This window comes from Stenotrophomonas sp. STEN023, from assembly GCF_056760135.1.
The window spans coordinates 1-57671 of the sequence record NZ_JBRREF010000003.1 but is presented as its reverse complement, the minus strand read 5'-3'; the positions used below and the strand labels follow the sequence as shown (position 1 = coordinate 57671).

Annotated in this window: 36 protein-coding genes (1 of these 36 running past the window's edge); 19 read left to right on the top strand and 17 right to left on the bottom strand. The window is 64.1% G+C overall.

The features are described 5' to 3' along the window. The 6 genes from ACVOLV_RS01170 to ACVOLV_RS01145 all read right to left on the bottom strand — a co-directional run. Window positions 1–317: the 5' portion of a DUF2878 domain-containing protein gene (locus ACVOLV_RS01170; protein WP_481552787.1), read on the bottom strand. 232 nt of this gene lie to the left of the window's left edge; 317 of the gene's 549 nt are visible here — the first part of the coding sequence; it begins with the start codon at window positions 315–317; its stop codon lies beyond the left edge, outside the window. 1 nt (window position 318) lies between these two features. Next, complete coding sequence (locus ACVOLV_RS01165) at window positions 319–1578, bottom strand: class I SAM-dependent methyltransferase (RefSeq protein WP_481552786.1); 1260 nt, start codon at window positions 1576–1578, stop codon at window positions 319–321. Further along, window positions 1575–2342 carry a DUF1365 domain-containing protein gene (locus ACVOLV_RS01160; RefSeq protein WP_481552785.1) on the bottom strand — a complete coding sequence of 256 codons (768 nt, stop codon included), beginning with the start codon at window positions 2340–2342 and terminating at the stop codon, window positions 1575–1577. The genes ACVOLV_RS01165 and ACVOLV_RS01160 overlap by 4 nt, the downstream gene beginning before the upstream one ends. Next, window positions 2339–3616 carry an NAD(P)/FAD-dependent oxidoreductase gene (locus ACVOLV_RS01155; protein WP_481552784.1) on the bottom strand — a complete coding sequence of 426 codons (1278 nt, stop codon included), beginning with the start codon at window positions 3614–3616 and terminating at the stop codon, window positions 2339–2341. The genes ACVOLV_RS01160 and ACVOLV_RS01155 overlap by 4 nt, the downstream gene beginning before the upstream one ends. 1 nt (window position 3617) lies before the next feature. After that, window positions 3618–4574: an acyl-CoA desaturase gene (locus ACVOLV_RS01150; protein WP_481552783.1), complete on the bottom strand. Its 957-nt coding sequence runs from the start codon at window positions 4572–4574 to the stop codon at window positions 3618–3620. 83 nt (window positions 4575–4657) lie between these two features. Next, window positions 4658–5425 (bottom strand): hypothetical protein, encoded by a 768-nt coding sequence (locus ACVOLV_RS01145; RefSeq protein ID WP_481552782.1) that lies wholly within the window; start codon window positions 5423–5425, stop codon window positions 4658–4660. Window positions 5426–5555: 130 nt separating this feature from the next. On the opposite strand from ACVOLV_RS01145, the gene ACVOLV_RS01140 reads away from it, so the two are divergent. The 3 genes from ACVOLV_RS01140 to ACVOLV_RS01130 are packed head-to-tail and all read left to right on the top strand — an operon-like array spanning window position 5556 to window position 7559. After that, the gene (locus ACVOLV_RS01140; RefSeq protein WP_481552795.1) at window positions 5556–6179 is read left to right on the top strand and encodes a sigma-70 family RNA polymerase sigma factor; all 624 of its coding nucleotides are present in this window, start codon (window positions 5556–5558) and stop codon (window positions 6177–6179) included. After that, window positions 6176–6856, top strand: coding sequence for a ChrR family anti-sigma-E factor (locus ACVOLV_RS01135; protein WP_481552781.1), 681 nt, complete (start codon window positions 6176–6178; stop codon window positions 6854–6856). Before ACVOLV_RS01140 ends, ACVOLV_RS01135 begins: the two co-directional genes overlap by 4 nt. A gap of 19 nt (window positions 6857–6875) precedes the next feature. After that, a complete protein-coding gene (locus ACVOLV_RS01130) occupies window positions 6876–7559 on the top strand; it encodes a Rossmann-fold NAD(P)-binding domain-containing protein (RefSeq protein WP_481552780.1) in 684 nt (227 codons plus the stop codon). Window positions 7560–7604: 45 nt separating this feature from the next. Here the strand turns inward: ACVOLV_RS01130 and ACVOLV_RS01125 are convergent, their stop codons facing one another. From ACVOLV_RS01125 to ACVOLV_RS01115, 3 genes are all read right to left on the bottom strand, one after another. Further along, window positions 7605–8090: a TspO/MBR family protein gene (locus tag ACVOLV_RS01125; RefSeq protein ID WP_481552779.1), complete on the bottom strand. Its 486-nt coding sequence runs from the start codon at window positions 8088–8090 to the stop codon at window positions 7605–7607. 188 nt (window positions 8091–8278) lie between these two features. Then, entirely contained in the window at window positions 8279–8878 is a 600-nt protein-coding gene (locus ACVOLV_RS01120) for a TetR/AcrR family transcriptional regulator (RefSeq protein ID WP_481552778.1), read from the bottom strand. A gap of 23 nt (window positions 8879–8901) precedes the next feature. Further along, window positions 8902–10125: a multidrug effflux MFS transporter gene (locus ACVOLV_RS01115; RefSeq protein ID WP_481552777.1), complete on the bottom strand. Its 1224-nt coding sequence runs from the start codon at window positions 10123–10125 to the stop codon at window positions 8902–8904. A 348-nt stretch (window positions 10126–10473) separates the two neighbouring features. Between ACVOLV_RS01115 and ACVOLV_RS01110 the strand changes: the two genes are divergently transcribed. Next, window positions 10474–13575 (top strand): TonB-dependent receptor, encoded by a 3102-nt coding sequence (locus tag ACVOLV_RS01110; protein ID WP_481552776.1) that lies wholly within the window; start codon window positions 10474–10476, stop codon window positions 13573–13575. A gap of 322 nt (window positions 13576–13897) precedes the next feature. Here ACVOLV_RS01110 and ACVOLV_RS01105 read toward each other — a convergent pair whose 3' ends face one another. After that, window positions 13898–15433 (bottom strand): TerC family protein, encoded by a 1536-nt coding sequence (locus ACVOLV_RS01105; protein ID WP_481552775.1) that lies wholly within the window; start codon window positions 15431–15433, stop codon window positions 13898–13900. A 342-nt stretch (window positions 15434–15775) separates the two neighbouring features. On the opposite strand from ACVOLV_RS01105, the gene ACVOLV_RS01100 reads away from it, so the two are divergent. From ACVOLV_RS01100 to ACVOLV_RS01080, 5 genes are all read left to right on the top strand, one after another. Then, entirely contained in the window at window positions 15776–16291 is a 516-nt protein-coding gene (locus ACVOLV_RS01100) for an RNA polymerase sigma factor (RefSeq protein WP_481552774.1), read from the top strand. Beyond that, window positions 16288–17325 carry a FecR family protein gene (locus tag ACVOLV_RS01095; protein WP_481552773.1) on the top strand — a complete coding sequence of 346 codons (1038 nt, stop codon included), beginning with the start codon at window positions 16288–16290 and terminating at the stop codon, window positions 17323–17325. The genes ACVOLV_RS01100 and ACVOLV_RS01095 overlap by 4 nt, the downstream gene beginning before the upstream one ends. Before the next feature lie 136 nt (window positions 17326–17461). Next, window positions 17462–20395 (top strand): TonB-dependent receptor, encoded by a 2934-nt coding sequence (locus ACVOLV_RS01090; protein WP_481552772.1) that lies wholly within the window; start codon window positions 17462–17464, stop codon window positions 20393–20395. Window positions 20396–20406: 11 nt separating this feature from the next. After that, entirely contained in the window at window positions 20407–21999 is a 1593-nt protein-coding gene (locus ACVOLV_RS01085) for an alkaline phosphatase D family protein (protein WP_481552771.1), read from the top strand. A 162-nt stretch (window positions 22000–22161) separates the two neighbouring features. Then, window positions 22162–23427: a glutamate carboxypeptidase gene (locus ACVOLV_RS01080; RefSeq protein ID WP_481552770.1), complete on the top strand. Its 1266-nt coding sequence runs from the start codon at window positions 22162–22164 to the stop codon at window positions 23425–23427. Window positions 23428–23552: 125 nt separating this feature from the next. Here ACVOLV_RS01080 and ACVOLV_RS01075 read toward each other — a convergent pair whose 3' ends face one another. The 3 genes from ACVOLV_RS01075 to ACVOLV_RS01065 form a co-directional block, all read right to left on the bottom strand. After that, window positions 23553–26276: a fimbria/pilus outer membrane usher protein gene (locus ACVOLV_RS01075; RefSeq protein WP_481552769.1), complete on the bottom strand. Its 2724-nt coding sequence runs from the start codon at window positions 26274–26276 to the stop codon at window positions 23553–23555. A 112-nt stretch (window positions 26277–26388) separates the two neighbouring features. Beyond that, on the bottom strand, window positions 26389–27144 hold the full coding sequence (locus ACVOLV_RS01070; protein ID WP_481552768.1) for a fimbrial biogenesis chaperone: 756 nt from the start codon (window positions 27142–27144) through the stop codon (window positions 26389–26391). 70 nt (window positions 27145–27214) lie between these two features. After that, window positions 27215–27772 (bottom strand): fimbrial protein, encoded by a 558-nt coding sequence (locus tag ACVOLV_RS01065; protein WP_481552767.1) that lies wholly within the window; start codon window positions 27770–27772, stop codon window positions 27215–27217. Window positions 27773–27995: 223 nt separating this feature from the next. On the opposite strand from ACVOLV_RS01065, the gene ACVOLV_RS01060 reads away from it, so the two are divergent. From ACVOLV_RS01060 to ACVOLV_RS01045, 4 genes are read left to right on the top strand one after another with little or no spacing between them, the layout of a single operon-like run. After that, the gene (locus tag ACVOLV_RS01060; protein ID WP_481552766.1) at window positions 27996–30815 is read left to right on the top strand and encodes an ATP-binding protein; all 2820 of its coding nucleotides are present in this window, start codon (window positions 27996–27998) and stop codon (window positions 30813–30815) included. Beyond that, the gene (locus ACVOLV_RS01055) at window positions 30805–31980 is read left to right on the top strand and encodes an EAL domain-containing response regulator (protein ID WP_481552765.1); all 1176 of its coding nucleotides are present in this window, start codon (window positions 30805–30807) and stop codon (window positions 31978–31980) included. Before ACVOLV_RS01060 ends, ACVOLV_RS01055 begins: the two co-directional genes overlap by 11 nt. Window positions 31981–32034: 54 nt before the next feature. Continuing rightward, on the top strand, window positions 32035–35184 hold the full coding sequence (locus tag ACVOLV_RS01050; protein WP_481552764.1) for a hybrid sensor histidine kinase/response regulator: 3150 nt from the start codon (window positions 32035–32037) through the stop codon (window positions 35182–35184). A gap of 49 nt (window positions 35185–35233) precedes the next feature. Beyond that, entirely contained in the window at window positions 35234–35884 is a 651-nt protein-coding gene (locus ACVOLV_RS01045; RefSeq protein WP_481552763.1) for a response regulator, read from the top strand. 64 nt (window positions 35885–35948) lie between these two features. On the opposite strand, the gene ACVOLV_RS01040 is transcribed toward ACVOLV_RS01045, so the two are convergent. From ACVOLV_RS01040 to ACVOLV_RS01030, 3 genes are all read right to left on the bottom strand, one after another. Beyond that, on the bottom strand, window positions 35949–37118 hold the full coding sequence (locus ACVOLV_RS01040) for a fimbrial protein (protein ID WP_481552762.1): 1170 nt from the start codon (window positions 37116–37118) through the stop codon (window positions 35949–35951). A 641-nt stretch (window positions 37119–37759) separates the two neighbouring features. Continuing rightward, complete coding sequence (locus ACVOLV_RS01035) at window positions 37760–38191, bottom strand: CBS domain-containing protein (protein WP_481552761.1); 432 nt, start codon at window positions 38189–38191, stop codon at window positions 37760–37762. 484 nt (window positions 38192–38675) lie between these two features. Continuing rightward, a complete protein-coding gene (locus ACVOLV_RS01030; protein ID WP_481552760.1) occupies window positions 38676–39521 on the bottom strand; it encodes a universal stress protein in 846 nt (281 codons plus the stop codon). A gap of 151 nt (window positions 39522–39672) precedes the next feature. On the opposite strand from ACVOLV_RS01030, the gene ACVOLV_RS01025 reads away from it, so the two are divergent. Together ACVOLV_RS01025 and ACVOLV_RS01020 are read left to right on the top strand one after the other, a co-directional pair. Beyond that, window positions 39673–40293: a TetR/AcrR family transcriptional regulator gene (locus ACVOLV_RS01025; RefSeq protein WP_481552759.1), complete on the top strand. Its 621-nt coding sequence runs from the start codon at window positions 39673–39675 to the stop codon at window positions 40291–40293. 260 nt (window positions 40294–40553) lie between these two features. After that, window positions 40554–40922 carry a hypothetical protein gene (locus ACVOLV_RS01020; RefSeq protein WP_481552758.1) on the top strand — a complete coding sequence of 123 codons (369 nt, stop codon included), beginning with the start codon at window positions 40554–40556 and terminating at the stop codon, window positions 40920–40922. Window positions 40923–40940: 18 nt separating this feature from the next. On the opposite strand, the gene ACVOLV_RS01015 is transcribed toward ACVOLV_RS01020, so the two are convergent. Further along, entirely contained in the window at window positions 40941–41192 is a 252-nt protein-coding gene (locus tag ACVOLV_RS01015) for a hypothetical protein (protein ID WP_481552757.1), read from the bottom strand. Between the two features lie 179 nt (window positions 41193–41371). Between ACVOLV_RS01015 and ACVOLV_RS01010 the strand changes: the two genes are divergently transcribed. The 4 genes from ACVOLV_RS01010 (at window position 41372) to ACVOLV_RS00995 (ending at window position 57553) form a co-directional block, all read left to right on the top strand. After that, entirely contained in the window at window positions 41372–42142 is a 771-nt protein-coding gene (locus tag ACVOLV_RS01010) for an STN domain-containing protein (RefSeq protein WP_481552756.1), read from the top strand. Then, entirely contained in the window at window positions 42142–42672 is a 531-nt protein-coding gene (locus ACVOLV_RS01005; protein ID WP_481552755.1) for an RNA polymerase sigma factor, read from the top strand. The genes ACVOLV_RS01010 and ACVOLV_RS01005 overlap by 1 nt, the downstream gene beginning before the upstream one ends. Then, window positions 42669–43700, top strand: a complete 1032-nt coding sequence (locus tag ACVOLV_RS01000; RefSeq protein WP_481552754.1) for a FecR family protein — start codon at window positions 42669–42671, stop codon at window positions 43698–43700. Before ACVOLV_RS01005 ends, ACVOLV_RS01000 begins: the two co-directional genes overlap by 4 nt. Before the next feature lie 287 nt (window positions 43701–43987). Then, on the top strand, window positions 43988–57553 hold the full coding sequence (locus tag ACVOLV_RS00995; RefSeq protein ID WP_481552753.1) for a filamentous haemagglutinin family protein: 13566 nt from the start codon (window positions 43988–43990) through the stop codon (window positions 57551–57553). Window positions 57554–57671: the final 118 nt, after the last annotated feature.

Sequence of the window (57671 nt, the reverse complement as noted above, 5' to 3'; positions counted from 1 at the left end):
GCCATCGACGAGGTCAAGGTCATTGCGAATGCCGCCCATAGCGCCATGATCCACGGTGGCGGGGCCCAGCCGAAGGGCGCAGCGGCGTAGCCGACACGTCCGCTGGCCGCGGCCACCGCGTCCACCAACCAGGCGCAGGCCAGCGCGAGCAGCAACAGGCGCAGCTCGACCCGTGGTTGGGCGGCGCTGGCAAGCTGAGTGGCGATGTAGAGCGCCGAAGCGAGCAACGCCGGCCATTGCCAGCCGCGACCAGCGCCGGCCACCGCGCACAGCCAGACCAGCTGGTTGCCGAGCAGATTGAGCAGCGGCCGGCGCATCTCAGCTGATCCGTCCGGCGTTGCCGGTTGGGCGGTAGCCGGGCCGCGCCAGTAATAGATGCGACACGCCAATCGAGCGTTCAAGGAAGCCGCCTTCGCAGTACGCAAGGTAGAACTCCCACAGTCTGCAGAAGCGCGCATCGAAGCCTTGCGCATGTACGGCCGGCAGCTGCGCCATGAAGCGCTGCCGCCACGCGCGCAGCGTCAACGCATACGAGTAGCCGAAGTCCTGCTGGGCCACCAACTGCAGGTCGCTGGCGCGTGTCTTGGCCGCCAGGATGGCGTTGAGCGACGGGATGAAACTGCCGGGAAACACGAAGCGCTTGATGTAGTCCACACTGCGCCGGGCCTGCTCGTAGCGGTGATCCTCGATGGTGATGGCCTGCAGCAGCGCCACACCCTCTGGCTTGAGCAGGCGCTGCAAGGTGGCCATGTAGGTGTCCAGGTATTCGGCGCCGATGGCTTCGATCATCTCGATCGAGACCAACTTGTCGAACTGGCCTTCGAGATCACGGTAGTCCTGCGTCAGCAGGGTGATCCGGTCCTGCAGCCCGGCTTCGGCTACACGCTGCGAGGCCAGTGCATGTTGCTCTGCCGAGATCGTGGTGGTGGTGACATGACAGCCGTAGTTGCGCGCTGCGTGCAGGGCGAAGCCGCCCCAGCCGGTGCCGATCTCGATCACGCGGTCGCCGGACTGCAGCTGTAGTTGCTCGCAGATTCGGTCCAGCTTGCGCTGTGAGGCAGCTTCAAGCGAAGTGCTTTCATCAGTGAACAAAGCCGACGAATACATCAGGTCCGGCGACAGGAACAGCGAGAAGAAGTCGTTGCCAAGGTCATAGTGCGCGGCGATGTTGCGGCGGCTGCCTTCGCGGCTGTTGCGGCGCAGCCGGTTCCAGCCGCGCAGCAGCCAACCGCCGATGCGCGCCGGGCCACGCTCCATGCCGTCGAGCAGATCGCGGTTGCGTACCAGGATGCGCACCAGCGCAACCAGCTCGCTGCAGCGCCAATCGCCGTTGATATAGCTCTCGCCCGCGCCAACGCTGCCCTGCGCGGCAACTTTGCGATAGAAGGCCGGGTCATCGATGGTCACCGTGGCCTGCAGTTCTGCGGCTGCATCGCCTAGTACCACCTCACCCAAGGCATCGCGAACGCGCAGGCAACCCGCCCGCAAGGGTGCCAACTCGGCAAGCAGCCGGCGTCGCAGCAGGGTATCCAGCGCGCCCGGTTGTGGCAGGCTTACCGAAGAGCTCATCTGGTTCATCGGGATTTCTCGGCAAGGGATGGATGGTCGTGGACTGGATTGCGCTTGAGCCACAGGCGCAGCGCCTGCCAATGGATGGCAGCGACCACCTGCAGCGTCATCAACGGGTAGCAGGCCAGCACTCTCGCCAGCCCGGGGCCATCCAGCGGATGGCGCTGCATGGACTGGGTGGCGTCGAACTGACGCTCACCGTTGCGCCACACCTGCATATGCACGCGCAGATCGTCGCCGGGGGCGGTGAAGCGCCAGTCGTAACGGCAATCCATCGGCATGAAGGGCGATACGTGGAAGCACTTTTCGAATTGCCAGTGCAGCGCACGGCCCTTTGTGCCTGCCGTTGCGACAGGCAGGACATAGGCGTGATGCTCTTTCCAAGGCGTATTGGTGATGTCGGCGACGATGCAGTCCAGGCTGACGCCATCGGCCCGGTAGCAGTAGTAGAAGCTGACCGGATTGAATACATGGCCGGCCACGCGCAAGTGCGTGAGCAGGCGCACCGGCCCTTGCGGGCGATGGCCCAGCACCCGCGCGGCATGGTCCTTCACCGCATCCGCCAGCGGTTGGGCTGGATCGCCGAAGTAGTCGCTGCGGCGGAACTGGGCGAGGTTGCGACGGTTCAGCGACCATAGCCAGCGACCTGCAAACACCTGATCCAGCTCGTCCAGGTCCAGCAGCAACTGGGCGATGGGATAACGGAATGCATGTGGATGCGGCAGGTGCCGGCGATGCACGACGTGGCCGAGGTAGATCGCACTATTGCTCATGCGGTCGCCTCCGGCTGTGTCAGCCAGAATGCGTTCGGCCTGCGCTTGGCCAGCGCATCCACCACGCGGCGGGCACTGCGGATGCCATCTTCGTGGAAGCCCCAGCCCCAGTAGGCACCGGCGAACCAGGTGTGGCGCTGGCCCTGGATATCGGCCCAGCGCTGTTGTGCGGCGACGGCGGCATGGTCATGCACCGGGTGTGCATAGCGCATGCGTCGCAGCACCTTGCCTGGATCGATTTGTGCGGTGTTGTTGAGCGTCACCACCAGCGGCGTCTCACCAGCAAGCCCCTGCAGCAGGTTCATGCAGTAGCTGACCGTGCAAGGCGCATCGGCAGCCTGCGGCACATGCGCGTTCCACGCCGCCCACGCCTTGCGGTTGCGTGGCAGCACGGAGGCATCGGTATGCAGTACCACTTCATTGTGCTGGTAGCTGATGGCGCCCAGTACCTGCTGTTCAAACGGATCCGCATCGTCGAGCAGGCGCAAGGCCTGGTCGCTGTGGCAGGCCAGGATCACTTCGTCGAAGCCTTCGACACCTGCGGTGCTGTAGACCCGCGCGCCGTCGGGCTCGCGCTCTACCTTCCAGACCGCGCATTCAAGCCGCTCGCGCACCCGCCAGCGCGCACGCATGGCGTCGATGTAGCGTGCCGAGCCACCTTTGACTACACGCCATTGCGGACGCCCGCTGATCTGCAGCATCTGGTGGTTGGCCATGAACTGGACCAGGTAGCGCGCCGGGAAATCCCGCACGGTCGCGGTCGGCGACGACCAGAGTGCCGACGCCATCGGCAGCAGGTGTTCCTCGACGAAGGCCTCACCGTAGCGCTCGCTGTGCAGGTAGTCGCCCAGCGTTGGGCCGTCGCCGCCATCCAGCAGTACCGGTGCCTCACGGTAGAAGCGACGCAGGTCGCGCAGCATGCCCCAGAAGCGTGGCGAAACCAGATTGCGGCGCTGGCAGAACAGACCATCGAGGGAGGTTGCGTTGTACTCCACGCCGCTGCGCTCGCTGCGCATGGAGAAGCTCATCGTGGTGGGCTGCGACTCGACTTCAAGCTCGTCGAACAGCGCGTTCAGCAGCGGGTAGTGCTGCGGATTGAAGACGATGAAGCCGGTGTCCACTGCCATCTGCGTACCGCCTACCTGCAGCGCATGGGTGTGGGTGTGGCCGCCGAGGTAGTCGTTGGCCTCGAACAGGGTGACTTCGTGCTCGCCATCCAGCCACCAGGCGCTGGCAAGCCCGGAAATTCCCGAACCGATGACGGCGATGCGCATGTCAGTTCCTCGCCTTGGCCAGCACCCAGGCCGGGATCGGCTTGAGCTCCTTGACCAGGCCCAGCAGCGCCATCATGCGCAGGCCATACCAGGTCAGGTCGATCTCCCACCAGCGGAACCCTTGCCGCACGGTGCCGGGGAAGAAGTGGTGGTTGTTGTGCCAACCTTCGCCAAAGGTGATCAGCGCCAACCAGAGGTTGTTGCGGCTGTCGTCGCGGGTATCGAAACGGCGGCGACCGAAGCGGTGCGCCAGTGAATTGATAGTGACGGTGGCGTGGAACAGGACCACGGTGGAGACGAAGAATCCCCAGACCAGCAATTGCATGCCCGAGGTCTGCAGGCCCGGTACCCAGCGTTCGAGTGCAGCGCCCAGCGCATACAGGAATGCGGCCAGCAGCAGTGGCACGACGGTGTCGAAACGGTCCAGCCAGCGTAGCTCCGGAAAACGCGCAAGGTCCGGGATGCGCTGCATGTCGGTGGCGAAGGCGCCGCGGGTCAGGAACCAGCCCATGTGGCTGCGCCAGAATCCACTGGTCTGCGGCGAGTGCGGATCCTGGGGCTGATCGGCATGGCGATGGTGGTGGCGATGGTGCGCGGCCCACCACAGCGGCCCGCGTTGCACGCTGGCTGCGCCTATCACCGCGAACACGAACTGCACCGGACGGGATGCCTGGAAGGTGCGATGGGAGAAGTAGCGGTGGTAGAACCCGGTGATCGCGAACATCCGGATTGCGTACAGGGCAAGCGCGACGGCAACCGCCGTCCATGACACGCCCACCCAGATCACCCCCAGGCAGCCAATGTGCAGCAGCGCAAAGGGCAGGGCCCGCATCCAGTCGATATGCTCAGCCTGCTGCCCGTTGCCTGCGTCGTCGGCAGCGCTGGCGGTATCGAACCAGCGGCGTACGGTGCGCAGCAGGCCAGGACGGCGGCGGGGGAGGGACGCGGCGGAGGACATGTGAGCGTTCTCGACGGGTTTGCTTGCTTCCTCTACGCAGCGCGGCGGCGATTGGATGCAGTGGCCTGGTGATTCGAGGTCAGTCATCCCGGGCCAGCCCCGCACCGTGGCACCAGCGCTTGTTGCAGCTCGGCCTGCCATTGCGATGCCGTGCCTTCCACCGCCGGCTGCGCGAAGCGCACCGTTACCTGTGGGTAGTCACCGCGGGCATCGCGCAGATTGCTGGTGCCACGGAACTCCAGCAGGCGCCGGTCAGCGTCGGCGTAAACCAGCGACAGGCGCGGTGCGATCGCCCCGTACCAGGCATCCAGCCGCACCTCGATGGACTGGGCGGGCATTCCCTGCCAGCGCACGGCGCCGCTACGCCGCACCTGTACCGGGTAAAAGCGTTGCCGAGCCGGCACCAGGAACTGCAGGGTCAGCCGCTCGCCCTGCATCAGCTGCTGCCAGTGGCTGCGCACTGCGGCGTCGAAACCCGCATCGATCACGGCATCGGACGGGAGTGGCAATCGCTGGGTCAGCGTTCGCGCGTGCGCGTCCTCTTTCCAGTTCAGCTGCACGCTGCTGGCCGTTACCTCGATGTTTGCCGCCTGGCCGCTACGGCGGTCTTGCAAACGATAGCCGGGTGCCTGAACCGGGCCGTTGACCCGCATCTGCTTGCGCGCGAAGGGTTCGCCGGCGGGGCACAGGTAGTGCACCCAGCGCTCGCTTGCGTCGCCTGCGCCGCGCTGCCAATGCACTTCCCGGTAGGCGACCGCGCCGGCGGTGGTGGTGGCAATACCTTCGCTGCGCAGCAGCGGCGCGGCCGATGCCGCCAAGGGCAGGGATAACAGCAGGCAGGCCATGCGCATGGCGGTATCCGCGGTGGAATGCAGTGCCTACGGGCGGGACTGGCAACTGGATGCAGCCAGCCCGGTGCATCCAAACGCCCCTCCTGCGCGTAGCAAGGACACCACATTCACTCCAGCGCCGCCCACGCAGATGTACCCTGATCCCGGCAAATCTCCTTCCCCATTCGACACCGCGCGGATCGTGTCCAGTTCACAGCAGCTGAGCAAAGAGCCAATGAACTGGACCGTCGACATGGACGGTGTGGCGCGGCTGCGTGACCGCGACTGCTTCATGCGCATCTACGACCATTTCATGCCGCGGCTATGCGTCTACCTGCGGGGCCTGGGCGATCCCGAAGCCGTGGCCGAGGAGCTGGCGCAGGAATGCCTGCTGCGGCTATGGCTGCGCGCGGCTGACTACGACCCTGCACAGGGCGCGCTCAGCACCTGGCTCTATCGCATCGCGCGCAACCTGCACATCGACCGCGTGCGCCACGAGCGCAGCTGGACGCTGGTGCAGGCGGCGGTGGAAAACGCTGCTGCCAGCGACGTGCTCGAGCGCAGCAGTGCCGAGCAGTTCGCCGACCATGCGCGGCTGCGGCAACGCATCAACGAGCTCTCTGCCGTGCAGGCGCGGCTGGTGCGGATGTCCTACTTCGAGGCGAAGAGCCACGGCGAGATCGCGCAGGTCTTGGGAATGCCCTTGGGAACGGTGAAGTCACATCTGCGTCGCGCCTTCCTGCTGTTGCAGTCCAAGGTCGGGGGGGCGTCATGAACCCGCACCATCACCTGCACGAATCAACCTTGATGAGCTATGCCGCCGGTGCCCTGCAGGCGCCGCTGAGCATCGTTGCCGGCGCCCATCTCGAGCAGTGCCCGCACTGCCGCAAGCGTCTGCGCGATGCCGAAGCAGTCGGCTCGGCACTGCTGGAACAAACCCAGCCAGTGCTTGCGGAAACAAGGCGCGAAACACTGCGCGCCGCCATGCTGGCGCAACTGATGGAGCCCGGCCCGGCTGCGATGCCGGAGCAGAAGCCAGAGCGCCCCTTGCCACCGGAGCGGCCACAGGCCGACCCGGAGTATCTGCCAGCATCACTGCATCCTTACTTCGGCGATTCGCTGGGCAGCCTGCGCTGGCGGTGGATGGCGCCGGGTGTGCATTGCATCCGCGCGAAGCAGATGCCGTCACTGATCATGCTGAAGATTGCACCGGGCAAGTGCCTGCCGATGCACAGCCATGGCCGCAGTGAGCTGACCCAGATCCTGCGCGGCTCCTACAACGATGCCTTGGGCCTGTTCGCCCCCGGCGACGTGGCGGACCTGGATGGCGACGTCGAGCACCAGCCGGTCACTGCCCCCGGTGTGCCATGCATCTGCGTGTCGGCGCTGGATGCACCGCTGGTGTTCAGCGGTTGGCTGGCGCGCAAAGTGCAGCGCTTCGTCAAACTCTAGTTCGCACGGGACGCAGCCGATGAACGATGCCGGACGCCTGAAGATCGTGTTGACCGGCGCCAGCGGGCTGGTCGGTCAAGGCGTGGCGTTGGCCTGTGCAGGTTCCGCGCACGTCAAGCGCACGGTCGCGCTGGTGCGGCGTGCGGGTGGGTTGGTGACGGCGACCGAGGAATTGGTGCTGGAGGATTTCCAGCAGGCGCATCGTCGGCGTGCCGACCTTGTCGGCTTCGACGCCTGCTTCTACTGCGCCGGTGCGCCACCGATTGGCACCGCCGAGGACGAGTACCGTCGGGTCACGCTGGACACCACGCTGGCGATCGCGCGGACCTGGTTCGCAGCCAATCCGCAGGGCATGTTCCTGTATGTATCCGGCGCCCACGCCAACCCTGAAAGCCACATCATGCCGCTGCGGATCAAGGGCGAGACCGAACAGGCATTGGCCCAGCTGCCAGGACGTACGGTGATGCTGCGGCCGGGCGGTGTGCGCCCGGTTGCCGGCACCGGCACCCGCCATGGCCTGCTGAAGCCGCTGTATGTGCTGGGCGGGCCACTGATGCAGCTGGCAGGCGCGGCGCTGCCGTCGATGGTCACCAGCAACCTCAGCCTCGGCCGCGCGATGATCGCGCTGGCGCGTATGCGCGATCCACCGGCTGTGGTCGAGTGCGCACAGATCAACCAGCTTGGGGATGCCGACGCGGCGTGAAGCCCGCAAACACAACGCCGTGCAAACGGTGGATTCTCCGTCTGCTTACAGCAACCCAGGGTTCGCCTGCCAGACAGCATAATTGAGCACGCTGGCAAAGCTTACCCACGCCAGGTAGGGCAGCAGCAGGCAGGCCGACAGCTTGTGGATGCGCCAGAAAGCAATCAGCGTGGCGACGATCATCACGAGTAACAGCAGGATGTCGGCGAAGGCCAGCGCGCCTTGCTTCCAGCCGAAGAACAGCCAGCTCCACAAGGTGTTGAGGCCGAGCTGCAGCAGGTAGAGCGTCAAGGCCGGTGCTGCCGCACGCCAGCCGCGTTCGCGCCACACGAGAAAGGCCGCCAGCGCCATCAGTGCATACAGCGCAGTCCACACCGGACCGAACAGGCCTGCCGGCGGCGCCCACGTGGGCAGCACAAGGCTGGCGTAGAAGCTGGCGGCGGAGATGGAGGCACGTGCACCCAGCGCAGCAGCCAGGAAGGTGATCAGGAACCAGCCGGAGAACCCGAGGAGCTGTCTGCGCATCTGCATGTCTGTTATGTCCTCTACGGCGTGATCAGATGGCACTGTTACGAAGCAGGGGGGGATTTGGATGCATGCTGTATCGCCGTCTTTAGCGAACTGAGACGCGAGGGGTCTTTTTGTTCGCTACCTTCCGGTTGCGTCCATTGCGATCACTCTGCATGCGCGAAGGATGCATCGAGACAGCACCCACGTTGTCATGCAGCTGCGGAAGTCCGCAGCTGCAGGGAGTCGAGCAGAACCTGCCACAGTGCATCGCGGCGGGTGGTCATGGTTTCGCGCCCGGCATAGACAAGCTCAACGAACAGACTCTCGACGATGCCGACGAACGCTATTCCGTAGCGCGCGCGTTGTTCCTGTGAGATCGCTTCAGGCACTGATAGCTGCAGCTGCTGCAGGAAGCCATCGCGGAGCAGTTCAAGGAAGCCTTCATAGGCGTGACCGATGACCTCCTTGTGCTGCACTGGTGGCAGGAACACCGTGCGCAGCAGGTAGCGCAGGTGTACGGAAGCGTCATAGCGGTCGGCGATCGACTGCACATAGCGGGCACCAGGACCCTCGGCAGTGGCTGGCCCAGACAGGGCATCGTTGGCGAATGCACTTTCCACGTCGACGGCATCTACCAGTACCTGCAGGTAGAGCGCGTCCTTGCCTGCAAAGTGCGAGTACAACGAGGCCTTCTTGATACCGATCATCGAAGCGATTTCGTTGAGCGATGCACCGTCATAGCCAGTGATGGCAAAGTGCGCCAGTGCGGCTTCGCATACGCGCTCGACTGCGGGAGATCGGGTTGTCATTGTCTGGATCCTGTTGGAGGCCGTCAGTGTTGCAGATCAACGCGTGTTCCACTGCGCGAGATCATCCTTGCGCTGGCTGATGTCAGCGCCACGGTGAGCATGCCTGCAAGTGTCAGGAAGCCCAACCAGTGCGTCGGGCTGCTCTGCGCGACCTTGGCCGCCAGCGGCGTTGCCACGGCGCCGAGCATCAACGGCGCGGCGCCAAGCACCGCCGCGCTCGCACCCAAGGCGGTACTGCGACTGGCCAGGGCAATCGACATCAACGTGGCTTCGGATATGCCGAGTCCGCCAAGCGCGAGGAACATGCCTATGACAATTCCCACCAGCCCGACCCCGCTGAGGGTGGAGAGCAGGCCGATGCCTGCGCCGACCAGCATCATCAATACGCCGGCCATCGCCAGCGCTTCGATGCGGAAGCGGGTGACCAGCTTGGCGCTGCTCATTGCACCCATCAGCACAGCCAGGCCGGTAGCGCCGAACACCAGCCCGAAGCCCCGCGCGGACATGCCGTAGACCGTCTGGTAGGTGTAGGAGGCGGCGCCGATATAGGCGAACAGGAAGAAGAACACCGATGCCAGCGCCAGCGCAGGCAGCAGGAAACGCGGCGAGCTGACGATGCTGGCGTAGGTATGCAGCACGGTTGCCGGTTCGAGCACCGCACGGTCTTCGGGCTTCAGTGTCTCGCTGAAATTGAGCAGGGTATTGCCCAGTACGACTGCACCGATGGCGGCGAGCGCCAGGAACACCGCACGCCAACCGAAGGCCTCGCCAATCAATCCACCTGCGGCGGGGGCAAGCACGGGGCCAAGACCCTGGATGGTCATCAACAGCGCGAACAACTGGGCAGCGGCCACGCCTTCAGCCACATCACGCACGCTGCTCATTGCGGTGACCAGCGCGAGCGATGCGGCCAGCCCTTGGATGAAGCGGGCAATGATCAGGCTTTCAACCGAGTTCGTCGCAGCCGCCCAGAGCGATGTGGCCACAAACACGGCGATGGCCAGCAGCAGTGGGCGGCGCCGGCCCAGTGCGTCGATCACCGGGCCGAACAGCAGTTGCCCGGCACCCATGGCAAGCAGGAATACGGTCAGTGAGAGTTGCACCGTCGCGAACGGAGCTTGCAGTTCGCTCGCCATTACCGGCATCGATGGCAGGTACATGTCGATGGATGCCGGCCCCAGCAGGGTGATCAGACCCAAGGTGAGCGCGATGCGTGGCGGCGTGTTGGAGAGGGGATTAGTGGGCATTGCGGGCTCTTCGGTGTGTTCGCTGGCAGAGAGGCCTGACCGCGATTTCATTACCTACCGGTAGGTAGGTTAGAAGGCGAGGCTAAAGGTCACCGGGAATCCTGTCAACGCGTGGGTCTGTCCGAGAGCGTTCAGCGCTGTTCCGCGCCGTGGCGGCCTGTTGATTGGCTGGTGCTGGCTTGATCTCCAACCGCGAATGGCTCGGCGAGGCCCGCTGCAGGGCGATATCCGAGCTCATGTGAAAAATTCATTACACATTCCTTGTGCGGCGCAGCATTTACTTGATATTCAGTAAATGGGGCTCGTTTAGCTCCCGTTTATTTTATCTGAAACTAATTGGGGGAATAGATGATCAAGCAATCAAAACATCTGCGCCGGGCCGGGTTGACCGTCGCGCTGGGGCTCTGCCTTGCAAGTGCCGCGCAGGCGCAGTCGGTGACAGGCAGCATCTTTGGCCAAGCGCCTGCCGGGGAAGGCACGAGCGTGGTGATCCGCAACCTGGGCACCGGTGCCACGCGTACCTTCCAGGTGGATGCGGCCGGCAGGTACCGCGCCACCGATCTGACCAACGGCCGCTACAGCGTCGAGCTGCAGCGCAACGGGGCAATCCTGGGAACGCAGGACAACGTCGTCGTCAACATTTCCAGCGGCACCGAGGTTTCCTTTGCCGATGCAGGCGCGGGCAGTGGTGCCTTGAACCTGGATCGCGTTGAAGTACGTGCCTTCAGTGGTGCCTCGGTGGACGTGTCGCAGGTCGACACCCGCACCGTCTTCACCTACGAAGACCTGCAGAAGCTGCCGGTGGCTCGCGACGTCACTGCGGTCGCGTTGCTCGCACCGGGCGCGGTGGCCAGTACCAGCTACGGCGGCGTGGCCAGTTTCGGTGGTTCGGCCGCTTCGGAAAATGCGTACTACATCAATGGCTATGCGGTGACCAATCCGCTCAAGTCGATTGGCTTCTACACGCTGCCGTATGAAGCAATCGCGCAGCAGCAGGTGCTGACTGGCGGCTACGGTGCCGACTTCGGGCGCTCCACCGGCGGCGTGGTGAACATCGTGACCCAGCGCGGTACCAATGACTGGAAGGCCGGTGCCTATACGATCTGGACGCCTGAATCGCTGCGCGCTTCGCAACGCGACACCTTGTATCCGAATACCGGCCATTTCACCGCCGATGATCCGCGCGGCCCGGCCTACAGGACTGACGGCAAGCTGTACGTGTACCGCGACAAGAACAACTCCTGGCAGGAGACCACCGGCGCTTACGTAGGCGGCCCGTTGATCAAGGATCGCTTGTTCTTCTTCGGCAACGTCGAGCTGACCAAGTCCGACGGCAACAGCGTCCGTTATGCGACAAATGCCTCGGCGGCCAACCAGCGCAATGGCTGGAACGACTACACCTACGATTACCCGCGTTGGGCGGCGAAGGTCGATTGGAACATCACCGACAACCACGTGCTGGAACTGACCGGCGTGTCCGATGTCACCAAGTACGACGCGGACTACTACCAGTTCAACTACAGCGATTTCAGTCACGGCAACGTGCAGAACGGCGGCGTCGAGACCAAGGACGATGCCAAGCTCTACATCGCCAAGTACACCGGCTACCTGACCGAGAACCTCACGTTGTCGGCGCTCTACGGCCAGCAGAAGATCGAGCACAGCCAGAAGCTGTTCAACTACGACCCCAGCTGCCCCTATATCAGTGCCAGCGCCACGGCACAGGCGCCGGGCCTGACCTACGGCAGCTGCCAGAGCTCGACGGCGCTGGTTGCTGCCGATGGTGCGTTCGATGAAACCAAGGGCGGCCGCTTCGACCTGGCATGGCAGCTGGGCGACCACCAGATCCGCATCGGCTATGACCGCCAGGATGCGGAGTCGTTGACCGGCACCACCTATCCGGGCGGCTACGGCTGGATCTATGGACGCGCCAACAACCCCAGTACCGCGGTTGATCCCTCGCATGGCGTCGGTTCGCCGGCCAGTGCAGGTGGCCTGGGTGCGCAGGGCTATTACGTGTACCGCTACTACAGCACCCAGCTTGCCCGGCCGAAGACCGAGCAGGCAGCGCAGTACATCGAGGACCGCTGGCAGGTCACCGATGACGTGCTGCTGTCGCTGGGCCTGCGCAACGAGCAGTTCACCAACTTCACCGGCACCGGCGAGAAGTACATCAGCCAGCGTCATCAGTTGGCCCCGCGCCTCGGTGTTGCATGGGATGTCTTCGGCGACTCGTCGTTGAAGCTGTTCGCCAATGCCGGCCGTTACCATCTGGCCATTCCCAACAACGTTGCAGTGCGTGCGGCATCGGGTTCGCTGATCACCAGCGAGTACTTCACCTATACCGGCGTCGACCCGACCACCGGTGCGCCCACCGGCCTGAACGCCATCCCCGTGGATGCAAGCCTGGGCTATACCTGCTCCGGCAATGCAGTCTCTTCCAACAAGGAGTGCGGCGAAGCACCGAACCCGCGGACCTTGGCGGCGATCGACATCAAGTCGCATTACCAGGATGAGTACATCGTCGGCCTGGAGCAGCAGCTGACCCCGGACACCACCTGGGGTGCCAAGTTCACCTACCGTGAACTCAAGAGCGCGATCGACGACACCTGCACACCGGCACTGGGTGGCGCCTGCTTCCTGTTCAATCCGGGCGTGGGCAATACGTTCTGGGAAGAGCAGGCCGATGGCAGCTTCGAGAAGGTCCACTACTCGGCGGCTGACCTGAATCTGCCCAAGCTCAAGCGCAAGTACTATGCGCTTGACCTGTACGCGGAGAAGCGCACCGCCAAGTGGTACGGCAAGGTCGAGTACACCTTCTCGCGCAACTACGGCAACACCGAGGGCCAGCTGGCTTCGGACCTGGATACCGGTTCGGGCGGTCAGGAAGACGTCTCGGTCACCCAGGACTGGGATCTGCCGCAGCTGATGCAGGGTGCCAACGGCCTGTTGCCCAATCACCGTGCGCACGTGTTGAAGGCATTCGGCTATCTGCAGCTGACCCCGGAATGGCGTGCTGGTTCCACGTTGACGATCAGCTCCGGCCGTCCGCGTAACTGCACCAGCATGTACCCGACCCCGGATGCCGGCCTCTACAACGGCTCGTACTACTGGTACTGCGGCCTGCCGGGCACCGGCACCAGCCCGACCAGCGCCAACTATGTCCCGCCGTCGGCCGACTACGGTCCGTCGCCGCGTGGTTCGCACGGCACCACCCCGTGGGGCTTTGACCTGGGCTTGAACGTTGCTTACAGCCCGGTCTGGGCCAAGGGCCTGACCTTGCAGGCCGATGTCATCAACGTGTTGAACCGCCAGATTCCGGGCAGCTACTACAGCCGTTATGCGGCCAGCCCGTATCGCGGCGCGAACGACTACAACGCGCTGTATGGGCAGGAATTGAACTACACCCGCCCGCGTTACTTCCGCTTTAGCGCTCGCTACGACTTCTGACGAAACCGAAAACGGAAAAGATCAGAAGCGGTATCACCGGTGGGGTTGGCAGCAATGCCAACCCCGCCATCCACATCTCTCCGCCCGCGCCAGCGGGCTTTTTTTTCTCCAAGATCTTCCTGTTTGTTTTTGTGGGAGCGGCGTAAGCCGCGAAGCTGGCATTCCTGCAATCGCTCGGTAGCAGTGTCATCTGCTGATCTGTGAGCTTCGCGGCTTACGCCGCTCCTACAAAGGCCACCAGCGCCGCGAAAGCCATGAAAGAAAAATCCGATGCCAGGGGACTGGCATCGGATTCGGGTCACTCAGGTGAGAAGACGCCGGCCTATTCCCTGGCCAGTGCGGAAATCCGCGCCTTGCCGATACGCCGGCCTTCAAGGTCAATCACCTGCAGCCGCCAGCCGCCGGATTCAACGGTATCGCCGGCCACCGGCAGGCGCTCCAGCGCATGCAGGAACAAGCCGGACAGGCTGACATACATCGGGCTTCTTTCCAGCGTGATGCCGGTGATCCGCTCCACGTCCTCAATCGACATCGAGGCATCCACGATCCAGCTGCCGTCCACCTGCTCGGCACCGAAGTCGGCATCGCGGGTATCGACAAGGTCGCCTGCAATCGCGGCGAGCAGGTCGTTGGCGGTGACCAGACCCTGCACACTGCCGTACTCGTCGACCACCACTGCCAGCGGGATGGGGTGCTGCTTGATGCGCTCCAGTGCTCGCAGCGCGGTCGCGCCTTCGGGCAGCGTGAGTGGCTCGCGCAGGTAGTCCGCCAGCACCAGCGGCTTGCCGGCCAGCACGCCCGCCAGCAGGTCGCGGCTCTGCACCACGCCTTGCAGGTTATCCAGTTCGCCATCGGCCACCAGCAGGCGGGTATGCGGCGAGCTCATCAGCTGCGTGATGGCGTGCTCCTGTCCTTTGCCAAGGTCGATCCACTGGATGTCGGCGCGTACGGTCATGACGCTTGCAACGGAGCGGTCGGCCAGTGCGAGTACGCCGCGGATCATGTCGTGCTCGGACGCGGCAAGCCCAGATGGAAGTTGATCCTCCTGCTCCGACGTGTCGCCGGCAGCGGCCTGCGTCGGGCGCGAGCCCAGCAGCTTGAGCACCGCATTGGAGGTGCGTTGCCGGAAGGACAGGTTCTGCGCGTGCTTCTCGCGGTTGAACTGCGTCCACTGGTTGAAGCCCTCGATCAGCACCGAGAACGCAATCGCAGCGTACAGATAGCCCTTGGGAATCTTGAAGCCCAGGCCTTCGGCCACCAGGCTGAAGCCGATCATCAACAGGAAGCCAAGGCACAGGATCACCACCGTCGGATGACGGTTGACGAAGCTGGTGAGCGGCTTGCTGGCAAGCATCATCACTGCCATCGCAATGGTTACCGCGGCGAACATCACGCCGAGGTGGTCGACCATGCCGACCGCGGTGATCACCGAGTCCAGCGAGAACACCGCATCGAGGATGACGATCTGGGTTACCACCAGGCCGAAGCTTGCGTAGACCTTGTTGTCGCCGGCTTCGTGCGAGCGCCCTTCGAGCCGCTCATGCAGCTCCATCGTCGCCTTGAACAACAGGAACAGGCCGCCGATCAGCAGGATCAGGTCGCGGCCGGAGAAGGAATGGTCGAACACGGAGAACAGCGGCGTGGTAAGCCGCATGATCCAGGACAGCGTTGCCAGCAGGCCCAGTCGCATCACCAACGCCAGGCTCAAACCGATCAGGCGGGCCTTGTCACGTTGGTGTGGGGGAAGCTTGTCCGCAAGGATCGCGATGAAGACGAGGTTGTCGATGCCGAGGATGATTTCGAGAACGACAAGTGTAGAAAGACCCATCCAGATTGTTGGGTCGGATAACCATTCCATGCAGTGTTGGGGTAGCGGAGGAACCCCGATCATCGCATGCGCGAACGGCATGCCTGCCTTTTTTGGCGAAGTCGCTGTTCTTGTTCACTTTCTTGTTCATGGAATGGTTGCTGCACCCCGCCGATGCGGCCACGCGCACGGTGTTGGTGACGCGTGCGGACTGACCGGGATGTCACCGCAGGGACACCTCCCTTTTGACATGCAATCACAGGCTTCCTGCCGGCGGGAATGCATGCATCGCGGGCGCACCGCTGCTATTCCCGTTGCCAGGCGATGAAATGCTGCTGTCATCATCGCGCGCCACCATCTGCCGCTTTATCGGCTGCGGGACCTTGGGTTGTCGTGAAAACCGCCAGGATCTGGGAGCAGGGCTATGAGCTGCGCCGTCGCTTGTTGCGTGGATTCTTCCTGCGCCGCGGCTCCCATGCCGATGATGCCGAGGACCTGGCGCAGGAGGTCTATCTGCGGCTGCTGCGTCGCAGTGGCGACGATGCCGAAGCCATCGCCAATCCAGAGGGCTATCTTTTTGCGGTAGCCGCCAACCTTGCGCGCGAGCACGCGCGCACGCAGTCCGCGCGCCCACCGCTGGACGACGTCGACCTGCTTGCCGAGGTGCTGAAGAGCGAGGAAGACATCGAGGGCGAGTTCGAGCAGGTGCAGCGTTGGAGCGACATCCGCAGCGCCATCGCGCGCTTGCCTGCCACCACGCGCCGGGTGATGGAGCTGCATTATCGCGAAGGCGTGGAATGCCTGCAGATCAGCGCACAGCTTGATGTGTCGGTGCATATGGTTCGCAAGCATATCGGCAAGGGGCTGGAAGCCTGCCGGCAGGCGCTTGGCACCAGGGAGGGTGCATGAACCGGAATACCACCGACTGCACGGACGGAAGTGTCGCCGAGCAGGGCCTGCAATGGTTCCTGGCCAATCGCGAAGGCGCGCTGAGCGAAGTTCAGCGACGCGCGTTCCTGGCCTGGATGCGCCGTTCACCCGAGCATGTGCGTGCCTATCTGCAGGCACTGGATCTGCACCGTCAGGTCGGCGAGGCGATGCCGGCTGCATCGTCCGACCTGCTCGAAGGCGATCTGGTAGTGGCGGGCGCAGGCCGCTCAATGGCCAAGGTCGTGCCCTTGTTCGCAAAAGGCTCCGCTCACAACGTCGTTCCAGCGCGACGAGGATGGCGCCGTTGGATTGCCTTGGCTGCTGCTGCCTGCCTGGTGCTGGTGTTGGGCGCGTCGCTGTCGCGCCTATGGCCGCAGGAGCAGCTGCTGACTGCAGGCCACGGTGAACTGCGCGAACTGGTGCTGGCAGATCGCACCCAGGTGCGGCTCAACGCGGACAGTGCCATTCGCGTCCGCATGGGCTGGCTGGATAGGCATGTAGAGCTGCTGCGCGGTGAAGCGAGTTTCGATGTGGCGCCGGACCGACGCGCGTTCGAGGTGCAGGTTGGCGAGTTGCGGGTACGCGATATCGGTACCGTGTTCGATGTGTCGCGGCGGCTGCAGACCACCCGTATCGGTGTGGTCTCCGGCGAAGTCGAGGTCTGGCGTGGTGCCTCGGATCAGCAGCGACTTGCCCGGCTGGTTGCGGGCCGCGTGGTGCTGGTGGACAACCACAGCGGCGCGGTACAGCCCTTGGACATGCCTGCGTCGATGCTGCTGGATTGGCAGCAACGCAAGGTGTCTTTCCTGGACGAGCGCCTGGATGAAGTTGCGGCGGCATTCAATCGGCATAACCGCGTGCAGGTTGTGATCGAGGACGACACAGCGGCTGCGATGCGTCTGTCCGGCAGCCTGGATGCGGACCGGATCGTGGCGCTGCAGGCATTCCTTGCCCGCGACCCGCGCTTCAAGGTGCAACGCCGCGGTGACACCGTGCATGTCCATAGCCGCTGAAGGCTCGGCATTGGGCCTGTAAGAAAAATTTCATCGAATCAGCGTTCTCCACTTCGCCACAGCACCGCTCTTACTAGGGGAAGCCGACGTCATCTGCCGACGCGGCACATGCAATCTCCCTCCTCTAGGAACCGTGATGCGGAAGAAGCTCTACCTGTCGGTCGTTCTCGCACTATCCCCTTGCATTGCCATGCCGGCACTGGCCGCCGCCGGCGGATTGGAGGCGAAGGTGACGACTGCGATCCCGGCGCAGTCCTTGGGCCATGCATTGGAGCAGTTGTCACGCAGTGCCGGCGTGCAGTTCCTCTACTCGCCCACCGGCGCGCCACGCATGGCAGCGGCGGTGCCGAGCGGCGCCACCGTCAAGCAGGCGCTGGATGTATTGCTGGCCGGCAGCGGGCTGGGCTACAGCGTGGTGGATGGCAACGTCATCGCCATCGATCCAGCGCCCGCCAAGCCGGCCGCTGCGCAGCCAGCGCCAGTGGTACCACGTGGCGCAGAGGCCGCTGCCGCGCCGACCCTGGGGACGGTGACGGTGATTGCCGCGCACGAGGTCATCGACCAGAAGAAGCAGTCGCCGGTGATCAAGGACTCGGTGATCTATGACGAGATGGACAGCTATGGCGATGAAACCCTGGCCGAGAGCCTGATGGCTGCGCCGGGCCTGAGCGCGGTGGAAGATGCCGGCGAGCCACGCTACGTCACCGTGCGTGGCGTGCAGGCCAACCTCAACTACACCACCATCGATGGCATCGCCATTGCCAGCGTCGGCGGCAGCGGTTCCGGCGAGCGGATGAACAACCTGCAGCTGATTCCCAGCGACATCGGTACCCGCACCGACATCTACAAGAGCTTCAGTGCCGAGCAGGCGCCGGATGCCATCGGCGGCGTCATCGACATCATCAGCCGCAGTGCGTTCGATCGCTCGGGGAAATATGTGTTCGCCGATGTTGCCGGCATCTACTCCACCGCGGAAACCGATGTTGGCCGCAGCGCAGGCGGTGACCACAAGACGCTGGGGCACTTCGGCAAGAGCGCCAAGATGGTGTTCTCCAACCAGTTTGGCGCAGACCAGCAGTTCGGCATCGTCGCGGTGGCCCGCTATGAACAGCGCTCACGCAACAGCATCAAGCGTTGGGTCGAGTCCAATTACTACTTCAACGACGCGGGCAAGTACCTGACCGATGGCACCACCGCGCCCACCGAGGCGGCTGGTTGGAATGGCCTGCGTGCACCGGGAAACTTCAGTACCGGCACCTATACCAACTACATCACCAATTTCGGTGGATCGGCCAAGCTGGAGTGGAAGCCAAGTGACGATCCCTTCTATGCGTCGCTGTTGCTGTACTCGTACCGCTTCTACGAGAACTCGACGATGAACAAGACCGATCTGTATTCCAACGCGAAGTTCGCGATCCGTGATCAGACGGCGGACAGCGGCACCACCCAGATCAACAGCATCTACATCAAGAACCGCCACGATCGCTGGGACCGCAACAACCGCGGCGCGATCGCCAACTTCAACTGGGACATCGGTGCGCTGACCAGGCTGACCCTGCGCGGCGGCCACACCGAGGAGACCTTCGACAACACCCAGGTCTACTGGGGCGTGCGTGCCTACCCGAGCAACCTGTTCGTGGATTACGCCAATGACAAGCACGGCTTTCCGAACGCCGTGGGCGTGTCCGATCCCAGCCTGCTGACCAGTTCCAGCTTCAAGCTCAATCCAGCCCAGGCCTACATCTCGCCACGCGACGCGAAGGAGACCATCGACAACCTGCGCCTGGATTTCAGTCACAACATCGATGCCGACGCGCGCGGTTTCGGTCTTGCTGCCGGTGCCGAGTACCGCCACCTCAACATCTGGCAGGACATCGATTTCAACTACTACAAGACCAGCGCAACCTTGAATCACTACCTGTACCCGGGCTCCACGCTGCTCGGCTCGGTGCCGGGCTTTCCGCTGATCGACAACAGCAAGGTCACCGAAGAGCTGCTGCCGACCCTGGGCGACAACAACGCGGCCTATCCGAACGCGAACTTCACCAGCGACTACAAGTATGTGGAGGACATCGCCAATGCCTACGTGTCCGCGCACTATGCATGGGATCGTCTGCTGCTGATCGGCGGCCTGCGCTACGACCACACCCGCTTCGATGCGTTCAGTCCGTACAGCAACAACGGCGGCAGCACCTATACCGCCGATTTCCTCAAGACCAGCGGCGGCTACAGCGACCTGCTGCCATCGCTGAACGCCAGTTTCAAACTCAGCGAGAACCAGCGCCTGCGCTTCTCGGCGAGCCGGACGTTGGGCCGGCCGACCCCGAGCAACATCGCCCAGGCGACCAACAGCAGCTGCGCGGACGATGACGAGGGCAGGGGCTATTGCACGATCAAGCAGGGCAATGCAGGGCTGGATCCGCGCCGATCGACGAACCTGGACCTGGCCTGGGAGAAATACTTCAACGGCAACAACGGCATCGTCTCGGTTGCCTTGTTCGACAAGGTGATCAAGGACGACATCTACACCTTGACCACCTTCGAGGATATCGGCGACACCACCTATCGGGTCACCCAGCCGATGAACACCGAGGAGTCGCGGCTGCGCGGCGTCGAGTTCGCCATCGCCAACCGCAACCTGCGCTGGGGACGGCACCGCTTCGACATGTTCTTCAACGCCACCGGCCTGGACGGACAGACCAACTACAAGATCAGTGACGGTACCCCGCGCCGGCTTGATCGCCTGTTGTACCAGCCGGACTGGTCGGTCAATGGTTCGGCGATCTGGCGCATGCCGTGGAACAGCGCCCAACTGCGGGTTTCCGGCAACTACCGCAGCCGCATGCTGGTCGACTTCGGTGATACCGAGTGGCTGGACTCCTATTACGACCCCTACATGACCTTCAACCTGGCCTTCAGCCACAAGATCAGCAAGCACGTCACGCTGAAGTACGAAGCCAAGAACCTGTTCAACATGCAGCCGACCTACAGCACCGGTCCGAACGGTCGCTTCCGTACCGAGATCGATGACTACGGCCGCTTCTACTACTTCCACATCATCTACAACTGAGGACGCGGCCCGTGGACAACTTCAATCGCAGGCGCTTCCTCGCGCTGTCCGGTCTGTCGGCGTTCGGCGCGTGGATGGGCACCGCGTCACTGGCCGCACAGGCCGATGCCAGCGCGCTGAATCCACGCAACCTGCTGGCATCGCCGCGCTTTGCCACTACGCCGTTCACGCTGGGGGTGGCGTCTGGTGACCCCAGCGCCGATGGCATGGTGTTGTGGACGCGGCTGGCGACCGAGCCATTGGTATTTGGTGGAGGCATCACGCCGCGGCCGATCCCCGTGCAATGGCAGCTGGCTGCCGATGACGGCTTCCGTCGCGTGCTGCGACAGGGTTCCGCGCTGGCGCATCCCGAGCTCGGCCATGCCTTGCATGTGGAACTGGAGGGGCTGGAGCCTGGCCGACCGTATTGGTATCGCTTCACCGTTGGCGGCCATGAGAGCGCGGTAGGCCGTACCTGCACCCTGCCTGCGGCAACGGCACAGGTGGACAGGGTCCGCTTTGCGGTGGCCGGTTGCCAGCACTTCGAGGAAGGGCATTTCACCGGCTGGCGTTGCATCGCCGAGGAGCCGCTGGATTTCGTCTTCCACTATGGCGACTACATCTACGAGGGTGAGAGCCAGCCCGGCGTGCGGCGGATGAATGGTCAGCCGTTCACCAACCTGCGCAACCACGTTGGGCCGCAGATCTACACGCTGGATGACTATCGGCGGCGCTATGCGCAGTACAAGAGTGATGTCGACCTGCATGCCGCGCACGCCGCCGCACCGTGGTTCGTGACCTTCGACGATCATGAGGTGGACAACAACTGGGCGGGCGCGGAGGACCAGGATGGAACCCCAAGCGAGGTGTTCCTGCTGCGGCGCGCGCAGGCCTTCCAGGCCTATTACGAGAACATGCCGCTGCGCCGTTCGGCATTCCCGGTCAACGGGCACATGCAGCTGTATCGCCGCGCGCGCTACGGCAAGCTGATGGACCTGCATCTGCTTGATACCCGCCAATACCGCAGCAAGCAGGCGGACATGGCGTCGCGCGAGCAGGTCGAGTCGCCGGCTCGCAGCATCGTCGGCGCGCAGCAGGAACGCTGGTTGTTCGATGGGCTGGCGGATGCAGCGCCGCGTTGGCATACCATCGCCCACCAGGTGTCGCTGGGTAATTGCGCGCGCGAGAAGGATGGGCAGGTAGTGTCATCGGACGATCAATGGTCCGGTTACCTGGACAGCCGCAGGCGGCTGCTCGATCACATCCAGACGCTGCGCTTCAACAACGTGGTTACCGCATGTGGCGACGCGCATCGTCACTACGCCAGCGACCTGGTGCAGGACAATGCCGATTCCGGGGTGATCTCCAGCGAATTCCTGGCCACCTCGATCAGTTCCGGCGCCGATGGCCAGGGCGTCGACGCGATGGCGCGCAATACGCTGCAACACAGCCCGCACCTGAAGGCCACCACAGACAAACGCGGCTATGTGCTGTGCGAGGTGACCCGCGATACCTGGGTGGGTGACATGAAGACGATCGACCAGGTCATGCAGCCCAACGGCAAGCTGGAAAGCTGGAAGCGCTATGCGGTTGCGCATGGTCGACCGGGCCTGCAGGAGGCCTGAGCGCGCCGTCATCCGCTGAAACTCACGGATCATCTCTCTGCAAGCAATGCACGTGGAGTATGCGAAGTCGTGGCTGCAGCGGATGGCGGGTTCCTGTGCGCCCGTGCTCCCCATTGCCGCCGTGGCGCTGATAGGCTACGGCGGCAACCATAGGAGCAGGCCATGAGCATTTCACGCACGGCGATTTTCAGCGGATTACTGGCTGCAGGTTCTTTCGCAGCGCAGGCGCAGGCGGCGCAGTTGGATGCGCAGCTGCAGGCAGCGGCCACGGCCCAGCAACCGGCGGTGATCGAGACACTGCGCGAGCTGGTGACGGTGGAGTCGGGTTCTACCGATCACGAAGGTGTCGCCAAACTGATGGACTATCTGGACAAGCGACTACGCGCCCTGGATGCCAAGGTCGAGCGGGTTGCTTCGGCCACCGGCGGACCGGATCTGGTGCGCGGCAGCTTCACCGGCACCGGCAAGTTGAAGGTGATGCTGATCGCCCATGCCGATACGGTTTATGACCGCGGCATCCTTGAGAAGGAACCCTTCCACCAGAAGGGCAATCTGCTATACGGCCCGGGTATCGCTGATGACAAGGGCGGCATCGCGGTGATCCTGCATTCGCTGGCCCTGCTCAAGGCGCGTGGTTGGAATGATTACGCGACGGTCACCGTGCTGTTCAACCCGGATGAGGAAATCGGCTCGCCGGGCTCGGGCGAAACCATTGCCAGGCTGGCGGACGAGCACGACGTGGTGCTGTCATTCGAGCCCTCGCCGGCCAAGGCGGTGATCGAAAGCGAAGGTGTACTGCTCAGCGCCGCCGGCACCTCGCAGGTGCGGATGTCGGTGCAGGGCCTGTCCGCACACGCCGGTGCGGCACCCGAGCAGGGCCGCAACGCACTGGTCGAGCTGGCCCATCAGATCATCCAGACCAAGGACGTGGCCGCCGGGGTGCCCGGCGCGCAGCTCAACTGGACCACGGCCAACGCCGGTACCGCACGCAACCAGATTCCGGAACGTGCGGAAGTCGGTGGTGACGCGCGGGTGATGCAGGCCGACAGCAATGCCAACTTGCTGGCAGCGCTGCAGGCCAAGGTCAAGGAAAGCCAGGTGGTGCCGGATACCACCACCACGGTGACGCTGGAGCCGCTGCGCCCGATCTATGTGGCGGGAGAACGTGGCCGCGCTTTGGCGGATCTTGCGCAGGATATCTACGCCGAGCTGGATGGCCGCAAGCTGCTGATGCATCCCACCACCAATGGCGGCACCGATGCCGGCTTTGCCGGTCGCTCCGGTCACGCTGCAGTGCTGGAAGGCCTTGGTCTTGCAGGTTGGGGTTACCACGCACGCAACGAGTACATCGAGATCGACTCGATCCCGCCGCGCCTGTACCTGGCGTCGCGGATGCTGATCGAGCTGGCCAAGCGCGCACCGAAATGAGGTGGCCGGATCGGCTGCGTTCAAGCTGAGGCAGGTATCCGGGTAGACCGCAGAAGCCCACAGCAACGTGGGCTTCTGCGTTGCAAGCGTGTTGACGGTGATCGGCGTGAATCGCGTATGCCGCCTTACATCCCCGTGCCATCGCAGCGCAGCGGAAGGCGCTGGTAGTTCTGGCCAGCAGCGCGCTCAGGTACCGCATAGCTGGCGCTGCAGCTATAGCCATCCCACTGCACGTTGACACTGCCGTTGATCTGTTCGGCGGCGAGCATCAGCAGCAGGCGGCCACGCGGGTCGGTGATACCCAGGCGCTCGCCGTCGCTGCCATCGACCACCGCACCGAACGGCATCGGGCTGCCATCGGCCTGCTGCAGCTCAAACTGTACGCGGCGGCCGGTGTCGGCCTTGAAGCGCGCCAGTACCGCAGCGCCACGGCTGGGCACCAGCTGCTGCATGGCGGTGTCCACATCGACATCGGCACCGGCGGCGCGTGCGTCCAGGCCAACCCAGTTACCCCGGTAGGGCGTTGCGCTGGGTATCACCGCGTAACCGTTGCGCCCCGTCTTGACGCCGGCGAAGCTGCTGATGCCAACGCCGGCCACGGAGGGCTGTACATGCGCCAGCATGAAGGTTTCACTCAATGACTGGCCCAGGTTGATACCACCGCCATGTGCAACCATCGAGCCTGCCGCGGACAGGCTCATCGAATCGGTGTTGCTGCCATGGCTGTAAGTTGCGTTGACCCGCGCGACAGCGGTTGTCGCGCCCAGTGACACTGCGGCATTGCTTTGGCCCTGACTGTCACGGCCGGCCGTGGCGTTGTAGCTGATGTCGCGCTCGCTGCCGGGCAGCAAGCCGGAGACACCGGCCTGCACGCTGCTGCCGCCGTGATGGCCAGCTGACGCGCGTGCCTGCGGCGCACGAGGCTGCTTGCCCAGCGGCAGGCTGACGCTGAGCATCAACGTGTCATCGCTGCGTGAGGCGACTGCGCCGGTGGCGAACAGGTTGCGCGAATGTGTGTAGGACAGATTGTAGGTGGCGTTGCCAATGCGGTTGCCATGGCCCAGCGACACACTGCGTGACGAGGTGCCGTCCCAGTTGCGGCCGAGCGAGCCGCTCAGATAGAAGCTGGCATCGCCGACCGGCTGGGTGAGGTAGGCGTCGAGCCGTTGTCGGCTGGAGGCATTGGACGCAAAGAAGCTGTCGTTGACGGGCTCGCGCTCGCGCTGCAGTGCATGCTCGGCAAGCGTGCGGTAGCCCTGGCTCAGGTCACGCTGCCAGTTGAGCGAGAAGTTGCTGCCGGTGCTTTCGATGAAACCGGCATAGCGCAATTCGACGCGTTGGCCATCAAGCTGGGCGTCGTTGATGCGGCTGCTGGAATGCGTGCCGTTGAGTGACAGCGCACCCACGCGTGTATTCAAGCCCACGCCCAGTGAGTACGCCTGGAAGTCGTCGGCCAGCTGCATGCCGCTGGCCAGCGTGGCATTGGTGCCGATGCCGTACAGCATCGAGCCATTGGCAAATGCAGGGGCATTGCGCTGCTGGTCGTGCAGGCGCACCTGTCCGGCCGCAGCGTCGTACTTGATGCGGCCCTGGCGCACCATCAGTGGCGCAGCCGAGAATGCCTGGCGGCTGACACGACGGCTGCCGTCAGCCTCGATCACGCTGATCTCCAGATCGCCATTGGCACCGGACGGGGCCAGATCGCGGATCTCGAACGGGCCGGGTGCGACGCTGCTGGTGTGGATCAGGTAGCCGTTCTGGCGGATCTCCAGCGTCGCATTGGTCTCGGCGTTGCCGCGGATGACCGGTGCATAGCCCTGCTCATCGTCTGGACGCATGGCTTCGTCGGAGCCTATCCGCGCGCCGAGGAAGCGCACGCTGTCGAACAGCGGCGAGTAGGTATAGGCCTGGCCGAGTACCAGCTGGCTGCGCAGCGGCGCGACATCGCGCTGCAGATAGGTGTTCTGGCTGCTGAACTCGGTGTCGCGGCGATTGCCGGTGGCGAGGACCGAATCGTTGCGCAGGCGCCACGCCCCGGCATTGACGCCCATGCGCATGCTGACGCTGGCATCGCGCACAGCGCCCAGGCCGCTCACGCGGTCCTGGCGGCCGTGGATGCTGTAGTCCAGGAAGGCGGCATTGACGCCGTTGTCCCATAGGGAAGGATCGACGTAGCCGCGCCGTGCCGGTGCCAGATAGAGCTGCGGCAGGCCGATGTCCAGGCGCAGCTGGCTGGTGTCGTAGCGCAGGCTGGCCTGCGGCACCACATCAGCCAGGCGCAGGCAGTCTGCTCCCGCATCCGGAAGCTGCGGCAAACGCGCCGGATCCACGCCAAGCTGGGTCAGCATGGCCAGATTGAAGCACGCTTCGGCCTCGCCGCTACGCGGGTCAACGGAGAACAGCACGTCGCGTCGGCCTACCAGCGAACGGTTCACATACACGTCCACGCGTTGCCTGCCTTCGGCCACGCCGCTGGAACCCAACAGTGCCTGCAGGTCCATGCTCGACTCGACGCCGTGCAGGAAGGCCATGTTGAAGCTGCCTGAGGCGTCACCCGAGGCAACGGCCAAGCGCTGCGGATTCTGCAGGCTGTCGGCATACAGGGATTCCAGCTCGGTCGTGATCTCGTCCGCTGCAACGCCTGCGGCAATCGGGCGGGTTGCACTCTCGGCCACCGCCCGACGCAGCGCCTGCTCCAGCACCGCGTTGGGCTTCTCGCCAGCGTGTGCCGGGGTGCAGAACCACAGGGCTGCGCAAGGCAGCAGGCAGGCACACAAAGCCTTCAGCAGGCTCTGCGAGGTCCGGCGTCCATGATGGGTCTTGGCATTCGCGGGGCTGTGCTGATACATGGTCCTGCAACCGTTCGATGGTGACGACGCGGGCGACGGGCACGCGCCCGCCCGCCGTGCTTCGGCACTGCGTGAAAGGAGAAGAGGGCATTGCCGCCGGTGGCGGCGGGCGTCAGCGCTTGCTGTCGGCGGCAGCGCCGCTTACCTGGTTGGTTCCCGACAGGCGCACACGGTAGGCATCGGCGCCGCCGTAATCATTGATGGTGCGGAATCCAAGCGTGGCATCCACCGCAATGTTGCCGAGCTGCAGTTCGAGCACCTGGCCAGGCGCGAGCATGCCGGGGCTCGGCAGCTCGCGGCCATTGGCATCGCTCAATTCGCTGAAAGAAACGTGGTAGGCACTGGGATTGGAGAGCGTCAACAACGCGCCCCGGTCGTTGCGCACGGCGGACCAGCGAACCGCGGCTGGCGCTTCGGCGGCGTTGCCACTGAGCCCGGTCGGACGGAAGAACACCTTGATGCGCTGGCGAACGGCGATCTGCAGCTGGTTCTCGGCTTGGGTACTCAGCGGAACTTCCTGCACATTGAGCCACATCACCGACTCCTGTCCACGCGGCAGATCGCTGCCGCTGCCGGCATACATCACCCGCAGCAACTGCTGGCCATTGGCTGCCATCTTCGCCACCGGCGGAGTCACCGCGAACGGCAGGTCATCGCTGTCGTTGGCTGAGTTGGTCTCCAGCCAGGACTGGATCAATACCGGCGAATCGCCATTGCGCACCACGATGCTGGCTTCCTGCTGCTTCTCCTGCAGGACCATGCGCGTGCCGCTCAATGCGATGGATGCCTGGGCCTGGCCGCCAGTTGCCAGCGCCATTGCCGACAGGCAGACGAGGCAGGCATTCCTGAGTATCGAATGGGTGTTCATGCGTGCTCCTGGAGGCTGTGAGGTGCCCTGGCAGGGGGAGCTGCCAGGGCGGGACGGCGGTTGCGCGGACTTAGTCGTAGGACAGTTCGTAGGCAACGGTGGCGTTGGCTTCACCCGGTACCACGTCGGTGGCGGCCTTGCCGGCCTGCAGCGTGTAATACGCCTTCAGCGGAATCACCACACTGTTGCCGTCGAACGGAGACTCCAGGGTGGCGCTGCCAGCAGTGAAGTCCAGCACTTCGTTGTTGCTGACCAACATGATCTGCACGTTGGAGGCGCCACCGGTGGTTGCGATGCCCTTGCCCGAACGGGCCTGCGGGCTGAGCTTCAACTCCACCTTGGTGCCTGACAGGCACTCGACCTTCAGGTCGATGGCTTTCTCTATGGCGGTCATGCCGGTGGCGCCGATGATCGGGTTGGCTTCGGTGCCGAGCGAGTTGGCCGACACGGTACCCATGTCCACCAGCAGGTTCTTGCCGGCGTTGGTGGCACCGGCACCGGTCACCACGCAGCTGTCGTTATTGACGGCGCCGGTGAAGGTGATGTCACCCTGCGCGCCAATGGCGGCCTGTGCGCTGCCGGCGGCAAAGGCGGAGAGAGCTGCAAGGCCAATAAACAACTTCTTCATGATCAAATCCTCTTGGATGGATGGGGTGCGGCTGCGTATCGGCGGACTGATGCTTTTGCCGTGGCGTGGCCGCGAGTGCCGTTCTTCAAGCACGATGCAAAGTCTAGGAACCGCCCCATCCAAGATGTTTAGGACGATTCCTAAACTGGAAAAAGCGCCCGATAAGCCTCGATTTAGGATTTGTCCTACCCATCGCCAGAAGCCGCACTTCTAGGCTGGGTGCATGAAGAATTCATACGCATCCAAGCTGTTGCAGGTAGAGGCACCGCGCCGCGTTTCCGGCATCCTGTTGTGGGTATCTGCCGTGGCCTTGATCGCCTGCTCCTTGATGGCGGCATCCGCCCATCTGTACTCGACATGGACGAATGCCGTTTCCGAGCACCGGCGCCATCTCAATGATGGTGCTTACAGGGCGCAGCTGTTCCTGGATCAGCGCGAGGCGCTGTTACGAGCGCTCGCTGCCACGGCGGTGCACGATGAGAACCTGCCCACGCATTCGGTGCATGTCGACGACCCGGCGCCGCGGCTTGAGGCAATCAACCTACCGGCACCGGATGGCGACCCTGCCTGGCAGCTGGCGCTGACGCCGCGCATGCTGGCCGGGCTGGCGTTGGCCGACGCGCGGCTGATCCACACCTCGGTTACGCCATTGCGCAGTCACATGCTTGAGCATGCTGCCGACGGCGGCTTTGTGTGGACATCGCTGCCGCAGGACCACATCCCGGTGGCAATGGAAACGATGCCATTGCCCGATCACCTGCATCGCCCGGTGACCTGGCTGCACCAGCCGGGTGGTGATGCATCGCTGCTGGCGGTGTGGGCGCCGGTTGACCGGAGCAATGTGGACAACGGTTGGATCGGGCTCGAGCTGGGCAACCTGCAGCAGGCGTTGCAGCTGCCGGACATGCCGGGCAGCAGCTACACGCTGCTCGACAGCCATGGCAGCGTGGTCCTGCGCAGTGCCGATGCACCGGCGTATCTGGCCGGCCTGCAGGACGACTACTTCGGCCTGCGCAACGCAAACCGTCTGCCGCACGACATCGTGCTCAGCAAGTCCATCGGCAGTGGCGGCCTGCGGGTGGTGTACTCGCTTCCCGTACAGCGAATGCTGACCGATGCACGGGGCGTGCTGCTACGCACGCTGGGGCTGGAGCTGTTGTTCATTGCGCTGGTGGCCTCCGCCGCGTACGCAGCGCGGCGCATCTTCCTGTTGCCGGCGCAGCGTCAGTACCGCGCATTGCTGGACAGCGTCGAGCTGAATCGCACACTGATTGCCACCGCGCCGGTAGGTCTGGCCTTGGTGAGTAGCGGTGACGGTGAGGTGTTGCGCGGGAATGCGCTGGCACGACGCTGGATGGACCATGACGCGCAATGGCGCGACCGGCTCGCCAACCGGGACGGCAACACGGTGCATGCCAATGTCGACCTGGATGACCGACGTCATGTGCAGGTTACCAGCGTGCCGCTGCTATACCGCGGCGAAGCGGTATCGCTCTGCGTGGTGAGTGACATCACGCTGCAGAAGCAGACCGAGGCGTCGCTGATGGCGGCGCGCACCATGGCCGAAAGCGCCAGCCAGGCCAAGACCCAGTTCCTGGCCACGATGAGCCACGAGATCCGCACGCCCTTGTTCGGCATCACCGGCACGCTCGAGTTGTTGGCGGCGGCCGGAGGCAGTGCCCGCCAGCAGCGTTACATCAAGCTGCTGCATCACTCTGCTGCCGTGCTTGTGCGTACCGTCAACGATTCGCTGGACCTGTCGCGCATCGAATCCGGGCACATGGTGCTGGAGTCCGTTGACTTCTGTCTGTTGGCGCTGATCGACGAGGTCATCGCATCCTTCATCGCCCGTGCCGAGGGCAAGGGCCTGCGTCTCTACGCGGTTGCTGATCTGCCGCCGATCGGCGATGTGGTTGGCGACGCGCAACATATCCGGCAGATCCTGGGCAACCTGGTCAGCAACGCGATCAAGTTCACCGATGCCGGCCAGGTGGTGCTGCGGGTCAAGGCATTCACGCGTGCCGATGGTCTGCTGCAGCTGATCTTCCAGGTGAGCGACACCGGTACAGGCGTTGCGCCGGAGGCGATGGAGCACCTGTTCGAGCCTTACTATCGCGCCAATGATGCGTTGTCGCGCAAGGTTCCGGGCACCGGCCTCGGCCTTGCCATCAGCAACCGCCTGGCCGTGCTGATGGGCGGCTCCCTGCATGCGGTAAGCCAGCCTGGGCTGGGTACCCGGGTTTCGCTTGAGCTTGCCCTGCCCAAGGCCAGCAGCATGGTCGCCAGCGCGGTTCGTCATCCGCAATTGCTGGACAAGCCGGTCTATGTCGCCGGGCAGTCCTCTGAAGTGGTGGCCAATCTGTGCAGATGGCTGACGCGCTGGGGTGCGCGGGCAGTGCCGTGCACGGGGGCAATGCAGCAGATGGATGTGGATGCGGTGTTGCTGCACGCCTGGCCGCCGGCGCTTGAAGCACCCGAGGGACACCTCCGCCAGGTGTTCCTGCGGCCTGTCGCGGCCAGCGTGGATGCGGATTCGGCAAGTGGTGTGGTTTCCGCACCGGCGCATGCCTTGCTGGATACTGGCTGGGCGGTGCTGCGTGCGCAGCAGGGGCAGGACACCGGTCCAGAAGACAGCACTGCTGGTGCGGATGCTGCAACGCTTGGAATGCGGGTGATGGTGGTGGATGACAGTCCCATCAATCAGCTGATCGTCAAAGCGCAGCTGGATATGCTCGGCTGCGAGGTGGTGCTCGCCGATGGCGGGCAGCATGTCCTGCAACGCGCCGACCTGCAGGATTTCGATGCCATCCTGACGGATCTGAACATGCCGTCGATGTCCGGCTTCGCGCTTGCGCAGGCGCTACGCGACAGCGGCTATTCGGGTCTTGTCCTTGGCACGAGTGCCGACGTGCTGCCTGATACATGCGGCCAGTGGTGGTCGGCCGGCATGGATGCCATGCTGGTCAAGCCGCTGTTCCTGTCCACCCTGCGCGAGCACCTGCGGGCCGCGCGCCGCACCGGGAATGAAACCGATGTCCGCTGACGCCAACATCCTGATCGTTGATGATCATCCGCTGCAGTGCCTGCACGTGGAAACCGTGCTGAACCAGGTTGGCCTGCACGAGGTGCATAGTGCTGGCTCTGCCGCGGAGGCGATGGCCCAGTTGCTGCATCATCGCTACCAGCTGGTCGTGCTGGACCTGGACATGCCGGGAAGTGACGGCGTGCAGTTCATCGACCAGCTTGCCGATACCCCGCTCGCGCCATCGCTGGTGATCTGCAGCTCCTGCGATGACAGCATCCTCAAGAGCGTCGAGCAGATGGCATTGATCAAGGGGCTGACGGTGATTGGTGCGTTTCCAAAGCCCTTCACCAAGGCACAGGCGCTGCAGCTGCAGCAGCACCTGTTGCAGGCAGCGCCTCGGCCAACGCATGAGCGCTTGCCAAGAACCCTGCCGCGGCTGGATGCCGCCGTGCTGCTAAGGGCGATGGACCAAGCTGCGATCCATGGCCGCTTCCAGCCCAAGGTGGATGTACGCAGCCGGCGTGTTGTCGGTGCAGAGGTGCTTGCGCGCTGGCAGCATCCGCTGTCCGGGTTGATTGCGCCCGCGGTGTTCCTGCCATCCATCCAGCACCACAATCTTCAGCAGGAGCTGCTGATGTGCATGCTCCGCGACGGACTTGCCGCACACCTCGCCTGGAAGGCGCGCGGTCACCTCGTGCCGTTCTCGGTCAACCTGCCGATCCCCTTGCTGGAAACGGCTGACCTGCCTGATCTGGTGGCTGAGCAGGTCGCACAGGCAGGGGTTTCGCCTTCGGACATTGTCTTCGAGCTGCTCGAGGACGAGCCCATCCATGCCGTCGATCTGTTCCATCGTGGCGTCAGTCGCTTGCGCTTGAAGGGGTTCGGGCTGTCGCAGGATGACTTTGGTCGCGGTTACAGCTCGATGTACAACCTGCTGTCCACGCCTTTTACCGAAATGAAGATCGATCGCGCCTTCGTCAGTGGCGCCTGGAGTGACTCGGCACGGCATGCGGTGCTCGCATCGGCGATTGAACTCGGCCACGAACTCGGCCTGACCGTGACTGCTGAAGGCGTGGAGACCGAGGACGACCTGACCTGCCTGCAACGGCTGGGCTGCGATCGCGCGCAGGGCTTCCTGTTCTCGCCAGCGCTGACCGCGGCGGACTTCGGGCAGCTTCTGTAGGCCAAAACGCATACCATCCGAGTCAGACAGGTATTTGCTTGCCTGAAGGCCGACATGCCCGATTCTTCCTTCATCAACGTCACGCGGCGGCTGCACCGCCAGACCATCGCCACCTTCGGCAGCCTGGTACTGGCGCTGTTGCTGGCAGGCATGCTGGCGCTGGGCGGCCAGCACGCCATCGAGCAGACACGGGCGCAGCTGACTGCTGATTTCAACCAGCGCATCGAGTACCTGCTGGAGCAGGAGCAGTTCCTGCAGCAGTTGCACGCACAGAATGCGCAGCAGCAAGGGCTGCCGGAGCAGCTGGTAGCTGATGTTCGCCAGCCGTTCGATTTCCTGCCCGGCACGCCGGGGCCTGCAATCAGTCCAGCGTATGCCGCGGTCGGCACTTACCTGAGCCGTCAGTATTCGGCGTTCTGGGCATTCTCCAGTTTTCCGGCAGCGCCGTTGCTTGTGCTCAATGCCGATGACAGCAATGCGGTATTGGTTCCGGGCCAGTCAGCAGCGCAGGGTTCGCCTGGCTGGCTGCGGCAAGCGACTGCGGTTGTGCTGCGCGAAGGTCCGCTGCTGCCGGCTGCTGCAGCTGGCAATGCCGTTGATGTCCCGGCAGTCACCGCCGTGCGCTGGTTTGCTTTGCCAGGTGAGCCGGGGAAGATGCTTGGCGTGGCACACGCGGGTTTCCGCAGCGGGCGGGTAAGCGCGATCACCGATGATGCTTCCAATGCCTACATGGCCTTGCTCTTCAGTGAAGCGCGCCTGTTCCCCGCAGCCGAAGATGGTGGAGTGCAGGCCGGGTTCTGGCTGCGGCACGCCGAGCAGGGCATGGTGTTGGGTCAAGGCCCGCCGCCAGCATTGGATGGTGACGGCCTGCGCCCGCAGCTGCAGGGTTTGGGCCTGCGTGTGCAGGACCTCTCCGGTGACTGGATTGGCTACTACCAGGTCGGCTACGGTAGCTTCTTCGCTGACAACCTGTGGATGCTGGTCGTTGCACTGGCGCTGTTCGCGCTGGCGGTGCTCGGGGGCATTGGCTACGTGCGCTGGTACCGGTTGCAGGTGATCGAGCCGGCGCGTCGGGCGCAGGCACGGGTGATCGAGAGCGAGGCCTTCAACCGGGACCTGATCGAGACCACGCCGGTCGCCTTGTGCCTGCTGAGCCCAGACGACGGGCGTGTGGTGTTTGCCACCGCATTGGCCCGGCAATGGCTGGAGCTGAGTGAGTCGCAGCCGCTGACTGGCTTGTCGGTGGATGCCAGCGCATGGGAGCGCATGCTGCATGCAGACTCGGCAGGCCTTATCGAGCAGATTGAACTGGCCAACGGGCGCTGCCTGCATATGACGTATGTGCCTACCCGGTATCACGGGCAGGACGTGCTGCTGTGTGCCTTCACCGATATCACCGTCCACGCCGAGGAGCAGCGCGCACTGGCACGGGCGCGCACTGCCGCCGATGAAGCCAATGCGGCCAAGACCACCTTCCTGGCGACGATGAGCCATGAGATACGCACGCCGCTGTATGGCTTGCTGGGTACCTTGGAGCTGCTGGCGCTTACCGAGCTCGATGCGCGCCAATCGCAGCATGTGAACCGGCTGCAGGATGCGTCCCAGCAGCTGCTGCAGCAGATCAGCGACATCCTCGATATCAGCAAGATCGAGGCCGGTCAGATGCAGGTGGAGTCCAAACCGTTCAGTCCGCGCGAGCTGGTCGAGCAATGCACAACCACGTATACGGCGATGGCGCGGCAGAAGGGGCTGCTGTTGTTCTGCACGATCGACCATGACGTACCGGAAGCTGTCATCGGCGATCCGCTGCGGGTGCGGCAGGTGCTGTCCAACCTGATCAGCAATGCGATCAAGTTCACGCCGGCCGGGCACGTCATCGTGCGCCTGCGCGTAGATCGCGGCCAGGACGGGACAAGCACACTGCAATTGCAGGTTGCCGATACCGGTGTGGGCGTGCCGGCCGACAAGCTCGACCAGCTGTTTACTCCGTTCAACGACATCAACCAGAGCCAGAACACGATACGCGGGACCGGTCTGGGCCTGTCGATCTGTGAGCGACTGGCGCGGCTGATGGGCGGCACGCTGGCCGTTGTCAGCGAGGCCGGACTGGGTAGCAGCTTCTCGCTCCAGATCACACTCGCTGACGCGGTCTCGGAAGCCGTGCAGGTACCGGTACCGCAGTTGTCGGGACTGCGGCTGCTGCTGCGCAGCCCGCATCCCGAGTTGTCGGCGCACCTGCAAGACTGGCTGCTGGGCTGGGGCGCGGAGGTCGAGGTGCTGGTTGCTGGCGATGCACTGCCGGTTGCTGATGCGCGCTTGTTGCTTGACGTGCAGATGCCTGCAACGCAGTCCGGCTGGAACGGTCCCCATTTGCGTGTATCGCCTTCGGATGACGCGGCGCGCCCGGACATGCAGGGCGACAGCATCCACAGCATTGGACTGGAGCTGCAGCGCAGGCAGCAGCAACGACCGGCAACCGCACTACCGGCAAAGCGGGCAGGCCTGCCTGGGCTTGGACTGGATGTGCTGGTGGCGGAGGACAATCCCATCAACCAGGCCACGCTGTATGACCAGCTGCAGGCGCTGGGCTGCAAGGTGACGGTTGCCGGTGACGGCGAGCAGGCCTTGGCGCAGTGGAAGGCGCATGCCTACGACGTGGTCCTGACCGATATCAACATGCCGCGGATGAACGGCTTCGAGCTGACCAGGGCGCTGCGTGACCAGGGGGCACGCTGCGCGATTGTCGGGGTTACCGCCAATGCCATGCGCGACGAAGAACAGCATTGCCTGGACAGCGGGATGGATGCCTGGCTGGTCAAGCCCATCGACCTGCAACACCTGCATCGGCTGCTGCAACGTTGGCAGCCGCATTCACCGCCAGCGCTGGTGGAGTCGCCAGTAGCGCCGGTTGAAGAAGTCGCGCCGCAGTTGCTTGTACCGGAAAAGTACCGGGAGGTGTTCCGCACCACGATGCGCGTGGATATAGATCGCTGCCGGGACGCGATTGCTGCTGCCGACGCTGTGCTGGTGAAGCAGAAGTTGCACCGCATGCGCGGCGCGCTGGTGACCGTGGGCGGCATGCTGATGGCGGTCACGCTGGAGGACGCCGAGCAGCGTCTATCACGTGAAGCGTGGGGGCCTGGCCTCGGTGAGGACCTGCTGACGCTTTGCCAGGCACTGGACAATCTGCTTGCCAGCACCTGACACTTGCTGCCCGCATGAGTCGGCATTGCCAGGCACGGAAGGACCGTAAATGCAGAAGCTGCGTATCGTTATCGCCGATGACCACCCGTTGCTGCTGATGGGCATCCGCGAGGTGCTCGAGCGCGACCCGAACGTGGTCGTCGAGGCTGCCGCGCAGTCGCCGTCGGAGCTGGTGGAGCTGCTGGAGCGTTCGCTACCGGACGTGGTCATCACCGATTACCACATGCCGGACGACGAGCGGCACGGCGACGGCATCCAGTTCATCGGCTTCCTGCGGCGGCGGTTCGCCGACACCAAGCTGCTGGTTCTGACCATGTTGTCCAATCCCATGATCGTGGCCTCGCTGTATGACGCCGGTGTCAATGGTGTGGTGCTGAAGCAGCACGACATGTCCGAACTCGGGCAGGCCTTGCAGACACTGCGGCGTGGCATGCGCTACTACCCGCCAGGCTTCAAGAAGGTGCGGCGCGGCGACAGTGAGAACCCTGTCGAACAGCGCATCGCCTCACTTACCCCACGTGAGTTCGAGGTGATACGGCTGTTCGTTGAAGGACAGACCGTCGGCGAGATCAGCGAGCACCTCAGCCGCAGCGTCAAGACGGTCAGTACCCAGAAGATATCGGCCATGCGCAAGCTTGGCGTGGACTCCAACCAGGACCTGGTCAGCTTCTGCACCGAGCACGGTCTGTTCCGCAGTTGAGCGAGCGGCACATGCTGCACTGGCTCGATGCAGCGATCACGCATGGCGGTCGACGCCGGCAAGCCTAGGGATAGACGATGGTCACGGTGGCCTCGGAGGCCATCAGGCCGGGACTCAGGTCGCCCGTGGTGACACCTGGCATGCGTACATGTTGCACGGTGAACGGCAGGTTCAGTGCCTGGTTGGCCGTGGTCGGGCCGGCTTGCGCGGCGATGTTGGCAGGCACCGCGTTGCCGACCGGGGCTGGTCCAAAGCGCACCGGCGTAGTGTTGCTGCCGGCATACAGGCGCATACCGACAAGGCTGCGGCTGTCGACGGCGCTGCTCAGGTAATCCGCGGTCGAGCTGACGTTGGTCGCATCCGTGAAGTACACATTGAAGCGCGAGCCTGCCTCGCACTGCGTTGCCCGCAGGTTGAAGGTTTTCTCGCCGATACTGCCCGCACTGCGCGGTGAGCCGGCGGCAGCGATATCGTCGGTGGTCACATCGTCCAGCTTCACCCGCTGGTTCAAGGTGCTGGTGTCGAAGCGGCAGGTTGGAAGATACGGCTGGGGCAGGTCGGGTGGAGCGGATTCAGTGAGCAGGTTCATCAGGTTGAAGAAACCATTCACGCACGAAACGGGAATCGCTGATCCTGACTGGAACGAGTTTCCGACCAACAAGTTGTGGTTGCCGCTGTAGTTCAATTTTCCGCCCCTATATGTGTCTTCATCGATTACTACCAGCTCAACTGTGTATCGCGTGGTGATCGTGTACGCCGTTGTTGTGGATGCTTTTGCCATTAGCAGCAAACCGTAACCGTTGGAGCTGGAGAGTGCGGTAGCGATCGGCCATTGCATGGAAGGAGTCAGGGCGGTGGTGGCACTGTAGGACATCCATTTGAAGCGCGCTCCCAATCCCGGTGTGTCAGTCAGTGCCACAGTTCCATAGGCTGCAGGATCGACAGAGGACCCAAAGACGAATTCCGTGGCAAACGTGCCTATGCTTGTCTGGGTGATCGAATAAGTTGCGGTCGCCCCCATTGATGCGACGATCGAGCCATTCTTGAAGGTGCTGCCGTCCGCGGCGACCGACCAGCTCCCCTGGGCCACTGGCAACTTGCCGACCGCAGTGCAGGACTGCGCCAGCACTGGCGAACTCGCGCCCAGTGCAGCGAGCAGCAGCGACAGACCGACAAGACGTTTGCGCAGGCTCCATTGCTGCGATGTTGTCTGGCGATGAAAGAAACGGTTCAAGGTCCACCTTCCCGGCCCGGTCGGGCCAACGCTCTTATGTTTTCAATGCAGCCTGATTGCTGCTGACAGGGTGCCCGCAGTGCGCTGCCGTTGTTGGAGATCGTGCTGTGCAAGATCAGTGGCTAGGATTCTAGAAATGAGCCAGGGCTGCTTATATAGGACGATTCCTATACGCGCTGGAGGCGTGCCGCAGCTGTGTTACCCGATCACGGGAAGCAATGGAGGATGGTTGCCAGATCGCCCATTCAACTGGCGTACCTGCTCCACGCCCTCGAGGGAAGGGCCGGGCGTTGCGCCTTCGAGCGGCGACGGCGCACCGCCGACAAGTCCCGTAGCTAGGACGCATCTATCCCGGGTAAACGCGCGCACGCACAGGGCCAGCGCGCCGGCGAGCAGGCCGGAGTACACGCACACTGAAGTCGCCAGCGAGTAACCTGTCGGCACCGGTGCCTTTGGCTGTCAGGCAGTGCTCGCCTACAGCGATGGGTTATGGGCAATGGAAGGATTGATCGCGGCCCTGCCAGCTGGTGAAGGCCGCGACCATTCGCCGCCAAGCGGCGCTTACTAGTGCCGCAAGTGTGGCCGAGCCGATGCCTGTGATTGTGTGATGCACAGGCTCAGCGTGAGCGCAGATGGGTGGCTCAGTGTGCTGCGGTGTAAATGTCCTGCAGTACCGCTTTTTCGAGTTCCAGATCACTGAGCAGGTTCTTGACGATGTCGCCGAGGCTGAGGATGCCGACCAGCCTGGAGCCTTCAGTCACCATCAGGTGGCGGTGACGCGAGTAGGTCATCAATGCCATGGCCTGCTTGAGGCTTGCATCGGATGCGATGCCTTCAAGTCCGGTGGACGGCAGGCTGGAAATCACGCGGCGTCCCGCCTGCGGGCCATCCTCGGCGAGGGTGCGCACGATGTCCTTCTCGGAAATGATGCTCACCGGTGCATCGTCTTTCATCACCACCAGCGCGGCGATCTTGTGCGTACTCATCTTGTGCGCGGCGGCACCGATGGTGTCTTCCACATCGATGGTGACGACGGTTTGTTTCTTGGACTGCAGAAGTTCGCGGACGTTCATTGTTGTTTCCTGTTGCAGGTTACTCAAACGGAATAGTTCGCCTGGCTGCCTGTGTGGTGGCAGTCGTGCCGCGATGTCATCGGCACTTCGATCATACGAGTCCGCAAGCCGGGAAGCGTTTGCGGAAATGAGACGCTTCGTCATGGATTTACTGGCGATTCACTCCCCGCCAAACTCGGCAAAGTGATTGTTGGACAGCAGCATGCGCGTCGCCGGCCAGCGCTGGCCGTGACCTGCTGTTGCCGGCCGGTACATGCCATGCAATGCGTGCGTAAAAAGCCGGGAGGCGGGGCTCTGCCGCCCCCCGGCGCGGACGTCATCGCGACATTCGCACAGTCCGTGGACTGCAGGTCGCCACGGTCGGGGGAGAGACTGTGGCGACATCTCTGCTGAAGGAGAGTCAGCAGGAGATCACTTGGCACCAACGCAGGCTGGAGCGTGTGCGCCATGCCGGTGATTGATGCGGAGACACTTTGAGTTGCAACTATTGGGAAACGAACAGCGGCACCGGTACCTCCGTCAGCAGGGTACGAGTCACGCCGCCAAACAGTGCTTCGCTCAACTTGGGGCGGCTATAGGCGCCGAACACCACCATGTCGCAGCGCGCCGCCTTCGCATGCGCGACGATCACTTCGGCGATGGGAACTCCTTCGGAAGTAACACGCTGCAGATCCACCTTCACGTGATGCCTGGCGAGATAGGCGGCCATGTCTGCACCGGGCTCGTCGCCATGCAGTTCCGCCTTGCGTTCCGGATCGATGATCAGCAGCGTGACTTCGGCGGCACTGACCAGCATGGGCATGGCATCGGCGATGGCTCGGCGTGACTGTCGGGTGCCATTCCATGCGACCAGTATTTTTCTTCCGATAGGCCTGTCGCCCCACTCGCGCGGCACGATCAGGATAGGGATGCCGGATTGCTGCAGTATCTGTGGCGCTGACCAGGTCAGCGGCGAGGCGGGGATGTTCGGATGGCTGACCACCAGCAAGTCGCAATATAAAGCGTGCAGTGACGATTCGCTGCTGGACTCGGCGTGCGAGATCACCCGCAGTTCGCCGCTGACGGCGTGCCGGTGCAGTGCATTGTTCAAACTCTGGCCGAGTTGCAGCGCGTGCGCTGCCATCACCGATTGATGGCGGATGATCACCTCATGCAATGCTTCGCCTTTGGCAAAACCAGCCTGCATCGTGGCCGGCTGCTGGGCCAGGGCGGTGATGCCGATCAGATGCGAGGTGTGGTCACCGGCAAGCCGGGTGGCCGTATCCAGGATCTGTTGGCCGGATTCGCTGGCGTCGAACAGCACCGCGATGTCTTTCAGCAAGGTGGTCATGGGCGTGCTCCGTGGTGCTCGGCTCGGAGGCAGTGCGGCCCGCCGAGAGGTCAACCAGAATTAGAATGATCGTTCTAGTTAGAATGATCGTACTACACAACGCCATCGCGGTCATGTGCAGATCCGACCACGTCATCCCAGGGTGTTCTTCATGAATGCGAGCAACAGCGCTCCAGCAGGCCAGGAAAAGGGTGAGGCGCGCCGGCAGCAGGTGCTGGACGCGGCCAGCGCCTGCTTCCGCCGCAATGGCTTCCATGGCACCAGCATTGCCAAGATCTCGAAGGTGGCCGGGATGAGCCCGGGCCACATCTACCACTACTTCGAGAACAAGGAAGCGATCGTCGAAGCCATCGCCAAGCGTGAGGAACAGAACCTCTCCGAGCTTGCCCGCAAGCTGCAGGAAGACGAGAGCGGTGGCAGCCTGGCGACCCGGGTGGCCCGGCAGACGGTCGACTCGGTGGACCGGTGTCTGGACCCGGCCTACCTGGAGCTGCAGCTGGAACTGGCGGCCGAGGCCGCACGCAATCCCGCCATCCGCCGCATCCTGCGCCAGTCCGACAAGGTGGTGACCGGCGAGTTCATGGCGCTGTCCAATCGGGTCGGCCTGCCGGAGGGTCTGGACGCGGCCGAGGTGGAGCTGCGGATGAACATGATTTCGGCGATCTTCAACGGCGTGATGGTGCGCGGTGCGGTGGGGGCGGAGGTCGACCGCAAGCAGGTAAGCCGTCTGCTCGAGAAGCTGGTGCGCTGCCTGCTCGAAGATGCGGGTTGACCCGCACGTTCGCTACGGCAACGTGATGCGTTGCTTGCGGGGATACAAGCTGTCGCCATCGTTCTGTCACGTGCTGCGGTGATAGTGGCTGCCGTCCGGGGACCGGTGGTTGCTGCGTACATTCTGCTACGCGGTTGCCTGTCTTCTTCTTTGGTGCAGGCAGCGTGGCGGCGATGGCAGAACATGCAGGAGGGTGGCCGCAGCGCGTCCGCCAATGGTGGCGACAGGCGAGTCGCTGGGGAGTGTTGGGTGGGCTGGCCGTGGCAGGCTCCGCTGCCGCTGCCGATGCTGTACCCGCGCATTGGATGGCATATGCCAACCAGACCAGCGAGACGTTGGCGCAACAACTGGCACGCGTGGATGACCCGCGCGTGGAGCGATTGCAGGCCTGGCTAGCAGGGCGCGGCGAAGCAGCGACGGCGATACTGACGGTGTCATTGTGGATAGCTGAAAGCGGGCGGATCACCGACACCCGCTTTGTATCGCTGGGTGACGCTGCGGTGGATGCCGATCTGCGCGGGCTTTTGAACAGCGCGCCGTTACTGTCAGCGCCGCCCGCCGACATGCGCCAGCCCTTGAACCTTGGCCTATCGCTGCAACCGGCAGTGGATGCGCCGTCCCGTCACTGAGCCGGCGGCAGCATTGGATCAATTGCCCGGACGGGGCGGCGGAGGAACCGGTGGCGGTCGCTGCGGTTGGGTGGAGACACCGAAGGCGCTGCCCATGCGCTGTTGGGTGGCCGCGCGATTGGCGAGCCCGAGCGCCGAAGGCGGCTGGCGGATGCGCTGCTCGGAGGAAAGCTGCGGCACGGTTGCTGCGCGACTCGCGGCTTCCGGCTTCAGCAGCCTGCTGAAACATTCGTAATCGCGGATCCGCTCGCCGTTCACTTCAACTTCCACGCAGCCTGGCGCCACTCCGGTTTGCGCCGATGCAGGCCAGGGAGCCGTCGATGACGCCCATAGCAGGGCCAGAGCCGTGCATGCGATTGAATGCTTTGGGAACTGCATGATTGTCACCGATCTGCAATGAAGCAGGCCTACTGTGACCTGCTTGGCGTTGTGATGCTGGCGCGTCTTGCATGCAGTTTTATGACACCCGGACGCACGATCGATACCGACGGCTGAGCAGGATTGCCCGTGGCAGGCGTCATCGCCGCTGTTTGGGCTGGGCGCTGGTGGCGCTGGTAACGCTGTGGCTGCCGACCATTGCGTTGGCGGCGGACGGAATGGATGCCGAGCGTGGTAACGAGCAGCAACGCTACACCTTCGACATGCCGGGCCAGTCACTGCCGGATGCCTTGCGGCTGTATGGGGAGATCACTGGAGTGGCGGTACTGATAGATGCCCGCCTGCTGGGCGAGCTGCGCTCGGCCCCGCTATCGGGGCGTTACGGTTGGCGTGAAGCATTGCAGCGGATACTGGACGGGACCGGACTGGCACCGCACTTCGTTGGCAATGGTGCGTTCACGCTGGTGCCGTCTTCATCTATTGGCAATGGCACCCTGCAGGAGGCTGCGGACCTGCCTGCGCAGGCGATGCTGTCCGAACCGGATCGCCGCCGTGGCGCGCGGGTGATCCAGCGCTCGCTGGAGCAGACCTTGTGCGGTCACCCGCTTACCCGCCCCGGAAGTTATCGCGCCAGCCTGCGCTTCTGGCTGGGCGCAGCGGGACAGCGTATCCGCGCACCTGAGCTGCTGGAATCAACCGGCAATCCAGAGCGCGACAGCACCATCCTGAAGCGCCTGCGCGATCTGCCATTGCCTGGCCTGCCTGCCGACATCCCGCAGCCGATCACCTTGCTGCTGCTCCCGGAATCGCCCGGCGCGACGCCGCCATGCCGGGGCCGTTGATGAGTGGTCTGCGCAGTCTCTTCCTGGATCACTATGAAGGCTTCCGCAAGCGTCTGCGACGGCGTCTTGGATCGGATGACCTTGCGCTGGATGCACTGCAGGAAACCTGGCTTCGGGTCGAGCGCATGGGCAGCAGCGAGCCGCAGCGCAACCCGGTGGCGTACCTGTTCCGGATGGCACTCAATGCTGCCACCGATCAGCGCATCGCCCACAGCCGAGTACTCACTGGTGCCGAGGTGGAGGCGCTGATGGATGAAGCCGCCGATCATCTTGATCCGGCGACGGTGGCCTTCAGCCAGTCGGAGATGGCGGCATTGGCCGCCGCCCTGCGCGAGCTGCCCGAACGCCAGCGGGCGATCCTGATTGCCGCACGCATTGAACAGCAACCCATCGACAGCATTGCCGACCAGCACGGGGTTTCCTCGCGCATGGTTGGCAAGGATCTCAAGAAAGCGCTGCAGCATTGCGCGGGACGACTCGACCGCCCGCTGGTACAGCGTTTCGGTCCGGGGGCGGGAAAACCGTCATGAAAGATATGAACACCACATCAAGCGTTCCGAACATTCCCGTCGAGCTGCAGGCGCAGGCGCAGGATTGGCTGCTGCGGCTGCAGACCGGGCCGGTGACGGCCGCCGACGCCGAGGCATTCCGGCGCTGGCGCGCGCGTGATCCACTGCACGCAGCGGCGTTCGCACAGGTACGACGCCTGTGGGTGGCGCTGGCACCGGCAATGCAGACGGCGGTGGCGCCAGTCATCGCGCCGTCGCCAGCGCCAGTCGGAACAGCATTCACCGCTGTGCTGCCGTCGAGCAGCCGGCGCCGTCCTGCGCGTGCGGTCAATCTGCGCCGCCGTGCATTCCTGGGCGGCGCAGCCGCTGCGGCAGCTGGCTGGATGGTGGTGCGTTCACCCTTGGGCATGTGGCCGGAGCTCTCTGCGTTGGCGGCCGACTACCGCACCGCCACCGGTGAACTGCGCACGCTGAAGATTGCCGATGTCGATGTGACCATGGCTGCCCGCACCACCATGAACCGGCCTGCCGACGGCTCGACAGGCATCGAGGTCAGCGAGGGCGAAGCGCAGTTCGCGCTGCAGGCAGATGCAGTGCCGGGCTTCACCATCGCGGTCGCTGGCGCGCGCCTGCTGCCAGCACCCGGAGCACGGGTGAACGTGCGCTGCGTCGGCACGGATGTCCGTATCACCTGTCTGGCAGGCCGTGCGCAGCTGCTGCGCGGGGCACGCACGCTGATGCTGGAAGCAGCCTGGCAGGCGCGCTTGCTGGAAGATCGTATTGCTTCGGTCGCGCCTGTTGCTACCGATGCCATCGATGCCTGGCGCAATGGTTGGCTGCTGTTCGATGATCAGCCGCTGCAGGACGTGGTGGATGAGATAAACCGCTATCGCACCGGACGCATCGTGCTTGCCGGTGGCGCACTGCCGCGGCGCAGGGTGCAGGCACGCATTCCGCTCGAACGCATCGATACGTTCATCGATCTGGTTCGGGACGCGTATGGCGCCAAGGTAGTCAATATGCCTGGTGGTGTGGTTCTGCTCAGTTGAGCGGCAGTGCACAGGCAGCGGCGCCTGCGACAACGCATCCTGCTCGATTCGAGCACGGCAGCATGACATTGGCATGACGAAAGTTGGCTGGATTTCTGCTGCGTCGTCATTGCATGAATTTTCTATTACAGCGGTTCAGTCGCTGCCAGCCAATGCGGTCTTATCCAGCGTAACAAGCGCAACGCATTGCAGTGTCAATCTCGCTTCCGGTCGGAACAGGTTCGTATTGCAGCGCGGGGAAATGCGCTTGCCCTTATCAGCGAACGATATTGCGACGGGTGACGGCGATGGTGAAGCAGCACAATGGTTCGGTTGTTCCCGGCACCACGCGGGCGCCGCAGGTACGGGTATTGTCACAGGCAATCGCAGTGCTGCTGATGGCCGGCAGCGTCAGCGGAGGCGTCAGTGCACAGCAGGCCTTCAGTCCCGCCTGGTTTGCCGGCAAGGGCGTGCAGCAGCAGACCGCAGCGCAGACCGGCAGGCTGCCCAATGGCATGCCATCGAACCTGCAGCGCAGTGACCAGCAGGCACAGCAGGCGCGCGATACGCTGAAAACATCGCTGGAAAACCTCAATACCGCCGCGCAGGCGATCGCCATGCAGCAGCGCCTGCAGCAGACCGCGCGCGATGCGACACGTGCGCGGCCAAACCAGGTGCTGGACGGCCTCGGCGAAGGCGGATTGAAGATCGATGACGATGCACTGACCCGTGGTTGGCACAACGCCAACGCGGCAAGCCAGAGCAGCAAGGATGGCGTCACCACGGTCAGCATCCAGCAGACCGCCGACAAGGCCATCCTCAACTGGGAAACCTTCAACGTCGGTCGCAATACCGTGGTGGACTTCGACCAGCAGGCAAGCTGGTCGTTGCTCAATCGCATCAACGACCCCAGCGGTCGTCCTTCGCAGATCCTGGGGCGCATCCAGGGCGAAGGCACGGTGATGCTAATCAACCGTAATGGCGTGGTGTTCGGTGGCAGCAGCCAGGTCAACGTGAAAAATCTGGCTGCATCTGCAGTCAATATCAGCGACGCGCAGTTCGGCAAGGGCATCTACGGTGATGCGCAGGGCAATGGTTTCATCCCCACCTTCGCCAATGATCTGACCACCACCGCAACTACATTCAATCATTCGGCCGCTAGCGGCGATGTGATCGTCGAGCGCGGCGCGCAGATCAGCACCCACGTTCCGTCGTCGGTGACCGAGGGTGGTGGCTATGTGCTGCTGCTTGGTCGGCAGGTGCACAACGACGGCCAGATCAGCACGGCCAACGGACAGACGATGTTGGCCGCTGGCGATGCCTTCGTGATCCGCAAGGGCATGGGTACCGAGCAGAACCAGACCTCGACGACGCGCGGCAATGTGGTCACCACGCTGCGCAAGCCGGTTGCCAATGGGGCTGATGTGGCCGCCGCCAGCGGTGTGGTCAGCAACACGGGCCTGATCCAGGCAACGACAGGTGATATCACCCTGGCCGGGCATGAGGTGCATCAGGACGGCGCATTGGTTGCGACCACGTCCGTGCATACCCGCGGCACCGTGCATCTGCAGACCGCACGCGGCGACGCCGATGGCGAGGTAGCCCTGGGCAAGGGCAGCACCACCGCAGTGGTGCTGGACGACAGCGCAACCACCGCATTGGATGTGCAGCGCGAGACCCTGGTGCAGGAATCGGACAAGGCCGGTGATGGCATCCTGCACCGGCGTGACCAGTCGTTGGTACAGATTGTCAGTGGTGGCGACGTGCGCTTCGAGGATGGCAGCCTGACCCTGGCGACCGGTGGCCAGGTCTTTGTCGATGCCGCCGCCACCGAAGTTGAACGCGGTGCGCGCATCGATGTATCCGGCCACGTTGGCGTCAAGATCGCGATGGAAGCGAACAACGTCCAGATCAATGTGCAGGGCAATGAGCAGCGCGACGCGTCGCTCAACCGCGATGACAAGTCGCTCAACAGCAAGAACATCTGGCTGGATCGCCGTGATCTGGTCTTGGTGCCCGCCGGCACCAATGGCTATGAAACCGACCGTTGGTACACCGCCGGCGGACTGCTGGAAGTAGGCGGCTACCTGGGCGTCACCGGCCACGGCATCGGTGAGTGGTCGGCGCAAGGTGGCACCGTGCAGTTCAACGGTGGCAGCGTGGTGACCCAGGCGGGCTCGCATATCAACCTGTCCGGCGGCACGCTCGACGTGCAGACCGGCTATATCCGGCAGACCCATCTCAAAGGCGCCGATGGCAAGTTGTACAGCGCCTCAAGCGCGCCAGGCGATCTGTTGTACACCGGTCTCTACCGTGGTTTCGAGGATGTGCACGCACGTTGGGGCAACACCGAGTACTACTACAGCCCGGTGATCGGCCCGGACAAGCGGCTGGAGAATGGTTATGTGGTCGGCCGCGATGCCGGTCGCGTGGTGGTGGCTACGCAGTCGGCACAGCTGGAGGGCGGGATTGAAACCACCACCTTCCAGGGCGACCGGCAGACGCGCGCACGCGAAGCCATACTGGACGGCTATCAGCAGGCGCAGACCGCGATTGCACGCGGTGGCCAACTGGTCATCGGTAGCTATGATCCGTTCTACGACAAGGACACCGGCCAGCTACGCTTTGGCGCGGGCGCGGTTGTCGATGAGGTCTCGATTGGTTCGGCTGGTACTGCAGGCAAGGCCGGGCATATCACCCTGGATGCGGCCTGGCTCAATGCACAGAAGTTGGCCGCGCTGGACATCCATGCGCTGGGCCGGGTGAGCGTGGATGAGGCGCTCACTGTCGCCGCCGGCGGTGGTATCGCGCTGCATGCAAGCGATGTAACCGTCAATGCCGATCTTACTGCCCGTAGCGGCAGCATCCGTCTGGGCAACATGCTGGTGCAGCACACGGCCAGTGGTGATCCCTGGCAGGATCGACCGATCGGTGCGCTGGCCGCCGCCAGTTATGAGCGCAAGGTCGACATTGCCGATGGCGTGACGCTGGACGCGCGCGGGTTGTGGAACAACCAGTGGCAGGACCCGCAGTCCATCGCCGGGCTGCCTTTCATCAACGGCGGCGAGGTGATACTGCGCAGCAGCGGCAGCGTCACCCTGGGCGAAGGCAGTCTGATCGACGTGTCCTCCGGAGCCGCGGTTGCGGTGGATGGCAGTGTTGCCGGTGGCAAGGGCGGCAGCGTCACGCTGGCGGCCGGCCAGTACCAGGGCAATGGTGTGCTTGCGCTGGATGGCGCCATCCGCGGCTACGGTGTCAAGGGCGGTGGTGCGCTCAACATCGAGCACGGCACGCTGGTGAGTATTGGCGGTGAGCTGGCCAGTGCGATCGAGCAGCTGCCTGCGGGCGAGAAAAGCGATCTACCGCTGCGTCTGGCCGCGGATGTGGTGCTGCAACCTGGCGAGGTCATTCCGGTCAGTTTCAGCGTCGTGCAGATCCGCGTGCAGGGCGGCCAGGCGATGCCGGCGACGCTGCGACCCTCGGTGAGCAGCACCAACACGGTGACCACGCAGGCGCCCTGGCTGCTGCCGGTGACGGTACAGCTGGCCAACAACGGACCGGTGATGTACGCCGGCCAGACCCTGCCTGCCGGCACTACCTTGTCGACCATCACCGATCTTCCCGCAGGCTATGTTGTCCCCGCCAACGTGTTTCCTGCCGGCTTGCCGATTCCGCAGCAGACCTACAACTACGTCGCCGGCAGTGTCACCGACCGCGTGCTGGTGATGCCCGATGGCACCCGTATTCCGCCTGGCACGTCCTGGCACCGTGACCTGCCGGTGCAGTCGTTCCTGGCCCTGGACAGCAAGCTGTTCCAGTCCGGCTTCAAGAGTTACAGCGTCAGCGGTCGCGATGGTGTGGTGGTGGTCGATGGCGCACGCGTCGATGTGGCAATGCCACTGTTTCAGGTTGACCGGGCTGCCGCGCGTGATCTGGCCAGTGGTGGCGACCCGGATGAGGCCTTGTCGGTGTGGCTGCCGCCGTTGCAGCAGGACCAGCCGGGCAAGGGCACGGTCAGCCTGCGGCAGGGCGCAAGCCTCGCGTTGTCGGCAGGTACGGTGCTGACCGCCGCCGACCTGTTGCTTGGCAAGGGCAGTCACATCGGTGTCGACCCGGGCCAATCGATCACCCTGACCGGCAACGCCCAGATCACGCTGGAAGGCAGCTTGCAGGCCAATGGCGGTCGGATCTCGGTGCTGGGTGGTGACTTTGGCACCGGCAATGACGCAAATCTGCCGGCCGGTCTGCCTTCCGCGCGCTCGGTATGGATCGGTGACAACGCCGTACTGGATGTTTCCGGCAAGGCATTCACCGCGAACGATGATGCGGTTGGCCGCTATGGCCGTCTGCTTGACGGCGGCACCATCGAAATCGGTGCCAAGCACAATCTGGCATCACAAAACATCGGCGCGATAAACGCCTTCGTCGTGGTCCGCGAAGGCGCACGACTGGAGGCATCGGGTACGCAGGCTGTACTCGACCTGCCTGGCAGGGGCGAGACCACGCTGGCCAGCCATGGTGGCGTGATTGCCTTGAGCTCGGACAATGGTCTGTTCATCGATGGCACGTTGAACGCTGCCACAGGCGGCGCCGGTGCCATGGGCGGCACGTTGGCGTTGAATCTGGAGACGCCCATCTACGGCCCGGTAGATCGCTGGACCTCCAAGGGCGAACTGGTCGACGACGCCGTGCGTGTGCCACGTGAACTGGTGCTGGAACAGAACTACAGCGGCAGCGGGCTGGCCGCGGATGTCGGCGTGGGTGAGCTGGATGCGAGCCTGGCCTTTGGTCATGCCCGCTATGGCGTGGATGCGATACGCGCGGGTGGTTTCGATACCGCTTCGCTATACGTCAATGGCCTGCTCAGCATGGATGGCGACATCGACCTGAGCATGCGTCAGGCCTTGTACCTGACGGCCAGCGCGATCGGCCTGTCCAGCAACGCGGCGCGCGACAGCCAGGTGCACCTGGCCGCGCCTTACCTGCGTATCGCCGGCGCGGCCCGTCGCCAGCGCGATAACACCTTGATGCCGAATCCGATCATCGGCTCCAGCAATGTTTCACCCGCGGCAGGGACCCTGGGCGTGCCGCTGGTGGCGGATGACGCCAAGCTGACCCTGGCCGGCAGCATGGTCGACATCGTCGGCATGCTGGGCTTCGGCAGCCGCGGCGAGATAAAGCTCAACGCGGCCACGCCGCTGGCGGTCGAACGCGATGCGTTCGGGCAGGTGCGGATCCAGAGCGAGGGCGATCTGCGCCTGCAGCAGGCCAACCTGTTCTCACCGGGTGACACCACCCTGGCGGCGGCACAGATCTACGGCAGCGGCAACGTCAGTGTCGGCATGCACACCACATTGAACCAATGGGGTGTTCGCCAGATCGAGCTGGATCCGGCTCGCGCGCTCACCATCGAGCGCATGGGCAGCGCACTGCCAGCGATGCCATACAGCGTGTTCGGCGCAATGGAGTTCAGTGCCGCCACCATCAACCAGGGCGGCGTGCTGCGCGCTCCGCTGGGCAGCATAACGCTGGGCAGCAACAGCAATGGCTATACGAGCGTGGTCAACCTGCTGCCGGGCAGCATCACCTCGGTCAGCGCCAACGGTCTGGTGATGCCCTATGGCGGCACCGTCGATGGCTTGACCTACAACTACAACGGCATAGACGCCGATTACCGCGGTATCGGCTGGGAACCGAAGGTGGAGTTCAAGGCGCATGCGGTGAATGCGCAGGCAGGTGCGGTGCTGGACCTGTCCGGCGGTGGCGAGCTTACCGGTGCGGCCTTCCTTTCCGGCCGCGGCGGCTCCACCGATGCCCGCTTCAACCCGCTGGTGCAGATGGGCGCTGATGGCTTCACCCTGCCGGGCCTGAAAACCAACCCGGTGTACGCGATCGTGCCGGGCGTGCAGGCCGGATATGCACCGGTTGGCGCGGAGAAGGGCGCCGGCGATCCGGCCATCGGCCGCCAGATCACCATTGGCGCGGGTGTCCCCGGACTGCCGGCGGGTACCTATACGCTGCTGCCATCAACCTATGCCTTGCTGCCCGGTGCGTTCCGCGTCGAGCTCAACGGCCTGGCCAGCAGCGCGGCGGCCTTCGGTACCACGCAGGGCATGCGCAATGGCTCGTGGAGCACGTCGGCGCAGCTGGGCATTGCCAATACCGGCGTGGTCGATGCCCTGCCTACCCAGGCCATCCTGACCTCGGCGGATACGCTGCGCAGCTATTCGCAGTACAACGAAACCAGCTATGCCAGTTTCGCCCTGCAGCAGGCCGCGCGCGAAGGCGCACCACGGCCGCTGCTGGAGCGCGATGCCAAAGCGGTGAACTTCGCCTTGATCAGCCCCAGCCAGCCGGGTGCGGTGGATCAACCTGCGCTGCAGTTCGATGCCACGGTGCTGGGCGCACCGGGCAAGGATGGCAATGGCACGGTGGCGCGTCTGTGGAGTGCGTCCAACTACGAAATCCTTGCCGACGGTGCAGCCGCCACCGACGGATACGACGGCGTTTCGGTGCATGCCAGTGAGCTCAATGCGATTGGCGCTTCCCGTCTGGAGATTGGCGGTCAGTTGAGGAGCACCTACCTGGACCCCGCCACCGGCTCACTGCAGTCGGCCAACGTCATCTCGATGTCGGCCAGTGGCAGCAACAGCATCGTGTTGCGCGAAGGCGCGCAACTGCAGGCCGCGGATGTGTTCCTGATGACCGGCCGGGTTGCCGGTGGCATCACCCTGGAGCAGGGCTCGGGCATCAATACGCTTGGACGCGGTGCATCGGGCTATGGTGCCGAGCAGGGCTACGTCTACCAGCCGGGCAGGAACTCGGTGCTGGCGGTATCCAACGCGCAGCTGGATCTGCTTGCACCGCAAGCGCCTGATTCCGACGGCAATGGTGCCGGCGCCATCGAGATCGGCGTCTGCGCGGTCAATGCCAGCTGCATCGGTGATACCCGACTCTATTCGGAAGGCAGCATCGCCACTGCCACCGACAATCGCTTCGTGCTTGGCGACACCGTCCGTTACGGTACCCGCAACCTGACCCTGGCGGTGGGTGGCATCAATGTCGGCAGTGCCGAGGCGATTGCCGCGGCCAACGCGGGCGGCACCCTGCCTGCGGGCATGACCCTCAATCAGGACGTGCTGAGTCGGCTGTTGCTGGGTGATGCCAGCACTGGCGCGCCGGCATTGGAAGCGCTGTCCTTGAAGGCGCGTGAATCGGTCAACTTCTTTGGCGATGTCAGCCTGTCCACCTACGATGCGGTCACCGGGAAATCCGCGCTGCAGCGGTTGCTGTTGGGTACCCCGGCCATCTATGGCTACGGCAATGCCGGTGATGTTGCGCGCATCCACACCGATACCTTGATCTGGAGCGGGGAACTGACTCCGGCGGGCAGCGTGGTTGCGGGAGGGCCGGGCACCGGCACGGGGCAACTGGTGGTCGATGCACGCGACATCGTGCTTGGCTTCGGCCCCAAATCCCAGCCCGATACCGTGCGTGCGCAGGATCGGCTGGCACTGGGTTTTGCTTCGGTGCATCTGAACGCAAGCGAGCGTGTGACCGCCAACAACAAGGGCACGCTGGCGGTATTCGAATCGCAGGGTGACTGGAATGCAACGACCAAGGCCTATGACCGCCATGGCGGCGATCTGTTCATCAGTACGCCGCTGCTGACCGGCAGCGCTGGCTCGGTCAACAAGATCAGCGCTGGCGGTGATATCCAGGTAAGCGGCAATGGCAAGCTGGTCACGCCGGACAACGCAACTTTGGCATCGGCGCTGGGCGCGGAGATTGCCCTGGACAGCCGCGACGGTGCCTTGGTGGTGGATACCGCGGTGCTGCTGCCCAGCGGCAAACTGTCGCTGTCGGCGCAGCGGGATGTGACGCTTGCCGATGGCGCGCGCCTGGATCTGGCCGGCCGTCGCATCGATTTCTTCGATACCAGCAAGTACAGCTGGGGCGGCGACGTGGTGTTGGACAGCCGCGCGGGTGGTGTCACCCAGTCGGCAGGTGCGAAGGTCGATCTGTCGGCTTTGTTCAATCGCGGCGGCAAGCTGTCGGCATTCGCCGAACACGGCACCATCGGCTTGTTCGGGCAGCTGCTGGGCAGCAGCAGTGGGCACTATGACGCCGGTGGTACCGAGGTTCCGTTCTCGGCCGGGCGCATCGATCTGCAGGGGCGCTTCATCGCGGATTTTGCCGGGCTCAATAGGCGCCTCAATGCCAGTGGCGTCAGTGGTGGCCGTAGCTTCCGCATCGGCGAGGGTGACCTGAGCATCGGCGATGAGCTCAAGGCGCATGACATCTCGGTGGCACTTGACCATGGTCAGCTGACCGTCAACGGCACCATCGATGCCAGTGGCGAGCAGGCCGGCAGCATCCGTCTGGCCGCCTCCAACGGCGTCACCATAGGTGGTTCCGCCGTGCTGGACGCCAGTGCCGATGTGCTGCGCAAGGACAGCTATGGCAAGGCGATTGATGCACCCAACCGGGCGGTTATCGAGATCGATTCGGGCAAGGGTGTGTTGGCGCTGCACAGCGGTGCGCGCATGGACCTGCGCGTGGCCGGCAGCAACAGCAACTTCGGCAGCGTGGCGCTGAATGCGCCGCGGCTGGGCGGCAACGATGTAGCCATCGATGCTGCCGGTACGGTTGCCATCGACGGTGCCAAGTCCATCCATCTCAACGCCTTCATCACCGATGCGAGTGCCGCGCTGGGCAGCGAGGCCACCACCGACGGCAAGAGTTACCAGGTCATCGACCAGGCCTATCTGGATCGTCTGGATGGGCAGAGCCGGACCTTCATCAATGCCGCGTTGAACAATGCCGACCTGATGGATCGCAAGCTGGCCGGCCTGCGCACACATGGGCAGCAGTTCCATCTGCGACCGGGTGTGGAAGTGGTGGCGGACACCTCGATCAACGTCGACGGCAACCTGCACGTCGATGGCGATATCGATCTGTCGGGCCATCGCTATGCCAGCGTGAATCCGAACAACCAGCAGAGCCTGACCCGTGGTTCCGGCGAAGCCGGCGCGCTGCTGATCCGTGCGCAGGGTGATCTGGAGGTGTTCGGCAGCATCAGTGATGGTTTCGACGGCAGCGTGCTGGGCAGCACCCTGGATGACAGTGGTTGGTACCTGACCGCCGGCCGCCAGCTGTTTGGCTCGGATGTGGTGGTGCCACACGGCGGGTTGGTAACCCTGGCCACCGGCACCGGGTTCAACTCCGGCAAGGTGCTCAACTACGACCTGCCGATCGCTGCCATGCAGATGGCCGCCGGCACCCAGTTGCCTGCGGAGGCCACCCTGGCGTTGCCTCTGGCCTTGGCCAAAGGCACGGTGCTGAGTGCAGCGGTGCACGATGCCTCCGGCGCACTGCTGTTCGCCGCCGGCGCGGTGCTGGCCGATGCGATCACCCTGCCACAAGGCACACGTCTGTCTGCGGGCATGCGCCTGCCCTTGGCCGCACGCATCGATGCGATGACCTGGCCGGCTGGGGTAGCGCTGCCGGCGCCGCCGGTTGGCAACCTCGTCACCTTGGCTGCCGATCTTGCCTTGGCCAAGGGCGCCTTCATTCCCAGCGATACCGATGTGAAGCTGCCTGGCGGCGTCAAGACCGTCGACCTGCGTCCGACCGATGCCGATGGCAACCATGGGCGGATCTGGGCAGTGGCGCCGATGTTGCAGGCCGGCTCGCAGTCCTGGGATATCAGCCTGGTTGCAGGCGCCGATACCACCGCTGCCGATCGTCTTACCGTGATGCGTTCGAGCACGGGCGACCTGCGCTTCTCCGACGTGCATTACGGGCAAGGCGGGGTGGTGGTCGAGGTGCCCGGCACCGGCGCGCCGGCTACCTACCTGTGGGACGATGTCGTCGGCTTCGAGCGCCTGGTGATGGATTTCTTCGGCGAGTACCTGCTCAGCTTCATGCCCGTGTCGGGCACGTCCATCACTGCCGATCAAGCGTCCGAGCTGCAGGCGTATGGCTTCTTCAGCGCCGATGTCAGCGAGCTCGACAGCTACGGCTACGGCCAGCTGACCGCGATCGATACGCCGGCCACCCCGCCGGACACGGTGTTCAGCACCGAGCCTGGCCGCCAGCAGATTGCGAGCGTGGTGCGGACCGGCACCGGTGACCTGCGCGTGGTATCTGCCGGTGACATCGCCACCACCTCGCTGTTCGGCATCTACACCGCAGGCACGCAATCGGCCTCGTTGGCGGCCGGTGCTGCCAGCGATCCCTACAACCTGCCACGTGACAGGCCGACGAGCGATGCAGGCGTTGCTGGCACGGTGCTGGGTGCGCAGGGCAGCGCGTTTGAACACCTGGTCGATGGCGGCAGCCAGAGCCTGTATCAGGCCTGGTACCCCGAAGCGGGCGGCAACCTGTTGCTGCGTGCCGGCGGGAACATCAGTGGCGACAGCCTCGGTCGCCCGTCCTCAACCCTGCGCTACGAGACCTTGGGTGTGGCCACGCCGGGCTTGCTGCCCACGGCGTCGCTCGGCAACTGGCTGTGGCGGCAGGGCAGCGGCAGCGTGCAGCGTGGTGCCGATGGCGTGCCCACTGCATGGTGGATCAACTTCGGCACCTATGTGCGGCCAACCGACGGGCCCAACTACTACAACAACTACGTAGGCATGCCACGTCAGGTCGGCTTCACCGGCTTCGGCACGCTGGGTGGTGGCAACCTGGTGCTGGAAGCCGCTGGCGATGCCGGCATGCTGCAAGGCCGCGGCGATGTTGGTTCGTACTTCCTGATGCGCAGCAGCGGCGTGAATCTGGCCGTGGCCAGTACCGGCCGTGTTGCTGCCAATGGGGAGTTGGTGCAGACCGGTGGCGGTGACCTGGATATCCGCATCGGCGGTGGCCTCAATGCGGATCCGGCGCTGCGTGCGTTCAGTGGCAGCAACACCGTGCCGGTCGCCAACGAGCTCAACAACGGCAACGCCCACCGGCTGGAGCTCAATGGCAGCTTCACCAACCTGCGTGGCGCATTGCGGCTGGAGTCGGGCGCGGTAGGCGGTGTCGAGCTGCGTTACGGCGGCAGGGATGCCAAGGAATCGCGCGTCTATGACGTCTTCCAATCCACGGTGGGCATCGGTAGCGGCGGTCCAGTGCTGGTGCTGGGCGATGCCGGCGCGCGTCTGGACGCACGCGGCGATCTGGTGCTGGGCAGCGTGGTCGATCCCGGGCGGGTGCCGCTGGTCAGTGGTGGCACGCCGTTCAAGGCGAATGGCCAGGCCTATAGCGATGGTGGCTGGAGCTGGTTCTCGCTGTGGACGCCGTCAACAGCGGTGGACCTGCTGGCTGCAGGCGGCAATCTCACCCCGACCCTGGCAATGAATGATCCGGCCGTGCGTACCGATGCGCAGGCCACCGATGGTGATCATGTGTATCCCTCGGTACTGCGCGCGGCAGCGGCCAGCGGCAGCATCTTCTATGGCAAGGCGCGGACCTCGCCGATCATGGGTACCAACAACGAACGCTTCGTCGCAGGTGTGGTGTTGGCGCCTTCGCCGGTGGCCGATCAGTTCGTGGTGCAGGGCAGTGGCCAGCTGGAACTGCTGGCGGCAGATTCGATCTATTCCAACGGTACTGCGTTCTCGACCTCCGGTGCGGATCCGACCGCGCTGTCCAATCCGTGGAATCCGGGCTTTATCGGACAGGGCCCGAAGCTGTGGTACGGACGCCAGTTCCTGCATAACGTCAGTGCCAACGCACTGGCTCCCAGTGTGCTGCTGGACGCGACCGATCCGCATGGCAGCGCCCAGGTGTATCCGCTGTTTACTTTCACCTCACCCACCGCTTCGGGTCACGTCTATGTGGGGCAGACACCTTCGCGCTACTACGCGGTAAGCGGTGACCTGGTTGGCTTGCGCATGGGCAGCATCGTGACGGGGGTCAACTGGTATGACGGTGGTGGCGCGGTAGCCCTGCGCGCCGGGCGTGACATCGTGAACGCCGGCACGCCGTTGGGCGCCTACGACAACCAGGGTACGGTTTACAGCAATACCGTGGGTGCTTTGGGTTGGCTGGGCCAGGCCAATGGCAATGATCCATCGGCGCCACAACGTCCCGTCGCTGTTACCAATGCGACCGCGCGCGGCAACCTCATCGTGCATACCAGCGCCGATGACGTCTCGGTGGTGCAGGCCGGGCGCGATATCCGCTTCAGCACGTTCTACATTGCCGGCCCCGGTCTGCTGGACATCAGCGCCGGCCGTGATGTGTACATGGCGGACAAGGGTGAGCTGCGCAGCCTCGGGCCGGTGGTAAATGTGGTTCCGGGCGACCGTAGCAGCGGCGCCGGCATTTCGGTGGCCGCTGGCATGGGCAGGCATGGTGCAGACTGGTCCGCGTTCGCAGCGCGTTATCTGGATGCGGCCAATCTTGCTGACCCGGGCGCACCGCTGGCAGACCAGCAGGGCAAGGTGGTACGTGTCTATGGCGGAGCGGTCAGCCTGTCGCAATGGCTGCGGGCCGAGTTTGGCTATAGCGGCGACGAAGCCGGTGCCGAGCGCTTCCTGGCAGACAAGCAAGTGGAGCTGGACCAGATCCGTAATACGGCACTGGCCAATGGTGGTACTGCGGCCAACCGCAGCCTGGCACGCGAGTACAAGCTGGAAAGCCAGCTGCACCTGGTCAATTGGCTGAGTGCGCGCTTTGGTGGTGCCAATGGACGCGGTCTGCATTTCGATGCGGCCACGATGGATGCGCGTGCATTTTTCGCTGCCTTGCCGGTGGAGCAGCAGAGTGCGTTCCTGCGCAATGTCTACTACGCCGAACTCAAGGCTGCTGGTCGCGAGTACAACGACGTGGACGGTGCGCGCCAGGGCAGCTATCTGCGCGGTCGCGAGGCCATTGCCACGCTGCTGCCCTCCAAGGACGCGCAAGGACGGGAAATCGCCTACGAAGGCGATCTCACCATGTACAGCAGCGCGCTGTATTTCGATCAGAACGTCGACAGCGTGGCACGCCGTCGGCCGCTGCTTGGCAAGACCTACCTGACCGAAGCCGAGTGGATTGCCGCAGGCAGACCTGGCTACGACGTGCCGTACTACACCGTGAACGATGCAGGCATCCACACCGACTTCGGCGGTGACATCAACTTGATGGTGCCGGGTGGGCGCACCCTGGTCGGCGTCGATGGTGGCTTCAGCCCAGGTGCGGGCTCCGGCGTGCTGACCCAGGGTGAGGGCGACATCAACATCTATTCGCGTGACAGCCTGTTGCTCGGCCAGAGCCGCATCTTCACCACCTTCGGCGGCAACATCCTGGCCTGGTCGGCAGAGGGTGACATCAATGCCGGCCGTGGCAGCAAGACCACCGTGGTCTATACGCCGCAGCGGCGTGTCTATGATGCGATGGGCAATGTCGCGCTGTCGCCGAACACGCCCAACACCGGTGCCGGCATCGCCACGCTCAATCCGATCTCCGAGGTTCCGCCAGGCGACATCGACCTGATCGCGCCGCTGGGCACCATCGATGCCGGTGAGGCAGGCATTCGTGTATCGGGCAACGTCAATCTGGCCGCACTGCAGGTATTGAATGCCGACAACATCCAGGTGCAGGGCGAGGCGGTAGGCATCCCGGTGATCGCCGCGGTCAACGTCAGCGCTTTGACCTCGGCCAGTGCCGCGGCAAACAGCGCGGTGCAGGCAGCGCAGGACATGGTCAAGCGGCAGACGCAGCAGACCCGGCCGTCAACGATCAGCGTGCAGGTGCTCGGCTTCGGCAACGAAACCAGCAGCGTGGCACCGCCGAAGCGCGAAGACGGCTACGACCCCGACAGCGTGGTGCAGGTGGTCGGCATGGGCAGCTTGAACAGCGAGCAACGCGCCCGTCTCGAACCATCAACGACGAAGCGGCAGTGATGCGCATGCCCGCGCTCGGCGTGGGCCCCCGGAGGGGGGGGGGGCCCCCCCCCCCCGGCCCCAGACAAATGCGTTGACGGGGCAAAAAGCGGTTTACCCCGCAGGGCACACAATAAAC

What these genes read in the sequence shown, in the direction of transcription:
- ACVOLV_RS01165 (WP_481552786.1), bottom strand. Translation starts at nt 1,578, where the DNA reads ATGAACCAGATGAGCTCTTCGGTAAGCCTGCCACAACCGGGCGCGCTG.
- ACVOLV_RS01160 (WP_481552785.1), bottom strand. Translation starts at nt 2,342, where the DNA reads ATGAGCAATAGTGCGATCTACCTCGGCCACGTCGTGCATCGCCGGCAC.
- ACVOLV_RS01155 (WP_481552784.1), bottom strand. Translation starts at nt 3,616, where the DNA reads ATGCGCATCGCCGTCATCGGTTCGGGAATTTCCGGGCTTGCCAGCGCC.
- ACVOLV_RS01150 (WP_481552783.1), bottom strand. Translation starts at nt 4,574, where the DNA reads ATGTCCTCCGCCGCGTCCCTCCCCCGCCGCCGTCCTGGCCTGCTGCGC.
- ACVOLV_RS01145 (WP_481552782.1), bottom strand. Translation starts at nt 5,425, where the DNA reads ATGCGCATGGCCTGCCTGCTGTTATCCCTGCCCTTGGCGGCATCGGCC.
- ACVOLV_RS01140 (WP_481552795.1), top strand. Translation starts at nt 5,556, where the DNA reads ATGTACCCTGATCCCGGCAAATCTCCTTCCCCATTCGACACCGCGCGG.
- ACVOLV_RS01135 (WP_481552781.1), top strand. Translation starts at nt 6,176, where the DNA reads ATGAACCCGCACCATCACCTGCACGAATCAACCTTGATGAGCTATGCC.
- ACVOLV_RS01130 (WP_481552780.1), top strand. Translation starts at nt 6,876, where the DNA reads ATGAACGATGCCGGACGCCTGAAGATCGTGTTGACCGGCGCCAGCGGG.
- ACVOLV_RS01125 (WP_481552779.1), bottom strand. Translation starts at nt 8,090, where the DNA reads ATGCAGATGCGCAGACAGCTCCTCGGGTTCTCCGGCTGGTTCCTGATC.
- ACVOLV_RS01120 (WP_481552778.1), bottom strand. Translation starts at nt 8,878, where the DNA reads ATGACAACCCGATCTCCCGCAGTCGAGCGCGTATGCGAAGCCGCACTG.
- ACVOLV_RS01115 (WP_481552777.1), bottom strand. Translation starts at nt 10,125, where the DNA reads ATGCCCACTAATCCCCTCTCCAACACGCCGCCACGCATCGCGCTCACC.
- ACVOLV_RS01110 (WP_481552776.1), top strand. Translation starts at nt 10,474, where the DNA reads ATGATCAAGCAATCAAAACATCTGCGCCGGGCCGGGTTGACCGTCGCG.
- ACVOLV_RS01105 (WP_481552775.1), bottom strand. Translation starts at nt 15,433, where the DNA reads ATGGAATGGTTATCCGACCCAACAATCTGGATGGGTCTTTCTACACTT.
- ACVOLV_RS01095 (WP_481552773.1), top strand. Translation starts at nt 16,288, where the DNA reads ATGAACCGGAATACCACCGACTGCACGGACGGAAGTGTCGCCGAGCAG.
- ACVOLV_RS01090 (WP_481552772.1), top strand. Translation starts at nt 17,462, where the DNA reads ATGCGGAAGAAGCTCTACCTGTCGGTCGTTCTCGCACTATCCCCTTGC.
- ACVOLV_RS01080 (WP_481552770.1), top strand. Translation starts at nt 22,162, where the DNA reads ATGAGCATTTCACGCACGGCGATTTTCAGCGGATTACTGGCTGCAGGT.
- ACVOLV_RS01075 (WP_481552769.1), bottom strand. Translation starts at nt 26,276, where the DNA reads ATGTATCAGCACAGCCCCGCGAATGCCAAGACCCATCATGGACGCCGG.
- ACVOLV_RS01070 (WP_481552768.1), bottom strand. Translation starts at nt 27,144, where the DNA reads ATGAACACCCATTCGATACTCAGGAATGCCTGCCTCGTCTGCCTGTCG.
- ACVOLV_RS01065 (WP_481552767.1), bottom strand. Translation starts at nt 27,772, where the DNA reads ATGAAGAAGTTGTTTATTGGCCTTGCAGCTCTCTCCGCCTTTGCCGCC.
- ACVOLV_RS01060 (WP_481552766.1), top strand. Translation starts at nt 27,996, where the DNA reads ATGAAGAATTCATACGCATCCAAGCTGTTGCAGGTAGAGGCACCGCGC.
- ACVOLV_RS01055 (WP_481552765.1), top strand. Translation starts at nt 30,805, where the DNA reads ATGTCCGCTGACGCCAACATCCTGATCGTTGATGATCATCCGCTGCAG.
- ACVOLV_RS01050 (WP_481552764.1), top strand. Translation starts at nt 32,035, where the DNA reads ATGCCCGATTCTTCCTTCATCAACGTCACGCGGCGGCTGCACCGCCAG.
- ACVOLV_RS01045 (WP_481552763.1), top strand. Translation starts at nt 35,234, where the DNA reads ATGCAGAAGCTGCGTATCGTTATCGCCGATGACCACCCGTTGCTGCTG.
- ACVOLV_RS01035 (WP_481552761.1), bottom strand. Translation starts at nt 38,191, where the DNA reads ATGAACGTCCGCGAACTTCTGCAGTCCAAGAAACAAACCGTCGTCACC.
- ACVOLV_RS01030 (WP_481552760.1), bottom strand. Translation starts at nt 39,521, where the DNA reads ATGACCACCTTGCTGAAAGACATCGCGGTGCTGTTCGACGCCAGCGAA.
- ACVOLV_RS01025 (WP_481552759.1), top strand. Translation starts at nt 39,673, where the DNA reads ATGAATGCGAGCAACAGCGCTCCAGCAGGCCAGGAAAAGGGTGAGGCG.
- ACVOLV_RS01010 (WP_481552756.1), top strand. Translation starts at nt 41,372, where the DNA reads ATGCAGTTTTATGACACCCGGACGCACGATCGATACCGACGGCTGAGC.
- ACVOLV_RS01005 (WP_481552755.1), top strand. Translation starts at nt 42,142, where the DNA reads ATGAGTGGTCTGCGCAGTCTCTTCCTGGATCACTATGAAGGCTTCCGC.
- ACVOLV_RS01000 (WP_481552754.1), top strand. Translation starts at nt 42,669, where the DNA reads ATGAAAGATATGAACACCACATCAAGCGTTCCGAACATTCCCGTCGAG.
- ACVOLV_RS00995 (WP_481552753.1), top strand. Translation starts at nt 43,988, where the DNA reads ATGGTGAAGCAGCACAATGGTTCGGTTGTTCCCGGCACCACGCGGGCG.